At 53.3% G+C, this 57671-nt stretch carries 53 protein-coding genes and 1 riboswitch (1 of these 54 cut by a window edge); of the genes, 27 read left to right on the top strand and 26 right to left on the bottom strand.

What is annotated here, in order from left to right:
* The first annotated feature begins 151 nt into the window (after positions 1–151).
* The 6 genes from G506_RS0103190 to G506_RS0103165 all read left to right on the top strand — a co-directional run bounded on the left by G506_RS0103190 (position 152) and on the right by G506_RS0103165 (position 5961).
* A complete protein-coding gene (locus tag G506_RS0103190) occupies positions 152–1042 on the top strand; it encodes an aspartoacylase (protein WP_028115618.1) in 891 nt (296 codons plus the stop codon).
* Positions 1042–1515, top strand: coding sequence for a GrpB family protein (locus G506_RS0103185; protein ID WP_028115617.1), 474 nt, complete (start codon positions 1042–1044; stop codon positions 1513–1515). The genes G506_RS0103190 and G506_RS0103185 overlap by 1 nt, the downstream gene beginning before the upstream one ends.
* Before the next feature lie 237 nt (positions 1516–1752).
* Positions 1753–2739: an XdhC family protein gene (locus tag G506_RS0103180; protein WP_028115616.1), complete on the top strand. Its 987-nt coding sequence runs from the start codon at positions 1753–1755 to the stop codon at positions 2737–2739.
* Positions 2732–3337 carry a nucleotidyltransferase family protein gene (locus G506_RS0103175; RefSeq protein WP_028115615.1) on the top strand — a complete coding sequence of 202 codons (606 nt, stop codon included), beginning with the start codon at positions 2732–2734 and terminating at the stop codon, positions 3335–3337. Before G506_RS0103180 ends, G506_RS0103175 begins: the two co-directional genes overlap by 8 nt.
* A 10-nt stretch (positions 3338–3347) precedes the next feature.
* The gene (locus tag G506_RS0103170; RefSeq protein WP_028115614.1) at positions 3348–3827 is read left to right on the top strand and encodes a (2Fe-2S)-binding protein; all 480 of its coding nucleotides are present in this window, start codon (positions 3348–3350) and stop codon (positions 3825–3827) included.
* The gene (locus tag G506_RS0103165; RefSeq protein WP_035386906.1) at positions 3820–5961 is read left to right on the top strand and encodes a xanthine dehydrogenase family protein molybdopterin-binding subunit; all 2142 of its coding nucleotides are present in this window, start codon (positions 3820–3822) and stop codon (positions 5959–5961) included. Before G506_RS0103170 ends, G506_RS0103165 begins: the two co-directional genes overlap by 8 nt.
* 22 nt (positions 5962–5983) lie before the next feature.
* Here the strand turns inward: G506_RS0103165 and G506_RS0103160 are convergent, their stop codons facing one another.
* Both G506_RS0103160 and G506_RS0103155 read right to left on the bottom strand, forming a co-directional pair.
* Positions 5984–6685: an SGNH/GDSL hydrolase family protein gene (locus tag G506_RS0103160; RefSeq protein WP_028115612.1), complete on the bottom strand. Its 702-nt coding sequence runs from the start codon at positions 6683–6685 to the stop codon at positions 5984–5986.
* Between the two features lie 60 nt (positions 6686–6745).
* Positions 6746–8269: a glycerol-3-phosphate dehydrogenase/oxidase gene (locus tag G506_RS0103155; protein WP_084631115.1), complete on the bottom strand. Its 1524-nt coding sequence runs from the start codon at positions 8267–8269 to the stop codon at positions 6746–6748.
* A 281-nt stretch (positions 8270–8550) separates the two neighbouring features.
* Between G506_RS0103155 and G506_RS0103150 the strand changes: the two genes are divergently transcribed.
* The 3 genes from G506_RS0103150 (at position 8551) to G506_RS0103135 (ending at position 11041) form a co-directional block, all read left to right on the top strand.
* Positions 8551–9447 carry a helix-turn-helix transcriptional regulator gene (locus tag G506_RS0103150; RefSeq protein WP_156904765.1) on the top strand — a complete coding sequence of 299 codons (897 nt, stop codon included), beginning with the start codon at positions 8551–8553 and terminating at the stop codon, positions 9445–9447.
* A gap of 335 nt (positions 9448–9782) precedes the next feature.
* On the top strand, positions 9783–9914 hold the full coding sequence (locus tag G506_RS21210) for a hypothetical protein (protein WP_276197500.1): 132 nt from the start codon (positions 9783–9785) through the stop codon (positions 9912–9914).
* A 287-nt stretch (positions 9915–10201) separates the two neighbouring features.
* Positions 10202–11041, top strand: a complete 840-nt coding sequence (locus tag G506_RS0103135; RefSeq protein ID WP_028115609.1) for a 23S rRNA (adenine(2030)-N(6))-methyltransferase RlmJ — start codon at positions 10202–10204, stop codon at positions 11039–11041.
* 321 nt (positions 11042–11362) lie between these two features.
* Here G506_RS0103135 and G506_RS0103130 read toward each other — a convergent pair whose 3' ends face one another.
* The 3 genes from G506_RS0103130 to G506_RS0103120 form a co-directional block, all read right to left on the bottom strand.
* Positions 11363–11929 (bottom strand): xanthine phosphoribosyltransferase, encoded by a 567-nt coding sequence (locus G506_RS0103130; protein ID WP_028115608.1) that lies wholly within the window; start codon positions 11927–11929, stop codon positions 11363–11365.
* A gap of 10 nt (positions 11930–11939) precedes the next feature.
* The gene (locus G506_RS0103125) at positions 11940–13283 is read right to left on the bottom strand and encodes an NCS2 family permease (RefSeq protein ID WP_240473369.1); all 1344 of its coding nucleotides are present in this window, start codon (positions 13281–13283) and stop codon (positions 11940–11942) included.
* A 78-nt stretch (positions 13284–13361) separates the two neighbouring features.
* Positions 13362–13461: riboswitch (purine riboswitch) on the bottom strand.
* A gap of 143 nt (positions 13462–13604) precedes the next feature.
* Positions 13605–13961: a DUF2750 domain-containing protein gene (locus G506_RS0103120; protein ID WP_035386905.1), complete on the bottom strand. Its 357-nt coding sequence runs from the start codon at positions 13959–13961 to the stop codon at positions 13605–13607.
* Between the two features lie 126 nt (positions 13962–14087).
* Between G506_RS0103120 and G506_RS0103115 the strand changes: the two genes are divergently transcribed.
* Together G506_RS0103115 and G506_RS0103110 are read left to right on the top strand one after the other, a co-directional pair.
* Entirely contained in the window at positions 14088–14471 is a 384-nt protein-coding gene (locus G506_RS0103115; protein WP_028115605.1) for an MAPEG family protein, read from the top strand.
* A 138-nt stretch (positions 14472–14609) separates the two neighbouring features.
* Positions 14610–15398, top strand: coding sequence for a hypothetical protein (locus G506_RS0103110; RefSeq protein WP_156904764.1), 789 nt, complete (start codon positions 14610–14612; stop codon positions 15396–15398).
* Here G506_RS0103110 and G506_RS0103105 read toward each other — a convergent pair.
* Complete coding sequence (locus G506_RS0103105) at positions 15392–15784, bottom strand: SpoIIAA family protein (RefSeq protein ID WP_028115603.1); 393 nt, start codon at positions 15782–15784, stop codon at positions 15392–15394. The two genes, G506_RS0103110 and G506_RS0103105, sit on opposite strands and share 7 nt — an antisense overlap.
* Positions 15785–15987: 203 nt before the next feature.
* Here G506_RS0103105 and G506_RS0103100 point away from each other — a divergent pair, with 203 nt between their 5' ends.
* Positions 15988–16635, top strand: a complete 648-nt coding sequence (locus G506_RS0103100; protein ID WP_028115602.1) for an energy transducer TonB — start codon at positions 15988–15990, stop codon at positions 16633–16635.
* A 74-nt stretch (positions 16636–16709) separates the two neighbouring features.
* Here G506_RS0103100 and G506_RS0103095 read toward each other — a convergent pair whose 3' ends face one another.
* Positions 16710–17051: a YajD family HNH nuclease gene (locus G506_RS0103095; protein WP_028115601.1), complete on the bottom strand. Its 342-nt coding sequence runs from the start codon at positions 17049–17051 to the stop codon at positions 16710–16712.
* A gap of 104 nt (positions 17052–17155) precedes the next feature.
* On the opposite strand from G506_RS0103095, the gene G506_RS0103090 reads away from it, so the two are divergent.
* The 4 genes from G506_RS0103090 to G506_RS0103070 all read left to right on the top strand — a co-directional run bounded on the left by G506_RS0103090 (position 17156) and on the right by G506_RS0103070 (position 18846).
* Positions 17156–17431 (top strand): hypothetical protein, encoded by a 276-nt coding sequence (locus tag G506_RS0103090; protein ID WP_169628063.1) that lies wholly within the window; start codon positions 17156–17158, stop codon positions 17429–17431.
* Positions 17431–17616 (top strand): pleiotropic regulatory protein RsmS, encoded by a 186-nt coding sequence (rsmS, locus tag G506_RS18600; RefSeq protein ID WP_035386904.1) that lies wholly within the window; start codon positions 17431–17433, stop codon positions 17614–17616. Before G506_RS0103090 ends, rsmS begins: the two co-directional genes overlap by 1 nt.
* A gap of 160 nt (positions 17617–17776) precedes the next feature.
* Entirely contained in the window at positions 17777–18343 is a 567-nt protein-coding gene (locus G506_RS0103075) for a TetR/AcrR family transcriptional regulator (RefSeq protein WP_028115599.1), read from the top strand.
* Positions 18340–18846, top strand: a complete 507-nt coding sequence (locus tag G506_RS0103070) for a GNAT family N-acetyltransferase (protein ID WP_028115598.1) — start codon at positions 18340–18342, stop codon at positions 18844–18846. Before G506_RS0103075 ends, G506_RS0103070 begins: the two co-directional genes overlap by 4 nt.
* A gap of 87 nt (positions 18847–18933) precedes the next feature.
* Here the strand turns inward: G506_RS0103070 and G506_RS0103065 are convergent, their stop codons facing one another.
* The 4 genes from G506_RS0103065 to G506_RS0103050 form a co-directional block, all read right to left on the bottom strand.
* Positions 18934–19440, bottom strand: coding sequence for a hypothetical protein (locus G506_RS0103065; RefSeq protein WP_028115597.1), 507 nt, complete (start codon positions 19438–19440; stop codon positions 18934–18936).
* A 12-nt stretch (positions 19441–19452) separates the two neighbouring features.
* On the bottom strand, positions 19453–21666 hold the full coding sequence (locus G506_RS0103060; protein WP_028115596.1) for an aldehyde ferredoxin oxidoreductase: 2214 nt from the start codon (positions 21664–21666) through the stop codon (positions 19453–19455).
* Positions 21667–21679: 13 nt separating this feature from the next.
* The gene (locus G506_RS0103055) at positions 21680–22324 is read right to left on the bottom strand and encodes a 4Fe-4S dicluster domain-containing protein (RefSeq protein WP_028115595.1); all 645 of its coding nucleotides are present in this window, start codon (positions 22322–22324) and stop codon (positions 21680–21682) included.
* A gap of 214 nt (positions 22325–22538) precedes the next feature.
* Positions 22539–23525 (bottom strand): GlxA family transcriptional regulator, encoded by a 987-nt coding sequence (locus G506_RS0103050; protein WP_028115594.1) that lies wholly within the window; start codon positions 23523–23525, stop codon positions 22539–22541.
* A 107-nt stretch (positions 23526–23632) separates the two neighbouring features.
* On the opposite strand from G506_RS0103050, the gene G506_RS0103045 reads away from it, so the two are divergent.
* A complete protein-coding gene (locus G506_RS0103045; RefSeq protein ID WP_205619456.1) occupies positions 23633–25429 on the top strand; it encodes an acyl-CoA dehydrogenase in 1797 nt (598 codons plus the stop codon).
* A 66-nt stretch (positions 25430–25495) separates the two neighbouring features.
* Here the strand turns inward: G506_RS0103045 and G506_RS18595 are convergent, their stop codons facing one another.
* The 5 genes from G506_RS18595 to pyrB form a co-directional block, all read right to left on the bottom strand.
* A complete protein-coding gene (locus G506_RS18595) occupies positions 25496–26041 on the bottom strand; it encodes a metal-dependent hydrolase (RefSeq protein WP_051201848.1) in 546 nt (181 codons plus the stop codon).
* A 189-nt stretch (positions 26042–26230) separates the two neighbouring features.
* Positions 26231–27211 (bottom strand): acrylyl-CoA reductase (NADPH), encoded by a 981-nt coding sequence (acuI, locus tag G506_RS0103035; protein ID WP_028115592.1) that lies wholly within the window; start codon positions 27209–27211, stop codon positions 26231–26233.
* A gap of 131 nt (positions 27212–27342) precedes the next feature.
* Positions 27343–27744, bottom strand: a complete 402-nt coding sequence (locus tag G506_RS0103030) for an MmcQ/YjbR family DNA-binding protein (protein WP_028115591.1) — start codon at positions 27742–27744, stop codon at positions 27343–27345.
* A gap of 70 nt (positions 27745–27814) precedes the next feature.
* Positions 27815–28270: an aspartate carbamoyltransferase regulatory subunit gene (gene pyrI, locus G506_RS0103025; RefSeq protein WP_028115590.1), complete on the bottom strand. Its 456-nt coding sequence runs from the start codon at positions 28268–28270 to the stop codon at positions 27815–27817.
* A gap of 3 nt (positions 28271–28273) precedes the next feature.
* The gene (gene pyrB / locus G506_RS0103020) at positions 28274–29197 is read right to left on the bottom strand and encodes an aspartate carbamoyltransferase (RefSeq protein WP_028115589.1); all 924 of its coding nucleotides are present in this window, start codon (positions 29195–29197) and stop codon (positions 28274–28276) included.
* Between the two features lie 717 nt (positions 29198–29914).
* Here pyrB and G506_RS0103015 point away from each other — a divergent pair.
* The 3 genes from G506_RS0103015 (at position 29915) to ybaK (ending at position 33863) form a co-directional block, all read left to right on the top strand.
* Positions 29915–32470 (top strand): TonB-dependent receptor plug domain-containing protein, encoded by a 2556-nt coding sequence (locus G506_RS0103015; RefSeq protein ID WP_028115588.1) that lies wholly within the window; start codon positions 29915–29917, stop codon positions 32468–32470.
* Between the two features lie 154 nt (positions 32471–32624).
* A complete protein-coding gene (locus G506_RS0103010; RefSeq protein WP_028115587.1) occupies positions 32625–33389 on the top strand; it encodes a DeoR/GlpR family DNA-binding transcription regulator in 765 nt (254 codons plus the stop codon).
* Positions 33390–33863: a Cys-tRNA(Pro) deacylase gene (gene ybaK / locus G506_RS0103005; RefSeq protein WP_028115586.1), complete on the top strand. Its 474-nt coding sequence runs from the start codon at positions 33390–33392 to the stop codon at positions 33861–33863.
* 311 nt (positions 33864–34174) lie between these two features.
* On the opposite strand, the gene G506_RS0103000 is transcribed toward ybaK, so the two are convergent.
* From G506_RS0103000 to G506_RS0102985, 4 genes are all read right to left on the bottom strand, one after another.
* On the bottom strand, positions 34175–34588 hold the full coding sequence (locus tag G506_RS0103000; protein ID WP_028115585.1) for a TOBE domain-containing protein: 414 nt from the start codon (positions 34586–34588) through the stop codon (positions 34175–34177).
* 318 nt (positions 34589–34906) lie between these two features.
* A complete protein-coding gene (asnB, locus tag G506_RS0102995; RefSeq protein ID WP_028115584.1) occupies positions 34907–36571 on the bottom strand; it encodes an asparagine synthase B in 1665 nt (554 codons plus the stop codon).
* A gap of 185 nt (positions 36572–36756) precedes the next feature.
* Positions 36757–37980, bottom strand: a complete 1224-nt coding sequence (pepT, locus tag G506_RS0102990; protein WP_028115583.1) for a peptidase T — start codon at positions 37978–37980, stop codon at positions 36757–36759.
* 73 nt (positions 37981–38053) lie between these two features.
* Entirely contained in the window at positions 38054–38728 is a 675-nt protein-coding gene (locus G506_RS0102985; RefSeq protein WP_028115582.1) for a nitroreductase, read from the bottom strand.
* A gap of 550 nt (positions 38729–39278) precedes the next feature.
* On the opposite strand from G506_RS0102985, the gene G506_RS0102980 reads away from it, so the two are divergent.
* On the top strand, positions 39279–41753 hold the full coding sequence (locus G506_RS0102980) for a transglycosylase domain-containing protein (RefSeq protein WP_028115581.1): 2475 nt from the start codon (positions 39279–39281) through the stop codon (positions 41751–41753).
* Between the two features lie 71 nt (positions 41754–41824).
* Here the strand turns inward: G506_RS0102980 and G506_RS0102975 are convergent, their stop codons facing one another.
* The 6 genes from G506_RS0102975 to cysK all read right to left on the bottom strand — a co-directional run bounded on the left by G506_RS0102975 (position 41825) and on the right by cysK (position 46023).
* The gene (locus G506_RS0102975; RefSeq protein ID WP_028115580.1) at positions 41825–42502 is read right to left on the bottom strand and encodes a M15 family metallopeptidase; all 678 of its coding nucleotides are present in this window, start codon (positions 42500–42502) and stop codon (positions 41825–41827) included.
* Positions 42496–43629: a succinyl-diaminopimelate desuccinylase gene (gene dapE / locus G506_RS0102970; protein ID WP_028115579.1), complete on the bottom strand. Its 1134-nt coding sequence runs from the start codon at positions 43627–43629 to the stop codon at positions 42496–42498. Before dapE ends, G506_RS0102975 begins: the two co-directional genes overlap by 7 nt.
* Positions 43622–43981 (bottom strand): ArsC family reductase, encoded by a 360-nt coding sequence (locus tag G506_RS0102965; RefSeq protein ID WP_035386903.1) that lies wholly within the window; start codon positions 43979–43981, stop codon positions 43622–43624. Before G506_RS0102965 ends, dapE begins: the two co-directional genes overlap by 8 nt.
* Positions 43982–44033: 52 nt before the next feature.
* The gene (crr, locus tag G506_RS0102960) at positions 44034–44543 is read right to left on the bottom strand and encodes a PTS glucose transporter subunit IIA (protein WP_028115577.1); all 510 of its coding nucleotides are present in this window, start codon (positions 44541–44543) and stop codon (positions 44034–44036) included.
* A 126-nt stretch (positions 44544–44669) separates the two neighbouring features.
* Positions 44670–44927 carry an HPr family phosphocarrier protein gene (locus tag G506_RS0102955; RefSeq protein WP_028115576.1) on the bottom strand — a complete coding sequence of 86 codons (258 nt, stop codon included), beginning with the start codon at positions 44925–44927 and terminating at the stop codon, positions 44670–44672.
* A 121-nt stretch (positions 44928–45048) separates the two neighbouring features.
* Positions 45049–46023, bottom strand: coding sequence for a cysteine synthase A (gene cysK, locus G506_RS0102950; RefSeq protein WP_028115575.1), 975 nt, complete (start codon positions 46021–46023; stop codon positions 45049–45051).
* 289 nt (positions 46024–46312) lie between these two features.
* On the opposite strand from cysK, the gene malQ reads away from it, so the two are divergent.
* From malQ to G506_RS0102920, 6 genes are all read left to right on the top strand, one after another.
* On the top strand, positions 46313–48379 hold the full coding sequence (gene malQ, locus G506_RS18590) for a 4-alpha-glucanotransferase (protein WP_051201847.1): 2067 nt from the start codon (positions 46313–46315) through the stop codon (positions 48377–48379).
* Positions 48363–50594, top strand: a complete 2232-nt coding sequence (gene glgB, locus G506_RS0102940) for a 1,4-alpha-glucan branching protein GlgB (RefSeq protein WP_028115574.1) — start codon at positions 48363–48365, stop codon at positions 50592–50594. Before malQ ends, glgB begins: the two co-directional genes overlap by 17 nt.
* Entirely contained in the window at positions 50591–52621 is a 2031-nt protein-coding gene (gene glgX, locus G506_RS18585; RefSeq protein ID WP_084631109.1) for a glycogen debranching protein GlgX, read from the top strand. The genes glgB and glgX overlap by 4 nt, the downstream gene beginning before the upstream one ends.
* The gene (locus G506_RS18580) at positions 52602–55067 is read left to right on the top strand and encodes a glycogen/starch/alpha-glucan phosphorylase (protein ID WP_051201845.1); all 2466 of its coding nucleotides are present in this window, start codon (positions 52602–52604) and stop codon (positions 55065–55067) included. Before glgX ends, G506_RS18580 begins: the two co-directional genes overlap by 20 nt.
* 3 nt (positions 55068–55070) lie before the next feature.
* Complete coding sequence (gene glgC / locus G506_RS0102925; protein ID WP_028115573.1) at positions 55071–56339, top strand: glucose-1-phosphate adenylyltransferase; 1269 nt, start codon at positions 55071–55073, stop codon at positions 56337–56339.
* Between the two features lie 290 nt (positions 56340–56629).
* Positions 56630–57671 carry the 5' portion of a glycogen synthase gene (locus G506_RS0102920; protein WP_035386902.1) on the top strand. It continues 482 nt past the right edge of the window, so 1042 of the gene's 1524 nt are visible here — the first part of the coding sequence; its start codon is at positions 56630–56632; its stop codon lies beyond the right edge, outside the window.

Genomic DNA, 57671 nt, shown 5'->3' with positions numbered 1-57671 from the left:
GTTTTTGTGGGTAACGTAATGTTTGAAAAAAAGATCAATGTTGTCGACAACTTAACCAGGCAATAAAGGCGACGATCGTTAGTGTTGCTTAATTAGTTTTGATTGTTGCATAAATAGCGGTTGTTGATATTTGTGATTAAAGGAGTAATTGATGGCTGATCGTTTGTCTGTTGCGATTGTCGGTGGCACCCACGGCAATGAGTTTTCGGGGATCCGGCTAGTGCAGCAGTGGCAGCAACGGCATTGGCCCTATGCCAATCTGGCAATCCAAACCTTGTATGCTAACCCTCAGGCTAATGCCGCCAACCGCCGTTACCTCGACGCGGATCTTAACCGTGAGTTCGTTGAAGCGCGGCTAAGCGATCCGAGCTTGGTGCATTACGAAGGCCAGCGAGCCAAAGCGATCAATCAGCAACTGGGGCCTAAAGGTGACAGCAGTACCGATCTGGTGATCGATCTGCACAACACCACCTCGAACATGGGGCCGACGCTAATTTTACTGCAAGACGGTGATTGGGAGCGGCAGTTGGCGGCATTTGTAACAATCAAGATGCCGACAGCGGTGGTGCTGATGGAGCTAGAGCGCAGTTATCAACAGTGGGGTTACCTGTGCACGGTCGGTAAGCGTGGGGTAATGGTAGAGGTTGGGCCGCAGCCACAATCAGTGCTGCGACACGACATCCTAGAACAGATGGCTGAGCTGACCGAGTTGGTGTTGGCGTTTACTTCGTTAGAGTACGCTGGAGCGTTACCAGAGCTGCCTACTACCGTTGAGGTGTTTAGCAGCGTCGAACATCACCGTTTGCCACTGGATAGTACTGGCCAGCCGCTGGCGATGGTGCATCAACGGGTAGAGGGCAGTGATTTTACCGCCTTAAATCCCGGCGAGCCGATATTTCAGTACTTCGACGGTAACGTTGCCTGCTTTGATTCGCCCCGAGCTCTGTATCCGACCTTTGTTAATGAAGCGGCTTACTACGACAACCACATGGCGTTCTCGTTGGCGGATAAACTGACGCTGACTGTGCCACGGCAGGCGTGATGGAACTGTTATCGCCGCAATATTACCAGCCTCAATGCTTGCGTTGGTTTCGCCACTTTAAGCGGCAGATAGCGGCGATATTGCCACAGGCTAGAATCGAGCACATTGGCTCATCGGCGATCCCTGGCGCATTATCCAAAGGTGATCTCGATATCTTTATTGGCCTGAGTCAGAGCGAGATCGATAAGGCTGTGCCGCTGTTAGCGGCGCTTGGTTTTGCCGAGAAACTTGAGACTTTGCGGACTCAGCAGTTGTGCATGTTAGAACACATCGAATTGCCGGTTGCATTGCAGTTGGTGGCTAATGGCTCTGAATTCGAATTCTTCCTACTATTTCGCGATAGACTGCGGGCCAATCCACAATGGTTGGCGCAATACAATCGTTTGAAGCAACAGTGTCAACAACTGAGTGCCAGCGAATACCGGCAGCGTAAAAGCGCCTTCATTCAGATGGTATTGCAGCATAAGTTGTAATTCTTGGCACCGTGCTGGGCGCATAAGTGGCAGTTCCCGACGGTAGATTGAAGTGGTCAACTCAATGCGACTATGTAATCGCCCCCTTCGCCAAAATTCTGTGCTTTAAACGATAGCAGGCATTAGTTAATCACTGATTTTTAAGCATAATAACTAGCATTCGCGTGCTACATTCGATTTGGTATTTTGACTGGGTTGTCCCATCTTTAGGTATTCAAACCGTAATTGGACAACGCCATGAGCCATCAACCGTTACAGCTGTTACAGCAGTGGCAGCAGTTACCAACCCAGCAGTGGGTGCTCGGCTGGGTTTACCACACTCAAGGCAGTGCCTACCGTAAAGCGGGAGCGCTGATGCTGTTCAGCGACTGCGGCAAACAGCTTGGCCTGCTCAGTGGCGGTTGTCTTGAAAGCGATCTACAGCGCCGAGCCATGCAGGTGTTGGCCAGTGGCAAGCCGCAACAGGTGGTGTATGACAGCCAAGACGAAGATGATGTCACCTATCAGCTGGGGATTGGCTGCGGCGGAGTGGTGTCGGTGCAACTGGCACCACTGACTACAGCGAATCAACAGCTGGCGTTGCCAGCACTCATGGCGGCACTTCAGGATGGCCATCACTGCTATTTGCGTTTGCGTTTAGGGGATAACCCGCAAGCCGAATTGACGGTCTTATCGCAGCCATGTGATTCGACTAAGGCTCAGCTTGATTGCCGTGGTGATTGGTTGACCATTCCAGTATCGCCACCACCGCAACTAGCAATCTTTGGCGCCGGTGTCGATGCGTTGCCGCTGTATCACATCGCCACTCAATTAGGTTGGTTGGTGACGCTGGTGGATCCTCGCCCCTCTCATGGTCGCCCCGATCAGTTTGTTAAACCCCACCGTTTAGTTAAAGCTCGCCCCGCTGATATCGCCGAAGCCTCATGGTTACATCAGATTGATGCGGTGGTGATCATGCATCATCAAATTGAATTGGACGCCGAAGCGGCGGCGTTGTGGGCTGTGCGTCCCCCTCGCTATGGTGCCTTACTTGGACCGAGCCATCGGCGCGATCAGGTTCTGCAGCAAGCCGGGGTAACAACAGCGCCTTGGCTGGCCGGACCCGCAGGCTTGAGCCTTGGCGGGGAACTACCAGAATCGGTGGCGCTTTCGATCATCGCCGAATGTCATGCCAAGTTGTTTGGCGGCAACGGCCAGTCGTTATCTGCGGTTTTAAATGAATGAGCCGCTAGCGCTGCTGCTACTTGCGGCAGGTCATAGCCGTCGTTTTGGCGCCGATAAGCTTAATCAGCAGATCGATGGACAAACCCTGCTGCAGCATAGCTACCAAGTGTTATCAGCCAGTTGCGACGCGCCAATATTTGTCGCCCGGCAGGCCGGCACGGCACCGTTGCCATGGTTACCTTCTGCTCACCAACTTAACTGTAAAACCGCTTATCAAGGTCTTGGCTACACTATATCGGAAGCGATAAGCAGGCTAACCACGATGGGGTATACCCGCGTGCTGTTGTCTCTGGCGGATCAAGTGGCATTGACCACTAGTGATCATCAGCAGTTAGTGGCCCGACATCAACAACTAGGGGCTTCGGTAGCAAGCAGTTATGACGACGTTGTTGGCGTGCCAGCGCTGATTTGTGGTGAGCAACTGCAAGCGCTTAAGGGCTTAGCCGGTGATCGCGGCGCTCAGGCGATGTTGCAATCGCTACCAATACAGCAGCGGTTGGCCAATCCCAATGCGGCCATCGACATCGATACCCCCAGCGATCTGCACCGCTATCTGCAACAGCGACAATCATCTAAGCAAACCCACTCAACCGAATAGGGAACGCATCATGGAGCTATCACTTAAGGTTAACGGTAAATTACACAAGCTGGAGGCGCCGGATGACATTCCGTTGTTGTGGGCGCTGCGGGACTACCTCAATTTAACCGGCACCAAATATGGCTGTGGCATGGCGCAATGTGGTGCCTGCACCGTGCTAGTGGATGGCAAAGCGGTGCGCAGTTGTACTCGTAAAGCGTCGCAAGTTGTTGGTAAAGAGATCAGCACCATCGAAGCGGATCAACCCAGCGAACAAACGGCGGCACTGCAACAAGCCTGGCGCGAACTTAATGTGCATCAATGTGGTTACTGTCAACCGGGGCAGATCATGGCGGCTTCGGCACTGTTGGCCAGTAACAGTAGCCCTAACGACAGCGACATTGATAAAGCGATGAATGGGGTTATCTGCCGCTGTGGCACTTATCAGCGGATCCGCGATGGCATCAAGCTGGCGGCCAGCAATCTGCAGGGAGATAAGGGCAATGCATGATTTGAATCAGGTCGATCGTCGGCAGTTCTTAAAGCTGGCTGGGGGCAGCGGCGCGCTAATGTTGGCGGTGCCACTGTCGTTGGCATCAGAAGCGACTGCGCCAGCCGCCGCAACGCCACTGTTGGATACCAATGCTTTTGTTAAGTTGAGCAGCGACGGCAGCGTTGAAGTGGTTTGTAAGCACTTAGAGATGGGCCAAGGGGCTTACACGGCGATGGGAGTGTTGGTGGCCGAAGAACTCGATGTGCCGTTGGCAGATGTAACCGTGGTTGAAGCGCCCAATGCGGTCGTTTATAGCCATACCCAATGGGGTGGTGTGCAAGGCACCGGCGGCAGTACTGGCTTATCCAATTCCTATCTGCAGATGCGCGCTGTTGGTGCGTCAATGCGGCAGATGTTACTGGCGGCGGCCGCGGCGAAATGGGGAGTCGATAAAGCCAGTTTAAGCACCGATAACGGTATGGTAGTCGGCGCCGGCGTGCGCGCCAGTTACGGTGAGTTGGCGGCGGCCGCTGCCCAGCAACCAGTGCCACAGCCGGCGGATTTCGCCTTAAAAAATCCGCAGCAGTTTCGCTATATCGGCCAAAAGGTTGAGCGACTGGATCATGGCAAATTGGATGGCAAAGCCAAGTTTACTCAAGATCTGCATTTTGACGGCATGCTTACTGCGGTGGTGATCCACCCACCACGGTTTGGCGCCAAACTGAGCTCGTTTGATGCCGCCGCGGCCGAGGCGATGCCGGGCGTCCATAAAGTCGTCGCTGCTGGCCAAGGGATTGCGGTGATCGCCGACAATTATTGGCTGGCCCACAGTGCCCGTAAAAAAGTAAAGGCTCAGTGGGATGAACGCGGCGCTGCCAGCTTTTCCAATGAGCAAATGATGGCGGAATTGTCAGAGCTTGCTAAAGGCCAAGGTGCGGTGGCGCAAGAGCGTGGCGATCTGGCCGCTGGCTTTGCTAATGCGGCCACGGTTATTGAAGAGGAGTTTCAATTTCCACTGCTGGCGCATGCCACCATGGAACCGATGAATTGCGTGGCCGAGGTCAGTGATGGCGCATGCGAGCTTTGGACCGGTGCGCAACTGCCAACCATTGACCAAACGCTCGTGGCGAAAGCCTTAGGAATAAACCCCGAGAACATCAAAATACACACCTTAATCGCCGGTGGCAGCTTTGGCCGTCGTGGTTGCCCAGGCAGCGATTACATTGTCGAGGCGGCGCAGATCGCTGCCACCATGCCAAAGCAAAAAATCAAAATGGTTTGGGCTCGTGAGGATGACATGCGCGCCGGCTGGTATCGCCCTTGCAGTGTGCAGCGCATCAAGGTCGGGCTTGATAAACAGGGTGATTTAATCGCCTGGCAGCACCATATTGCGGGGCCATCGGTGATTAAGGGCACACTGTTTGAGCCGATGATGCTAAAAAACGGCGTTGACCACACCAGTGTTGAAGGGGCGATTGGCTTGCCATACAAGGTGGCTAATCTTGGGATCTTCAATACCCTGCATAACACCCAAATCCCAGTGCAGTGGTGGCGTTCGGTTGGTCATTCTCATAACGGCTACGTTAAAGAGGTAATGATCGACAAAGCGGCGCGATCCGCAGGTAAAGACCCACTTCAGTATCGATTGGATTTACTGCAAAACCCCCGTGATATCAACGTACTGAAGCGAGCTGCTGCTGGCATTGGTTATGGCAAGCCGAAAGCGGAGGGTGAAGGGATCGGCTTGGCGGTGCATTTCTCTTTTGAAAGCTATGTAGCGGTCGCAGTGAAAGTGAAAATGGATGGTAATAAGGTCAAAGTGACCAAGGCCTACATTTGTGTTGATTGTGGCCTAGCGGTCAATCCCGACGTGGTGGTGGCGCAGATGCAGGGCGGCATGGCCTTTGGTTTGGCGATGGCACTACACAGTCAGCTCACGGTCAAAAACGGCGCCATCAAGGAGTCTAATTTCCACAACTACAAAGTGGCGCGGATCCGCGACATGCCAGAGGTGGAAGTGGAGGTTGTAGCCTCAGCCGAGCCGCCAACGGGGGTTGGCGAGCCAGCAACGGCGGTGATCGCCCCGGCGGTGGCCAACGCCATTGCGGATATTAGCGGCAATTACCCGACCAAACTGCCGCTTCACGGCTAACAGGATTCGTCCGTCGGCGAACTTAGCACGGGGGGAGCGACTGGACGATCTGTTCGGTCGCTTGTTGCGCCCACAATCGATAGGTATTGGCACCGGGGTGAAGGCCGTCGATGGCGAGATCGGCGCCGTCGGCGGGGATCTCTGTCAGTTGGATCCGTGACTGCTGCTGGGCCCACTGCTGCAATTGCTGATTAAACAGATCGGAGCGCCAGCCCAACCACCAGCGCAGCGGCTGCGGAAAGCGGGGGAATAACCCCATCGGTGGCACTTTGGCGATCAGCACCAGCTTCGGATTCACTTTGGCGTTCAGTGCCGCCACTACTTTTTCCAGTTCAGCAAGCCACTGCTGTGGCGAACCGGTTGATTTGGCGTCATTCACCCCGAGCGAGATCACCACCACATCAACTTGTTTGGCGTTAACTTGCTCGATAAATGTCAGCGACTCGGCGGTTTTTAGGCCGCTTTGCGCCACCAATTGCCAGTCAATTTGATAGTGCCGTTGTAACTTGGCCAGCAGCTGCCCGGTCAATGCCTGTGACTGCTGCTCGACCCCAACACCTGCGGCGGCGCTGTCGCCAAACACCAGTATCGATAGCGGCTTGCCGTTGCCACAGTGGCCATAACGCTTACCGCTGGCCTCAGCCAGCTTGGGTAAGCGCCAACGTAACCATTTACCTTGAGTGATAAGCAGCGGGGCAAGCATCAGTGTGGTGGCATCGGGCACGGCGGGTCAATCCTCGAAGTGGCGCTAAAGTCGATGAGGTTTACCTTGCCAGTACGCAGTTCATAACTCAATTGGGTGGGCGGCGTATTGTTGAGTAAACTCCTGCCAGTAATCTTGCCATTGCTGCTGCCATTGCTGATCGTCCCACGGCAGCAGCGGTTGGCACAGACGCTGGATCTGCGCTTGATGTTGCTTCAGATCAGCGCCCAATAGCCAACCCAACCGAGTACGCCTAACCAGCAGATCACTAAGGTGTACGACAGCGCCATGTTGACACCAAAAGGTCAATTGCTGGGTACTGACTTGAGTATTAAACAGATATTGTGGATTGCTATCGATGGTAGCTTGCAGTGGCGTATCGGTCTGCGGCTTAAGCTTTGGCAGAAACTGACTGGCCCGCGTCAGTGTGTCGTTAGCCATCTGAGCAAAGGTGGTCAGTTTGCCGCCGGAGACCGAGATCAACCGCTGCTGTTGCCACACCAGATGCTCGCGGCTGGCTGCCGATGGCGCTTGTTCGGCATCATCGCAAATGATCGGCCGCAGCCCTGACCAACTGGCGATGATGGTTGTGGGTTTTGGTAAGCCCAAGTGGGGCAGGAGCGCCAACAGGTAGCGCTGCTCTGCGGCGCTGATCCGGCAGGGCTGAGTCTTGTCTTGTAGGTGTTCAAGATCCGTGGTGCCAAGCACGGTACAACCCAACCACGGATAGGCAAACACCACGCGATTGTCGTGCGGGTGGTGCAAGGTCAGCGCGCAGTTGATCGGTAGCGCTTGATGGGGCAAGAGCAGATGTGAGCCTCGCTGCGGCCGCAACCGCTGCTGTTGTGGCAGCGACGTCAGTTGGTCGCCCCAAACTCCGGTGGCATTGACCACCACCTTGGTGCTGATTTGGCCGCCATTAGCGAGGGTTAACTGGCAACGACTGGGTTGCTGTTCAATGGCGCTAACGGCGCAGTAGTGTTTAAGTAGCGCCCCATGACTGACGGCTTCTTGCAAGGTGCGCAGCACCAGCGCGGCATCGTCGCAAAGCGCGTCGAAATAGCGGTTGGCCCCCAATGACTGGGGCAGGGCTAAGGGCAATAGGCGCTGCAGTTGGCGACGATCAAATTGTTGCGGTCGATGCTGTTCGCTCGCTTTGGCGAGCCAGTGGTAAAGCCATAAACCAACGACGAGCTGCAGTTGTTGCCAGCGGTTGCGGTAGGGGTACAGGTAGGGCATGTCACAGATCAGATCTGGCCAGCGCTGGCGTAACGCTTCTCGGGCTTGTGCCGCCTGTTGGGTTAATTGCCATTGCCCTTGGGCTAAATAACGCAAGCCACCATGGATCATCTTCGAGGACAAGTTAGAGGTGCCACCGGCAAAGTCGCGCTGCTCCAGCAGCAGTGTGCGCCAGCGCCGTCGTGCCGCTTCGCGTGCGATCCCTGCGCCAGTGATGCCACCGCCGATAACGACTAAATCGAACGACGGCTGCGTGGTGATTGCCACATCCGCTTGTTCCACCGCCACCGTTAAACTGGGCAACTGGCTTAAATCTAAAGGTTGTTGAGTCGGTTGACGATGCAGAGTGTGATCCCTCGTGGGCATTTGTGTTCTAGGCTAACAGTAGTCATTTCCTTTTTGTCTTGGTTGAATTAACGACAAAAAAAGGCACATCGCAAGGATGTGCCGAAAGGGTTGTCATAGGAGGAATGCTTCCACACCCTGAGGGAATGCCACCGCTTATTAATCGTTGCCTGTAACCGCTTAACAAGCTGCAGCGATTGGGTAAGGAAGACACTGATAAAGCTAGCGACTGGCTTGGCGGCTGTTGTCCTCAACTTTGAGGAGTGCAGGCAAAGTGGCTGAAATTGCAAAAGGAATTGCATATGGGTGCGCACTTAAATCCGGAACTTCACAATCCTGAACATTGGCAACAGTTGCTGGGCAAGCTCTGCCATGAGTTTGCCGCCGACAGCGCCACCTTGTTTGTTGCCGATCCCCTTGGTCAACCGCAGCGGTTGATCGCCAGTCACCAACCGGTGGTGGCGCAGGTGGCCGTGCAACAGCTAACATTGACCGGGCCGTCATCGCAAGCGGACGACCGCGTGCAACTGTGGCTGCAACGTAATGACAGCCAATTTAGCGGTGCCGAGTCGGACAAAATTGCCCAGCGGCTGCAACAGTGGCAGCGCCAATGGCAGCAACAGCAGTTATTGCAGCATATCGAGGATCAGGTGTATCACATGATGTGGACGGTACGCTGGCGGCAACCGCTGATGGTGGTCGATTGCGATGGCAAGATCCAACATGGCAATGGTGCCTTTGAACGACTGTTAAAACGCGATTGGTTGACGGTGCAACAACAGCAGTTGCGGCTGGCGGAGCGCTCGCAACAACGGCAGTTGCTGGAGTGCATGGAGCAGTTGCGGCAAAGTAACGATGGTCAAGCGCGGCAACTGCTGCTGGGCAATAAGCGGGACAGTTGGCGGTTGGATCTGCACGGCATGATTGATGGTGCCAATCAAATCCTGCTGCAATTTACCGAGGTGACAGTGACCGAAACCGGCGGCGCGTTGCTGTCGGTGATCCGGTTATTCAACCTATCGCCGCAAGAGGGGCGAGTGGCGATGAAGATTGCCAGTGGCGTGCCGGCTAAGGTGATTGCCGCGGATTTTCATGTGGAAGAGAGCACCATCCGCACTCATATTCGGCATATTCTGCGTAAAACCCAATGCCGTAATCAGATGGAGCTGGTAGGGCGCCTAAACCGCATCTTGATGTGATCACCACATCGTTGTTTGGGTACTCGTTAGGACTCACCAGATCAGTGATTATTGGTATTGATTTGGTGTGAGCCAGTGCTCAAAAAACAATCCCCAGTAATTCAAGCAGTTGCCAGAAAAGCGGGAAAAATAGCCTGATCTGACTGGCAAACGACTGCTTTTTGTAATCTCAGACTGATACACTCGCCTGCGATTGGCTGCACAAGCTAGCCAATCTATCAGGGCAGCCTCAATGTGCCTTGACGTTGCAAGTGAATTATTTCACGCCCTAAAAATAACCACTGGCAGGCGCCAACAACGACAGATTGATGTCACGGCGCTCTGGGGAAGGCCTCATGTTCGAATATCTACTTTTGGCGCTGTTGGCCATTCCGCTAACCATGCTGCTGCGACCGGTGTTGTCGCTGGCGATGGCGTTTGTATTGGATTTTATCGAACGCAAACGCGGTGAGCAGATCGACGATTAGGGTACCACTTTGAACCATCGGGCCGGGATAGCCGTAATCGTGATCTTCGACGGCCAATTAGACTAAAGTCTAATTAGCTGCCCTCTATGACGTAACACGGGATATCCCATGACTTTGCTGTTGTCGCTGGCCTGTTCGGCCGTCATTGTGCCCTTCGTGTCACCACTGGTTGATCGGCTGATCAATGCGTTAGCCGATCGCATCAGTTCAAACATCGGAAAATAGCCTTGGCGATCGCTGCGCCTCTGCTATATTACGCGGTCATTTAGATTCACGAGTTGCCGCAGATGCTCAGCTACCGTCACAGCTACCACGCTGGAAACCACGCCGATGTGCTCAAGCACACCGTTCAAGCCCTGATTATCGAGGCATTAAAAGCCAAAGATAAGCCGTTTGTTTACCACGACAGCCACTCCGGTGCTGGCCGTTACGATCTGCAGTCCGATCACGCCGAAAAAACCGGCGAGTTTGTTGATGGTATCGGTCGTCTATGGGGTGAAGATTGCCCGCAGGCGCTGCATCCTTATCTGAAAGCGGTCAAAGCGCTAAACCCAAATGGTAATCTGCGCTACTACCCAGGTAGCCCGAAGTTGGCGGCACTGTTGCTGCGCGAACAAGATCGGATGGTGATGACCGAACTGCATCCAACCGATTTCCCGCTGCTGAAGCAAGAATTTGCTCGCGATCGTCGCGCCAAAATCTACAAAGAAGATGGCTACGCGCAGATTAAAGCGGCGATGCCACCGCAAGAGCGTCGTGGCGTAGTGCTGATCGATCCGCCGTACGAACTGAAAACCGAATACGCCGATATGGTTAAAGGGGTAGAGCAGGGCCACAAGCGCTGGGCGACCGGTACTTACGCGATTTGGTACCCAGTGGTGCTGCGTGACAACATCGACTTTGTTGAACGTCGCTTAAAAGCCAGTGGCATTCGTAACATCTTGAAGATCGAGATGAACGTGATGGCCGATACCTATGAGCGCGGCATGACCGGCTCTGGCATGATTGTGATTAACCCGCCGTGGAAGCTAGAGCAGCAGATGAACGAGCTGCTGCCATGGCTGACCGAAAAGATGGCGCAAACTGACCAAGCCAACTTTGTAGTCGAATGGATTGTGCCGGAGTAAGCGGCATAGACTCCATGAAGCAAAAAGAGCGCCCTAGGGCGCTCTTTTTTGATCTGGCGATCGATTGACTAGGGCGTGTTGACGTTTGGTGTTCAGAATTTGGTCGAGGATAGCAGCTGTCAATCGAGGATTGCGATTGAAGGCATAGTGGCTCTACGTCGAAATCGTATGACGAAGAGTGACACCCGCTAGTCCGACCCTGAAAGGTGCCTAATAATGAGTGCCGAACAGTCTAGTTAACTTACCAAGTTCAATTTACTGTCAGTAACAGCCACTAACGGGCACAAAAATATACAGTAAACGTCAACACGCCCTAATTGCTTATAGGAACTCGACGCCGTTTTCCAGCGACTTTAAGCGCGCCAGCGACAGTTGTTGCAGACCCAGTTCATCGGCGATCTGACGGCCACCTTGGAACGACTTTTCAATCACGATACCCAGACCAACGAACTCGGCCTCAGCTTGCTGACATACCGATTGAATGCCCAGCAAAGCTTGGCCGTGCGCCAGGAAATCATCCACAAACAGCAACCGATCGCCGGCGTTAACGTGGGCTTTGTCGCAGCTTAGGGTGTATTCGGTGTTTTTAGTGAAGCTTTTCACTGGCGCGGTATAGAGCGCGCTGTTATCTAAGATGCTGGCGGCTTTTTTGCAAACCACCAGTGGCTTACCCAGTGCCAGCGCGGTTAGTACGCCGATGGCGATGCCGCCGGCTTCAATGGTGATCACCTTGTCGATGTTGGCATCGGCAAAGTGGGCCACGATCTCCTTGGCGCACCAGTTCAGCAACTGCGCGTCGATCTGCTTAGTAAGAAACGCGCTGGCGTCTAAAGCTTCGGCGCTCTTAACGACGCCGTCAGCCAAAATCCGTTGTTGTAATAAGTTCATAGGGTAGTCCTTACAGCATCACCAGGTAGGCGATAAACACCACGGACAAGCCGTAGATAACAGGGTGTACTTCACGGCCTTTGCCGCCTACCACCATCGCAAAGGCGTAGGTGATAAAGCCCATTGCCATGCCGTTGGCTGGCGAGAAGCTCAATACGGTAAACATGATGGTGAAGAAGGTGGCGATGCGGCTGGCGATGTTGTCCCAGTTGATCTGGCCCAGACGGCCAATCATGTAGATCCCGACCACAATCATCGCTGGTGCGACAATGGATACCGAGAACATTGAGAAGATCGGGAACATACACAGTGACAGCAGGAACAGACCCGCCACGGTCACTGCGGCCAGACCGGTTTTCGCGCCCTGAGCCGAAGCGATGCCAGATTCAGAGAAACTGGTGATCGAGGTGGTACCTAGTACCGCACCGGCCATGGTGCCACCGGCGTCGGCAACCAGCGCTGAACGCGCGTTTGGTACCTTGCCATCTTTGCTGATGATGCCGGCGTCGCGGCCGACACCAACGATGGTGGACATGCCATCAAAGAAATCGACGATAAAGAAGATCAGCACGATAAACATCAGATCGAACAGCTTATCGGCGGTCAAAAATTCGAAGTTAAAGATCGCGCCAAAGGTTGGGGCGATGCTTGGTGGCAGCGAGAACCATTGCTCTGGCAGTGGTGCGAAGTTGGTGCCGAGCAACGCATCAGAGGCCAAGCTCAGACCCATTGAGGTCATAAAGGCGATAAAGGTGGCCAGTTTGATGTTGCGCACCATGCAGCCTAGCGCCACAAACAGACTGATAAAGGCGATGGCCACTTGTGGCTTGGTGATGTCACCCAGACCTACCAACACAAATGGGTTAGAGACTACGATACCGGCGTTTTTTAGACCCAAGAAGGTAATGAACAAGCCCAGTGACACGGTCACTGCCAGTTTCAGATCTTCTGGGATCGCTTCAATCATGTACTTACGAGCGGACGTCATCGAGAACAGCAGGTAAACCACGCCAGAGAGGAAGATCCCGAACAGCGCTTCGTGCCACAAAATGGCTACCGAGCCCGACAGCAGCATCCCTTTAAAGAAGCCGTTCATGCTCATGCCAGGAGCCAGCATTACTGGGTAGTTACCAAAGAAGCCCATGATCAGCGTCGCAAACGCCGACGCTAGAGCGGTGGCGGTAAATACCGCGCCTTTATCAAAACCTTCGATACCGCCCAGTACAGCAGGGTTAACCGCTAAGATGTAGCACATCGCCAAAAAGGTAACGAAGCCGGCGTACATTTCGGTCGCCACGGTGGTTTTGCGCTCAGAGAGCTTAAAGATCGAATCGAGAAGAGTAGAGGTAGCCAAGGTAATGCCTGTCGGTTATTGATGTTTTCAAGGCAATTTATGGGCGGATATCGCAGAGGCTGGCAACGGCCATCAGCCATTGTCAGAGAGGTCAGCCGTAGTCGCAAGATTGGGTCTTGCGGTAGAAACTTCTGGACCAAATTTCCAGAGATATACAGCGCCATTAAATTGTTGGCGGCAGTGTACGTGGCAACGGGTCGAAAGCAATCGATAGATGCGCAATATGCGCCTAAGTGGTGTTGTTTTAACCGTGTTTTATCAGGATGTTAAAAACAACAACGCCCCGCTATGCGGGGCGTTGATTAGGTCATTCAAGGGCGGTTATGCCAGCTCTTCAGCGAACTCTTCTGGGGCAACCACGATGCCTTCGCCTTCGATGTCTGGGCCAACGATCAGCTCGAAGCCGTCGTTGGTCATGCCCGGTACCCATTTTTCAATAAAGGCATCCAGTTCAATCTTCAGCGGGGTAGTGTTGGCGAACTCATCAGTTGCCCACGCTTTGGCGATCGCTTCGTCGTGCCAAACCACCAGACATTGCTCGGTGTCGTTACTCAAGATCACGCAGCCGTTGTCATCGGCCAGAGTCCACAGGGCATTGTTGGCTTTAGCGCCTTCAACGGTGGCATCGTAGCGGGCTTGGCTGCCTTGGCTTAGGAAAGATTGTGGGTTGATGCTCATGTTCAGCACTCCAGATAAGTTGATTGGCTCGATTATATCAGTGGTTGGCCATTTGGCAGAATGGATTTATCTTGGCTTAGTGTGCGAGGTTGCAACTTAACCACATAACAATAAAGAGGAAAAACCATGTTTTGGACGACAATTGCGGTTTCTTTAACGGCGCTGTTGGCGCTGATATTAGCGTTTATGGTGGTGCAAGTTCGCCGCGCTGAAGCGGTGGGGATCGGCCATCGGGATAATCGCCGGTTGGAACTGCGGATCCGCGCGCACGCGAACTTAATTGAATACGCGGTGTTTGCACTGCCGTTAATTGCGCTGCTTGAATACCATCAAGCGCCGTCATGGCTGCTGGCAACGGTGACGATTGGCTGGGTCGTAGGACGGATGCTGCATCCGTGGGGGCTGATTGCCGGCGCAGGTCGAATCCATATCGGTCGCGTGCTGGGTACCTTAGCCAGTTGGCTGACGATGGCCATTGGTGCTATCGCCAATTTGGTACTAATCGGATGATACTGTTAGCTAAATCAACGCAGTTATCAGTGAGCGCCGCTATCATTTAGCGGCGTTTTTTACCGGTATTAGATGATGAAGTTCACTCGGCTATTAAGCCTGTTGCCATTGCTGTGGTTGGTTGTAGTTGGACCCTGCATGGCGACCGTGCAGCCGCCACCGATCAAAGCAGATAAATTCCTTGCCAACCAAAGTGTTCAGCAGCAAGCGCCGGCGGCTTTTGTGCTGCAACCACAAGCACAGGCGTTTGTGCGCAGCGCGGGGTTAGTTACCCAGCAACAGGTGTATGAGTTAGTCGCAGCGATTAAACAGGATGATCTGTTAACCGCACGGATTGCACAGTGGTCGGATCTGGAGCAAAGCCAGCGGGTCGAAGTGTTAGGGCAGCTTATCTCGTTGCAAAGCCGCTTGTGGCATTACCCTGAACCGCTGTTGCTGCCGGTGGTTAGCTCGCCGCAACAACTCTCTGGTTTTATTCCCAGAACGCCGCTTAATGGTCGAAGTGAGGTTTATCTAAATCTGCTGGAGCTAGAAAAGCAGCCGCCACTGGTGCAGTTGGTCCTGCTGCTGCATGAAAGCCGCCATGCTTATCAACTGGCGCAAACCGAGCAAGCACCGCACTCTGATCTCGCTAAAGGCTTTGCCGCCGGATTTGCAGCCGAACAAAACATCAACCCAGTCAGTTTCGGTGATATCGCCGCGCTCACCCATGAATATGAGGCTCATCAGTTTGCTAATTGGGTGATTGGACTGTTATTTGATTGGCAATGGTACCTGCCAAGTCTTGGCAGCCATCTTAGCCAATTTAACGCTGACGGCAGTTTGCGCGCTGATCTACTGATGTGGCTTGACCAGCCTAGCGCAACGCCGCTAATTGACCGTTTTAATCAACAACTGCGCAAACAGCGACAGCAATTGGGTTATTGAGCGTTGTTTGATTCCGGTGGCGGGTGATGGGCAAGCCACTGTTTGGCATTGCCAAGTTGGCTATCAGCAAAATGACGGATCAAGACGTAGCGTTGTAACAGGCTGAGTTTCGCCAGCAGATCACCGCAGACGTTATTGCTGACGATGGCGTGCTGACAGCACAGCTGATTAAGTTGGTTCAACCATTGCCACAACAATTGGCCATCCTGCCACTTAGGGCAATAGGGAAATGCCTGCCAGTGCCAAATAAAGCCCTGCAAGTGCTGGCGATGGCTTAGAAAAGCCCGCAGTTCAAATTGCGCTTGTTTAATCTGCTTGAGATCCAGTTGGCCACCACAATGAAAGGTGATGATCCCGGCGCAATGATCAATCTCGACAGTCAGCATCCGTTGCGTCCAATCTACACTGTGCCATTGGATAATATGCCTTGTGTTGATGGCGGTAAAGCGTACAAAAACGCGTCAGTTTTAGCTGCCGCAGGATTGTACTCGGATGTGATTTGCGAGTTACGCCACAGTTTCAAGATCGCTTAGGGAATAAACTTAATGATAACCATTGTCGTTAATCTGTATTCCTTAGAGGCGTGCCCATGATTCGAACCCTGATAGCCTTGGCGCTGGCAGCGGTCATTACCTTTTTCTTGCTCGGTTTTATGGCGTTTTTGGTTAGCGGCAACAGTCAGCGTCATGATAACGATTTTATTGCTCCAGCCATCGAAGTCGTGATGGTGGTTGAGGATGAAGCGGTACAAGTGCGCGACCGACAAAAGCCAGAACCGCCGAAGCCACAACCAGAGATGCCGAAGATGGCGGTGATGGAGCCGGAAAGCACCGATATCGCCAGTGCGATGGCGGCCAACATGCCGGCACCGGACTTGGGCAACTTTAATGCCGATTTCAGCGGCGGTTTTAACGCTGGCTTAGGCGATCCTAGCAGTGTGTTAGCTGGCGTTGGTGACGGCGAAGCGGCCCCGATCGTGCGGATTGAACCACGCTATCCAGCGGCGGCTGCCCGCCAAGGGGTAGAAGGTTACGTGATCTTAAACTTCACTATTAACGAGCAAGGTGCGGTTGAAGATGCGGTGGTGGTTGAAGGCAATCCAGTCCGAGTCTTCGATCGTGAAGCCCGCCGAGCGCTGGCAAAATGGAAGTACAAGCCAAAGCTGGTTGACGGCGTGCCGGTAAAACAATTTGATCAGCAAGTGCGCTTGAGTTTCGAGATCAACCGTAATTCGTAGCCAGCAGCGTCATTTAAAACAAAAAAACCTAGCTACTCAGCTAGGTTTTTTGTTTTTGGCCAACAGCAAGGCGTTTATTTTTTGGCGTCCATCATCGCTTTGAGGTTTGCGAAAGGGTTGCTGGTGGCGACCTCTCGCTTCAGATCCTCACCGGCTTCGACGGTGCTGCCATAGGCGGCCGCTTGAGTGTATTTTTCGTGCTCGTTATCGTGACAGAACAGGCATAACAACTCCCAGTTGGAACCGTCCGACGGGTTATTGCTGTGGTCGTGATCAATGTGGTGTACGGTCAGTTCGCGCAGGTTGGAGTATTGAAACTCGCGGGCGCAGCGGCCACAAACCCATGGGAACAATTTCAGCGCTTTGTCGCGGTAGCCTTGCTCTTGGGCAGCGTAGTTGCTTGGAATATATGCCATGGGAAACTCCTTAAAAAACGCCGCTACTATAGCATTGGCTGCGGTGCCTTTGGCATCATGGCAGGGCGGCATTGGCCACAAAATGATGAAAAAGGATGGATGCAATGGAATGGAGTGTGGTCGTGGCATTGCTGGTGGTAGCGACGTCGCTGTCGCTGCTGTTTATTGGGGTGCTGTGGAGTGCGTTGATCGCCTTTGGTCACCGGCACTACCTGTTTGGGGTTGGCAGCCTAATCTGTTTTCCAATTGCGCTGTGGTATTGCATTAAATACCGGGCGCACAGCGGTGAAGCACTGCGATTTTTACTGCCCGGCGTGGTGCTTTGTAGCCTCTGCGCCGTTGCTGGGTATCTGGTTTTTCAAAACGTGAGTTTCAGTTAATGGGTGACAAGCCTGAATCGGCGGCGGTGCCGCATGCACTGGCGTCGGCACCGCAACACGTGCAATTGGCGGTGGATTTAATCTACTTGCTGGAAAGTAATGACGTGGATCCGCAGGTTGCCCTGCAAGCGCTGGAGATAGTCCAAAAGGACCTGCAACGTCGTTGTGATCCCGACAATCTGTAATTAAACCGATCCAACAAAAACGCCCTGACTCCAATGAGTTAGGGCGTTTTTGTTGGAGGATAGCACTCAAATTGCTTGTGCTTTCATTGGCGATTCAACTAAACTTTAAAAACCGACCGGTTGGTTTGTTTTTTTTTTACTTGGTTTTGGAGCCGCAACTATGGCCAAAAAGCAGCTGATTATTGACGCCGCGATTGAACTGTTTGCCCAGCAGGGCTACGACAACACCTCAATTAACGCCATTTGTGCCCACGCCAAGGTGTCAAAAGGGGCGGTGTTTCACCACTTTGCCAACAAGGAAGAGTTGTTGGTTGAAGTGTTTGCGCGGATGGCACTGATCATCAGTGAGATTAACGCCGAGCTTGCCCCAACTAACGAGGGCGCGACGCCGCTTGCGCAGTTAGAGAATCTGTTGGAGCAGATCTTTGTTGGAATGGCGTTACCGCAGCAGCGGCAGTATTACCTATTCGACTATCAGGTGCGCTGTCACCCGAACTTAAAGCATCTGTTGCAGCCGCAACTGGCCGAGCGCGACGCCTTGATGTTGGCCTCGTTTGAGTCACTGCTAAGCGAGCTTGGTAGCCAGCAGCCGCGAGTCGATAGCTTGCTGTTGATTGCCGAAATTGACGGCATCGCTTTGAACTACCTACTTGCTGCCGACGATTACCCGCTAACCGCGATGAAGCAGCAGTTTATAAACAAATATTTGAGTAGCTATCAGCAATGAAAACCCCATATCAAATTCAGTACGAAGCTTTTGCCGCCGCTGGCGGTTTGTATGACGAGCGCCACGCCAAATTGTATGCCCAGTTTGCTGACGATCTGATCGCCGATGGCAGTTTTTCCATCGTCTATGAGGGGGCGGCTCACGCCTGCTACACCCCAATCACCATTGATGCCGCACCGCATCTGAAATGCTATGTATTAGCGCCACTGGCGGTGTTGCCGGAATTTCAGGGCAAGGGCTACGCCACCCGCTTGATGGAAGAGGCGGAACGTCAGTTGGATGCGGATGTGATCTTTGTGATGGGCGAACCGTTCCACTACGGCCGCCGTTACAACACCCCGCACCAAGTGCGACCACCGGTACGCACCTTGGCGCCGCTAGAATGCTGGTTTGCCCGCGAACTAACCCCAGGCGAGCTAGATGGTATCGGTGAGTCCAGCTCCAGCATTGCCGGCCCGTACGCCGAGCCGCTGATGTGGGGCCACCCAAACGAGCAGGTGTAAGGTAAGGTGTAAACCACCTTTAGCGATCCGAAAAAAACGGCGATCTCATTAGAGATCGCCGTTTAGCTTAGGAGTTAATTTTGCTGGTTAAATCGAGTATTCAAACGGATCGTAATCTGCCAGTACCTGGGCGTAACTCGGCCTGATGTGCGCTGTGCTAAACAGGTACTGTTCGCCATCGTTGCCGGTGACCCGTTCGATGTCATCCAGTTGACACAATAGCTGGCAGTGGTCGGCCAATGCCTCGGGATCGAACCGATAGGGTGCAACGCTAAAGCTGCTGCTGGGCAGTAACTCGCCCAACTGGCTAAAGCGGCGCACCTCTGCGGCCATCCCTTGCAGTGGATCCCTACAATCCACGGCAATGCACTGCTTGGCGTAACTGTCGGCCAGGGTCTGGGTCGAGTACAGATAGTGACGTTCCGCGACGCTGTGCAACACCAGATCCTGGTACTGGGGATCAGTGACCAGTTGTTGATACTGGCTTGGAACGTCATTGGCTAACTCGACCCCAGCGAGGGCCGCCGCCTGTTCGGCGGTGACCACTCGGCCGTGGCTGCTCATCAAACGGACAAAGTCGACGATGGCGTGCATGGTTACTCTCTATTAGCGTGGCAGCAGCTTGTGTTTGGCCAGTTCATCGGCAACAAAGCCGAGCTTGAACTTCTCCAAGGTAGCGCGGGTTGGGGCACCGGTGGCCTTATCCCAGCCCATCTCGGCGTAGAACATATCTAGCGCCAACTGCATATCCGCGCGATCCATCTTGATGGTGCCTTCATCGCCGAACGACTTGGTTGGATCCATGTCGTAGACCCACTCGGTCAACACATCGTGATGGTTGCGCTGATCCATCTGCTTCATCTGCAAGATGGTCAGAGCGCGGTGCAGATGCAGCACTGATTCGGCCATATCATCCAATTGCTGTTCGCTGGTTTGCAGACCGGTTACCAGAGTAAACATCTGCGCTTCGATGGAACTGTCGCCCAAGTAGCCGCGATTTTTATCTGGCGATACCAACAGAGGGAATACCCAGTTACACACGGTTAGTGAATCGTGCAGCACGTTTTTCACCAAACACCATTTAGCGAACTTGGCTTTGGCCTGGTTCATCGGCGTGTAATGTTTAACCTTATCGAACGCGCCTTTACCCCAGTAGCTCTCGGCGACCTCAACAATTTTGGCGTGCGGCAGACCGCAACCGATCAAGTTGATGTGGCTGTGGCACTGGGCATCACGGTTAAACACGGTTTGCAGCAGCGAACCCACTTGTGCCGCAGATTCATTGGCATGGTGCAGGGCACCAACCATTGAGCGGTTGAAGATGTTGATCGCCGGATCGGTAAACACGCTGTAAGGCTTGTTTTTCAAGGCACCGTCTTTATCCAGTGCAAACACCAGCGGCATTACTGCTGCGCTGCGACCATCCAGTACCGCTTGGATATCCAGCAGTTGGCCATCGTCGTTGATGAACTTGTACAGTCCTTCACCTAAGAAGCGGCCCAAGTAGTTTGAACCTTGGTAGTTTTTGCCTAACGCAACGCGGTAGTAAAAGTCTTTTAAGAAGCTGGCGTCCAGCGCCTTATACTGCGCCCAGTTGATTGCCGCGTACTCTTCTGCTGGAAGCAGTTGCTGCCAGAAATCCCGTTTTACGAATTCGCGCATCAGGTGTGAAAGCTGACCGTAGGCGCTCCAAACCCCCAAGTCGTCCATGTAGTAGGCGCCAACGGTTTGAATATCGGTACGCTCAACCGAGTTCCCCGGCTTACCCATCACATACCAAGGATCAAGTAAACCCAGACAGACGTTGGTGATGTGCTCGGTCGGTAGCTTGTATTTCTCTTTCATCCGTGGGTTTTTCAACTCACAGAAGCAGCGAACCGGACAAGCATGACAACCACCGGAGCGTTTCATGATCTTGTTGGCTTCTTCGCGGCCAAAGTACATCTCGGCCATCGAGGTGCGTAAGCCCACTTTTTGTTTGTCGTGCCACGGGGTTTCGCCAATCTCAATAGGATTGTCCTTGGTACCCCAAGTCACCCCCGGACCGCCTCGCCAGCGGCTGCCTTTGTGGTGGTGTTCAGCCCATGATTGTGGCTGGTTTGGCACCACCCCTTGGTTGTTGGCGCCGATGATCCCAAGCACGTGATCATCCAGTTCACGCATCGCTTCGTTGCTGGCGGCGATAGTGACGCTGCCGGTACCCAACACTGCGATCGCTTTCAGTTTTTTAGCGCCGAATACCGCACCGTGGCCGCCGGCACTGTGACCGCCTTGGGTTTGGATAGTCGATTGTGACACCAAGTTTTCCCCAGCTGGGCCAATGGCGGCGATCTGCGCGCCGGCGCCAACTTTTTGGTTTAGGTGTTTGAAGGTATCAAACATCCCCATGCCCCAAACGTCGTTGCCGTTTTCAAAGGTCACTTGGTCATCAACGATCTTGATCCATACCGGCGCGGCGGACTTGCCTCGTACCACGATGGCGTCGTAACCGGCGTACTTCATCGACGGCGAGAAGTGACCGCCAAAGTGACCGTCGGTGATCAGATCGCCACGCACGACAGGGTTGAGTGAGGTGATGGTGGTGCGTCCGGTACAGATCGCGCCTGAACCGGTTAATGGACCGGCCGAGATCACCAGCGGGGTATCGGCATCGGTGGCTTTGGCGCCGTCGCGGTGGGCGTCCCACAGGACTTTGTAACCAATGCCCATGCCGCCGATAAATTGATGGTAAGCGTCAGTGGATTCAGTCCAACTGGTGTAGTTAGACAAGTTAATGTGCAGGATTTTACCGGCCCAGCCGCCAGCGTTTGAAGTGTTCATGTGTGGCTCCTAGTTAGACCGACTGCATAAAGGTTTCGTAGTTGGCCAGGGCCGCGTCTGCCTGATCCCAGGTGTAGAAGCGGATGGCGCCGGTAGGGCACATCTGCACACAGTTCGGTTTGCCGCTGCACAGATCGCACTTAAGAGCACGATGGGTCGCTTGGTTAACCACCAACACATCCTGCGGACAGACGCTGACGCATTTGCCGCAACCGATGCATTTGTCGTGATCGATCAACTTAGCGCCGGTGTTGGCATCGACACTGATTGCGTCTTGATCACAAGCCTTTAAGCAGTTATCGCACTGACGACAAGTGGCCGGAACGATCACCCGATCCCCCAATTGGCCACGCTGATTGTGGTAATCGGCGGTCACGCCAGTAGGGCCATAAAGCATGGTTTTTTCGATTTTGATGCGGGCGGTGGTGGGGCTGACATCGCCGTCATCGTGGCTCCAACTGCAGCCGATTTCGCAGCGGCGGCAACCAACACAAAGGTTGGGATCGGCCACCAGCAGACCGTGTTGTTGGACGTTGATTTTTTCGCTGGCGTTGGCTTGGCTGGGAACGCCAGTCAACAATGAGATCAGCGAGCCTGAATAGACACTGCCGATCGAAACCGCAGCGCCGTTTTTAAGAAATTTACGTCGAGTTACCATAGGGTCCTATCCCGTATTTACAGTGAAAACTCGAGGTAAATTACAAATCTGAATTGGCCGCTAAACTGCGTAAATGCTCACAATGGCGTTGATTTTAGCCTTTTTTAGAGTATGAAAATTTCTGAAAATAAATCTGTTCGCAGGTTGTGGTGGAGTTGTTTGAGGTGCATCAACTTCGAATCGCAGTCGCCATTGATTGGGTAAAGAATTTGCCCTAAGCGCGAAATTTTCTACCAAAACGTTTGCGATATTCGGTTGGCGTCGCACCGGTGTATTGGCGAAATAGTCGCCTGAATGAACTGGCATCCTCGTAGCCAACGGCGTTCATCACTTGTTCGACGGTTTGGCTGGTTTGCTCTAAGCGTTTGCGTGCTGATTCAATTCTCAGTGATTGAATATAGCCATTTGGGGCGATGTTTAAGGCGTGGTTGAAGCGGCGGATCAGGGTGCGTTTGGAGACGTTAAATTGGCGGGCAAGATCATCCAGATTTTGTGGCTCGGCAAAGTGATTATCCAAGTGCCGCTGAATTTGGTGCACTAGCGGATCCTTGTGCGGCTTGGCCAGCTTCATCAGCGAATAGCTTTGTTGACTGTCGCGATGATAATCCAAGACAAAGGCTTTGGCGGTTTCCAGCGCGGTTTCGTAGCCATAGGCTTGTTCAATCAAGTGCAGCGCCAGATCAAACCACGCTTGGCCGCCGCCGGCGCTGAATAGGTTGTCGTCGCGGGTTAGCATCAATTGCGGTTGCAGTTCGACCTGCGGATAGCGCTGGCGAAACAGTTGTTCATAGCCCCAATGAGTGGTCGCTTGGCGACCGTCTAATACACCCGCTTCGGCTAACAGAAAATTGCCGGTGCAGTTGGCGGCAATAAGCCAATTGTGCTGATGAGCGTGACGGATCACCGCCAGTAATTTGGGATTGTGTGCCAGCACATCGGGAATGTGGCCACCGATGGTCGGGATCACAATGGCGTCGGGCTCGGCGATATCAGCGAAAGCGATATGAGCATTAAGGTCTATGCCGTTGATGCAGCGGATTGGACCGCCATCTTTACTGGCGATCTGTACCTGAAATTTCGGCTCTGGCGTTTGGTTTTGCAGGCGATTCCAACTGATCCCCGTCAGCGAGAGCAGATCAACCACCCCGGCGATGGCGCTAGAGAGCGCCTTATCAAAGCCTAACACCACCACGTTTAACATTACCGCTCCTTGGCAATTATTCCTCGTTGGCTGTCCATAATGACAATCACCAGCGTCGATGCAAAGGGGGATACTGACAGGCAATCGTCAATTAGCGTAAACCAAGGATGACCATGTCGGAATTTATCAGCCGCCGCGAACTGCAATTTATCTTGGACGACCTGTTAGAGGTTGAACAACTCACCAAGCTGGCCCCCTTTAGTGATCACGATGGCACCACTTTTAATGAGGTGATCGACAGCGCCATGCGCATTGCCAGTGATCACTTTGCCAATCACTACAAGCTGGCGGATGAACAGGAACCGACCCACAACGATGGCCAGGTAACTACCTTGGCGGCGCTTAAAAGCGCGTGGCAGCACTATCGTGACGCCGGTTTTTTAAGTGCCGATGTTGCCGCCGAACATGGCGGTGCGCAGTTGCCTTACACCATCACTGCGGCGGTCGGTAGCATCTTTGCTGCCGCCAATGTGGCGTCGGCGGCGTATCCGTTTTTAACCAGTGCCGCCGCTAAGGTGATTGTAAATTTTGGCAGCGATCAGCAGCGCCAACAGTTTGCCGAGCCGATGCTGGCGGGGCAGTTCTCCGGCACCATGGCATTGACCGAACCGGACGTTGGGTCATCCCTTGGGGATCTGACTACTAAAGCGACCCCGCACAGCGACGGCAGTTACCGGATCAAGGGCAACAAAATTTACATCTCCGCCGGTGAACATGACCTTACCGATAACATTGTCCATTTGGTGCTGGCACGGATCGAAGGCGCGCCGGCGGGCACCAAAGGCATTTCGCTGTTTATCGTGCCTAAGTTTTTATTGGATCCGCAGGGGCAGCCGAGCAAGCGCAATGATGTTCAGTTGGCTGGGCTGCTGCATAAGATGGGCTACCGTGGCACCAGTTCAACCGCACTCAGCTTTGGCGAAAACGATGATTGCGTCGGCTATCTGCTTGGCGAACCGCATCAAGGCCTTAAGTACATGTTCCAGATGATGAATGAGGCACGGATCTTTGTTGGCATTGGGGCGGCGGCGCTCGGCTATCGGGGTTATCTGGAATCGCTGGATTACGCCAAACAGCGGCCGCAGGGGCGGGCGCCTACCAATCTCGACCCAACTTCAACGCCGGTGGCGATCATCGAACACTGTGACGTTAAGCGGATGCTGCTGGCGCAAAAAGCTTACAGCGAAGGGTCGTTGGCGCTGACGCTGTATGCCGCCACTTTGGTGGATCGCGCTGAGGCTGGCGAAGATCCCGAGGCGGCGCAGTTGCTGGATCTGCTGACTCCGGTGGTTAAGAGCTTCCCCAGCATTTATGGCCTGAAAAGTAACGATCTGGCGATCCAAGTGCTGGGCGGCGCGGGTTACACCCGCGAATACAACGTCGAGCAACTGTACCGCGACAATCGTTTAAATCGGATCCATGAAGGCACCGATGGCATTCAGTCGTTGGACCTGCTCGGGCGTAAGCTTTGGCAACATCGTGGCCAAGGGCTCGCGCTATTGATGGCCCAGTTTCAACAAACCGTGGCGGCGGCCGAGCACTTTCCTGAACTGGCGTCATTGCGACAAGGGTTTGCCCAGCATCTGTTAACCGTCAGTGGCGTGATTGAACAGTTTGCCGGGGCGATGCAAGCGGGCGAGGCTGCCAAGGTGCTGGATAATTCGGCGCTGTTTTTGGATATGTTCAGCAAAACCGTGGTGGCGTGGATCTGGCTAAAATCCGCCGAGTGTGCCCAGCGCCGCTATGGTGGCAGTGAGGATCGCCAACAGCGGCAATGGTTGGCTGGTAAACTGCAAGCCGCCAAATACTTCATCGACTGGGAATTGCCAGAGGTAGAGCATCAAGCGCGTTTATTACGTGGTTACAACGACAGTTGTGCGGCGATGCAGCCCGAATGGTTTTAAGTCCGACTGGTTTTAAGCCCGAGATGCAGACTGGATCCGGCAGTGGCCGGATCCCTTATGCAGTACCTATATTGGCAAAGCTCGGCTGAATGCAGCGTGCAAATCTGTAAGCAGCGCATCTGGCAGTAAACCGACCGACAACAGCAGCACCACCAGCACTCCGGTAATGCCGCGCTCATAGAGGTCATTGCTGGCCAGCGGCAGCTTGAATTTAACCACCACCGGCAGCAGCACCGGTACCCCAGCAGGAGTAAACATATCGGCGATGATGTGACTGCTCCAACCAATCGCTAGTGGCAGCAACCACGACAACGGCAGCGGTTGTTGCAGTAGTTCAAAGGCGATGACTACTGACAACGGCAGCAGCAGTGAATGGGTGAAGCCACGATGGCCAAATAGCCAATGAACCGCGTGGCTTAATCCTGGCAAGCAGCGGCCCATCTTCGATGTCGGAGTATCCAGATCCGGCAGCAAGCCGCCAAGCCAGCACAGCAACAAGCCGCCGGCGTAACCAAGAGGTCCAGCGAAGGGAGCAGCGAGGTCACCGGGAAGGTAAGGCGCTGCGGCCACCCAACTGGCGATAGCAATTGCCGCATGGTGGCGACCGTTCATGGATTTAACTCGGCAGGGCGTAAAATGGGTTGGGGATTTTACGTGCTAGAGTCGCTAAGAGGAAAGGCTTATTGTTCGACGCGATTTTGAGTGGCGTTTATTTGTGCAACAAAAATGCCCCGCATCGGCGGGGCATTGCTGTGTTCGAGTTGTGTTGGCGCTTACCGCTTAACGACTACTTAAACACGACTATAGCTTGACGATTACGCGACCAGTCACTTGACCGTTGGTGATCGCTTCGGCGTACTCTGGCACCTGTTCCAGGGTGATGGTCTCACAAGCGTCGTTGTAGAACGACTCTGGCAGCAGTTCAATCAGCTTGCTCCATGCTTGCTGACGTACCTCAGTTGGGCACATCACTGAATCTACGCCTTGCAGACGGACATTACGCAGAATGAAAGGCATCACAGTGGTCGGCAGCGCAAAACCACCGGCCAGACCACAAGCGGCCACGACGCCGTTGTAGTTCATCTGGGATAGCGCATTGGCCAGTACCTTGTCACCAACAGTATCAACCATGCCGGCCCAGCGGCTCTTATCCAGCGGACGACCTTCACCATTCAGTTCGCTGCGATCGATCACCTCGTTCGCGCCCAGCTCTTTCAGCAGCGGCGCGTTCTGTTCGATGCGGCCGGTCAGGGCAGTGACGGAGTAACCCAGTTTTGCCAGCAGGGTTACCGCGACAGAACCAACGCCGCCGGACGCACCGGACACCAGAATATCACCGCTTTCTGGGGTTACGCCGCCGTCGATCAGTGCTTGCACACACAGCATCGCGGTTAGACCCGCAGTGCCAATCGCCATCGCTTTGTGGCTGCCACAGTTCTCTGGCATCGCTACCAGCCAATCGCCTTTGACCCGGGCTTGTTGCGCCATGCCGCCCCAGTGGCGTTCACCAACACCCCAGCCAGTCAGAATGACATGTTGGCCGACGGTGTAACGCGGATCGGCAGATTCCAGCACGGTACCGGCGAAATCGATACCTGGTACCATCGGGAAATCACGAATGATCTTGCCCTTGCCGGTGATCGCCAAACCATCTTTGTAGTTCAGCGACGAGCGTTCCACTTGGATCAGAACATCGCCGGCCGGCAGAGCGTCGGCAGTGATGCCGTTGATGGCGGCAACGGTGGCTTTACCCTCTTGGGTGAGCTGCAGTGCTTTAAACATGGTGAGTTTCCTTTTGAGTGTATGCAATGACTCTAGCCTAGGATGGCAGTGGCGAGAATGACATTAGCCAAAGGTTTTTGTGGGCTGGGAGCTAACTCACATCTGGATGCGAATGGACTGTTAGCTTTGGCTTATTCTGGCTTTGATTCCAACGGTTTACCTTGGTGGATCTGCTGTAAGTTAACGTGCGTCCGCTGTTTTTTCGGTAACGCTGCGATCACCAATTGATAGGAGTGGTCAATCATTCGTTGGATCTCGCCCGCTGGCACCGTGCCATCGAGGATCACCGTATTCCAGTGAGTTTTGTTCATATGGTAGCCGGCTATTACCGCAGGGAAGATATCCCGCAGGATCTGCGCTTGGTGCGGATCGCACTTCAGGTTAAGCCACGGATGTTCGCTAATGTAGCCTTGGCTCAGCAGGGCAAACATCTTGCCGCCAACTTTGTAGACCTCGACACCGCCACCAAACGGGTGACTTAACTCACTGCCAACTAAGTTCGCCAGAAAGTCATTGGTTTGTTGTCTATCCATCGGTTGGGTTCCTTTGCAAATAACTACGCCCAGACGATGCTGGGCGTAAATCAACCAAGATGCAATTGGCCTAGTTCAATTCGCTGAACAGCTCGACGTTAAAGCTTTTTTCGCAGTACTGGCATTTCAGCTTGGGCGCTTGGTCGCTTTGTTTTACGTAAAAGCGCGTCTTCGCCGGCTGATGATTGGTGATGCAGTTGCTGTTTGGACAGGCTAACACCTCATCAATCGCTTCTGGCAATTCAACGTGGTACTTGCTGATCACCTCAAAGTTGGCGATCTGATTGATGGTGGCGCTGCTGGCGAACAGCGCCAGTTGGTCGGCCTGTTCTTTGGTAAAAGTGGTGTTTTCTACCTTAATCAGATCTTTGGTGCCGTTTTCGCCGCTGCGCAGATTTAAGCCAACGGTGATCCGTTCGCCATTGGTGGTTAACTGGAAGAACTTAAGGATCCGCACCCCCATGCCCGCAGGAATGTGATCGATGACAGTGCCATGCTCAATGGCTTCAACTTGCAGTTTATTCATCGGTTACAGCTCCTCAGTCATAACCAGCGCCAGCAGTGCTTGGCGGGCGTACACGCCATTTTCGGCCTGCTGGAAGTAATAGGCATACGGGGTGGCATCGACGTCGGTGGTGATTTCATCAACCCGAGGCAGTGGATGCAGGATCCGCAGGTTTGGTTTGACCTCTGTCAGCATATCGGCAGAGAGCACAAACTTGGATTTCATGTGCTGATATTCGGTCGGATCGAAGCGCTCTTTTTGGACGCGGGTCATATACAGCACGTCGATCTCTGCCAGAATCGCTTCCAGATCGTCACTGCTGCGGTAGCTGATACCGGCGCTGTCGAGCTCTTCGCAGATGTACGCTGGCATCTGCAATGGTTCTGGGGCAACAAAGATAAATTCACAGCCAAAACGTGCCAGAGCTTGAGTCAGCGAATGCACGGTGCGACCGTACTTAAGATCGCCAACCATCGCCACCTTTAGCCCCTCTAAGGTGCCTTGGGTTTCGTAGATCGAAAACAGGTCCAGCAGAGTTTGAGTGGGGTGCTGGTTGGCACCATCACCGCCGTTCACTACCGGAATGTTGGTGTGCATGCTGGCTAGGCGCGCAGCGCCCTCTTGCGGGTGACGCATCACAAACGCGTCAGCATAAGAGCCAATCACTTCGACCGAATCGGCCAGAGTCTCGCCTTTTTGCGCCAGCGAGGTATTGCCGCCGGAATCGAAACCGATAACGCTGCCGCCTAAGCGTAGCACCGCCGTTTCAAAGGACAGGCGAGTACGGGTAGAGGCTTCAAAGAAGCAGCTGGCGACGACTTTGCCAGCAAGCAGTGATGGCCGTGGTGTTGTTTTAATTGATTCGGCGGTGGCAACGATCAACTCCATTTCGCTGCGAGTCAGATCGCTGATAGAGATGATGTCTTTTTGATACAGAGGGTTTGTCATGCTGGATCCCTTAAGGTCGGCAGCTACCGAATGTGTCTGCTGGCCAGACACAGCCGGAATCGAAATATATCAGTTTTGAATGACTTAAGGGTGAGAATTCGCGGGCATTAATGCGCAAAAGCACAAAAAAGTATCGAAGCTGCCAGTTGCCCAAGGACAATCAGCTTGTTTGCCTGTGGATCAGTCGTCGATAGCCGTTTGTCGCTGCTGGATAAAGTTCGACCGAGATTATTGCTGTATTAACTAGTGAGTTATTTGTAACAGCGAGCAGCTATTGTTAGTGGCAGAGGATAACTGATCTTCGCCAGCAACATACTTGACTAAATAACTCAACAATTACTTATGGGCTGACAATCTGACATCCAAAAATTGGCAATGATGTGACTTGGTAGCAATTTAACTAGCATGAGTATGAAAAAAAATTAAATAGTCATCGGTGAGTTGAGTTGCGTTCGCGAAATTAAATTGCTGCTTTGTTTTGCCGATTTAATAGGCTTAGCTGGCAATGGTTGCAACTTTGAGTGAAGCTTTGATTTGTTATTTAACATGCTGCTAACATTTGTCCTGGTTGATTATTAAACGACGATCTTGACTTGCGATTTTGTTGCGATAATTATCCTTGTTGTGAACGCAATGTTGCGCTCGCTTTTAATAAAAATTAACTCGCTGCATCAAAACGTAAAGTTAACAGAAGACAGTGGGGCAAGGAGCAAAATGATGGCTATGGAATCGTCAGTATCCAAGGCAGTACGCCAGAGTTTAATTTATTCCTCGATCACCGCCGTGGCGCTCAGCACAGGCGGCTTCGCTGTAGCAGCGGAAGAGGGTGCGGATGTAGAACGAATTGAAGTAACGGGTTCACGTATCAAACGCGCCGATATGGAAACCGCTAGTCCGGTGACTGTTATTGATGCAAGTAGCATTAAGGCAGAAGGTTACACCTCGATCGATGAAGTGTTACAAAATCAGCCTGCGATGGCCGGTTTAGCAGTTGGTTCAACCACAAACAATGGTGCCGATGGGGTTGCACAGGTCGATTTGCGCGGAATGGGAGCAAATCGTACGTTGGTGCTGTTAAATGGTCGTCGGATGGTAAATTCGGGCTCTGGCGCCGATTCTGCTGTGGATCTGAATGCCATTCCGGTAGCGATGATTCAGCGTATTGAAGTATTAAAAGATGGTGCTTCTGCGGTATATGGCTCAGATGCGATTGCAGGTGTGGTGAACATCATCACTAAGCGCGATTTTGAAGGGTTTAATATCGATATCGCCGGTGACATGACCGGTGATAGCGATGGTGAAAACATAGAATTTTCAGGGTTGTACGGTGCAAACACCGAAAAGGGTAACTACACCGTAGGCTTCTCGTACACGGATCGCCGCACTGTCAGTCAAGCCGATCGTGACTGGGTCGAACCGGGCGCATCTTCCTTTGTTCCTGGTGGAACTTTAGGTGGTTATGTTCCTAATGCTGATGGTTCATGGAGCGAGCGAGACTTTGGCTACGATTACACCGAAACCAGTTATCTACAGACTCCAAGCACCAAATACAGTTTATTTGCCAACATGGTGCATGAGTTTGATAACGAGGTGGTGTTTACCGCTGATGCGCTTTATACCCGTCGCGAATCCAAGCAGCAGATGGCCCCCCAACCAGCTAACGTCATGTTAAACGTTTGTGGGGAAGCCGACAGCGACGGTGTTGTACATGTTAAGCCAAATTGCATTGATCGACCTGCAGGACTTCCCGCAGCGGTTGAAGTGGATGATGAGGGACGATTGAATTACCGCCGTCGTATGGTCGAAGTTGGTCCGAGGATCTTCGAGCAAGAGACTGATACCATGCGTGTATCTGCGGCGTTGGCTGGTTATCTCGACATCAATACTGGGATGGACTGGGAGCTGTCCTATACCTACGGTCGCAATCGCGCCGATACCTACGTTCGCAATTCTGTTAATGCTGCTAATCTCATCGACTCTATTTACCAGAATTCCGCTGATTGGTTTACCGGTAACCCTGATGATATTGCGCAATATGTCGATGACATCTCTTACCTTGAGGACTCCACCGGCGGCAATGATCAGCATGTGGTCGCTGGGGTGCTAAGCGGTGAATTGTTTGAGTTGTCAGCCGGGGCTATTGGCTTCGCGATCGGTGCCGAATATCGTTTCGAAGAGGGTTACTTTACGCCAGATCCAGTAATTCAGGCTGGCGAAGGTACTGCTTCCCAGCAAGATCCGACCGATGGTGACTACGATGTTATCTCGCTCTACCAAGAGATATCGATCCCGTTCACAGAAAAGCTGTTAGGTGAATTTGCACTGCGTTATGACGAATACAGTACTTTTGGTAAAGCGACAACTTGGAAAGTAGGGTTAACCTACGAAGCGACTGACGATTTAATGTTGCGTACTGTAGTGGCAACTGGCTTCCGCGCGCCAAACGTATCGGAGTTGTTCGGTGGTAACGTTGGCTCTTATGAATATTTAACTGACCCATGGGGCGAATCACCTGACCCACAAATCTTAGTGAATTGGACCTCCGATCCCGACCTTGATGCCGAAGAGTCAGAGTCATTTACCTTAGGTGCGGTTTATTCACCTAGTGCGATTGATGGCTTGTCGTTCACCGTAGACTACTGGGCGTTTAAGATTGACGACGCCATTGCCCGCCGTGATGTTCAGCAAGGTTTATACGACTGTAAGGCTGGCGATACTGCCGCATGTGAAACGTTTAATATTATCGTTAATGGCGATTCACGGGACCTTACCGGTTTAACCAATGCATTAACTAACGTCGGAACTCAAGATACTAGTGGTATCGATTTCAACGTGTTCTATCAGTTCGAAGGGTTAGGGCTGGAATGGTCGGTTAATAATGACCTAACCCATCTGTTAGAATTTGAACAGGATGGTAATGATTATACCGGTAAGATCAGTGGCGTTTACGGCGCTTATGCTGAGTGGAAAAATCAGTTGAGCGTTACAGCAAGTCATGATGACTACTCGTTTACTTACAGTAACCGTTATATTGGTTCGATGGATAACTATCGCTCAGAAACCGTATCTGAAAAGATCGATAGCATCATGTACCACAACGTGTCTGGTACCTTCTTTATCAATGATAACTTCAGTACCACACTTGGCATTCGTAACCTGACTGATGAGGATCCATTGATGATCCCGTACAACAGTAAGGATGCGGGTACTATTCCTGAGGTCTATGAGACCATTGGCCGAGTGTACTTTGCCAGCGTTAATATGCAGTTCTGATAGTGCCTAAAGCGATATAGATAAGCCGGTTAGTTCTCTAACCGGCTTTTTTTATCGATTTGACATAGCTTTAGTTTGGCAATTGCTGTGATCGCGTTAAAATCTCGCTTTTGCAGCATTGGCGATGAATTGCCGAATAGATATAGGAGAGACCATGATCCCAGCTGAACGACAACGCGTCATCTTAAGCATGCTTGAGGACAAGGAGATCTGCACCATCGGTGAGTTGACCGAGATGTTGCAGGTGTCCCATATGACCGTGCGCCGGGATATCGCCAAACTGGAAGAGAAGGGCCGAGTGTTTTCGGTGGCCGGTGGTGTGCAGCGAATTGAAACCGTGCGCCACGAAACCAACCACAAAATTAAGAGCACCCAGAATCTCGATATCAAGCTGGCATTGGGCCGCGCCTGTGGCGGACTAGTGCCGCCGCATTCGACCGTGTACCTTGATGCCGGTACTACCATTATGGAAGTGGCTCGGGCGATTGCCCATCGCGACGATATTTTGGTGGTGACCAACGATATGTTTATCGCCGACTTTCTGGCTGAACACGGTAAATGCGAACACTACCTAACCGGCGGAAAGGTCGATCGCGACAATCACTCTTGCGTTGGTGACATGGCGGCGTCGTTTGTGTCGCGTTTGAATGTCGATGTGGCGTTCCTGTCTGCCAGTTGCTGGGATCGCCGCGGGATCTCTAGCCCAAGTGAAGCCAAAGTGATGGTTAAAAAAGCCCTGTCGGCGGTATCCAAACAAAATATCTTGGTGGTCGATTCCAGTAAATTTGGCCGTTCTGGCAGCTTTCTGGCGATGGAAAACCATGAGTTCGATATGGTGGTGACCGATCAGGGATTGCCGGAAAGTTACAAAGAGCTGCTGGCGCAAGCGGATGTTGAATTGACTGAGGTGGTTGTCTAAATGACCCCAGCGATCACCGCAGCGAAAAAAGCCAAAGTTAACTTTGTTACCCATCAGTATCAGCACGATCCCAATGCGGCGTCTTTCGGTGAAGAGGCGGCGCAGCTACTCGGACAACTGCCACAGCGGGTATTTAAAACGCTGTTGGCGAGCGATGATAGCGGCAAGCTATACGTTGCCGTGGTGCCGGTATCGGGACAACTAGATTTGCGGGCACTGGCCAAAGCGGTTGCTGCCAAAAAGCTGGCGATGGCAAAGCCAGATATGGCAGAAAAAGCCACCGGTTATGTGGTTGGCGGCATCAGCCCATTAGGTCAGAAAAAACGCTTGCCACTGGTATTGGATAGCAGTGCGCTCGGCTTTGACACCATCTTTGTCTCTGCGGGTCGTCGCGGGTTAGAGATTGAGTTGGCGGCAACAGATCTACTAAAACTGACAGGTGGCAAAGCCGCTGATATTGGCCGCGCCGATTAAACGACGTCGCTAGGGCGTGTTGACGTTTGGTGTTCAGAATTTGGTCGAGGATAGCGGTTGTCAATCGAGGATTGCGATTGAAGGCATAGTGGCTCTACGTCGAAATCGTATGACGAAGAGTGACAGCCGCTAGTCCGACCCTGCAAGGCGCCCCTTAGTGAGCACTAAACAGCAACATTCACCAACAAAGATCAATTTGCTGTCAAAAATAGTCATTAATGGGCGCAAAAATATACAGCAAAGGTCAACACGCCCTAATAAACAAAAATGCCCAGCAAGTGCTGGGCATTGTCGTTTCTTAGACGTGCTAATTAAGCCGCTAGGATAACGGAAGAGGCTTTAACCACTACGGTTGCCGCTTGGCCAGCAGTCAGTGACAGAGACTGGCTGGAAGCTTTGGTGATGATCGCTACGAATTCGCAATCGCCGATGGTTACGGTCACTTCGTCGTTAACTTCACCGGATACCACCTTAGCTACGGTGCCGGTGAACACGTTGCGAGCGCTCATGCGCAGAGCATCGGTGGCAATCATTACGTCAGAGGCTTTGATCAGTGCCAGTGCGTCTTTGCCTTCGGCCAGTTCCAAACGCTCGATAGATTGGTTAGTGATAACCGCAGTGATCTGCACTTGCTCGTTGATGGTCAGTGCAACTTCGCTGTTTACTGCGCCTTTATTGATTGCAGCGATTTGACCGGCGAATTGGTTACGGCAGCTGATTTTCATGATTTAGCCTTAAATAAATAGGGTGACAACGGAGCGGCAAGCTTAGACAGCATCGGCGATAAACACGACTCGCACGCGGATGTATTGTGGTGTTGGTTTACCTATTTGGCGCAAGGAGTTGTTAAATCTGGATAGGATAATTAGGACAAGTTGGCGCAGTAGTGACGACTGGATTTTGAGAGGGGTTAGCCGCCGTTATTGGCGCGAGCATAACAACCGATACTGAACCAAATTTGAATGAATTCAATTACTGCAAGGCGGCGGTTTAAGTGGTGATTAATTGCGCTTAATCACCACTTTAGTACCTTAATCGCTACCCTAATAACTGTCGCTGTGAACCGATATCACCGCGCGACCTGAAGGATCGGTCACTTGGCTTAAGCTTTCATCCCACGCTAGCGCTTCAGGGGTAGAACAAGCGACTGATTTGCCACCAGGAACGCAGCGAGCGCAATCATCCAGTGGGAACTGCTCGGCGAACAGCTGCCGATAGAGGTACGCTTCTTTGGTTTCAGGGGTGTTGATCGGGAATTTATAGCTGGCGTTTTCCAGTTCCAAATCACTGACTTGGGTTTCCGCAAAGGTTTTGAGCTGATCGATCCAGCCATAGCCGACGCCATCGCTGAACTGCTCTTTTTGCCGCCAAGCCACCGCTTCCGGCAGGTAAGAGGCAAACGCTTCGCGCAAAATGTGTTTCTCGATACGACCATCTTTAATCAGTTTGGCTTCAGGATTAATCCGCATTGCCACATCGACAAACGCTTTATCCAAAAACGGCACTCGAGCTTCCACCCCCCACGCGGCCATCGCTTTGTTGGCGCGCAGGCAATCATACAGGTGCAGTTTATCCAGTTTGCGCACGGTTTCTTCATGGAATGCCTGAGCATTTGGGGCTTTGTGGAAATACAGGTAACCGCCAAACAACTCATCGGCACCTTCGCCAGAGAGCACCATCTTGATCCCCATCGCCTTAATCATTCGCGCCATCAGGTACATCGGCGTCGATGCTCGCACGGTGGTGACATCATAGGTTTCAAGGTGGTAGATAACATCGCGCAGCGCATCAATACCTTGCTGAACGGTAAAGTGCAGCTCGTGGTGAACGGTGCCTAGGGCTTCGGCGACCTCAGCGGCGGCTTTCAGATCCGGTGCGCCCTCAAGGCCGATCGCAAAGCTGTGCAGTTGCGGCCACCATGCCGGGCTGTGATCGTCCTCTTCAATGCGATTGTCGGCGAACTTTTTCGCCAGTGCAGAGGTTATCGACGAGTCCAAACCACCGGAAAGCAGCACGCCATACGGGACATCACACATCAATTGGCGGTGAACTGCGTCTTCCAGAGCTTGGCGCAAGGTAGCGATGTCGGCGTCATTGGCTTGTATCGCGTCGAACTGTTGCCAATCGCGCTGGTAGTAGTGGCTTGGGCTTTTGCGACGGGAATCGAAATAGTGGCCCGGAGGGAATTCACTGATCTGATTGCAAGCTGGCACCAGTGCTTTCATCTCTGAGGCAAAGTAGCGGTTACCAAATTCATCAAATCCTTGATATAGCGGCACAATACCTAAGTGGTCGCGCCCCACCATATAGGTTTGCTTGCTGCGATCCCACAGCACGAATGCGAAGATCCCGTTGAGTTTATCAAGGAAATCGGTGCCGTATTTTTGATAGAGCGCGAGGATAACTTCGCAATCTGAACCGGTTTGAAATTGGTAGCCGACCGATAACTGTTTGCGCAGTTGGCGATGATTGTAGATCTCGCCATTAACCGCCAACACCAAGTTACCATCGGCGGAATACAGCGGCTGAGCACCGGTTTCAATATCAACAATGGCCAAACGTTCATGGGCTAAAATCGCCTGCTCATCGGCGTAGATCCCAGACCAATCCGGGCCACGATGGCGTAGGGTGCGTGCCAGTTTTAGGGCGCTTTGGCGTAATTCCTGCGGATCTGACTTGAGATCGACAATGGCGAAAATCCCGCACATACTGCAGCTACTCCTTGTTGTTATCTGCTTGATTTTGCCACAGTGCCACGCCGTCTTAATGTTGCCAAGTGATCAGCAATCACACCCATGATGGCGGTTATCGTTAACGGTATTTCGATTATTTTCGCTCGCTGATTTTATCAAAAAGCCGTCACGGGGACGGCTGATTGGTAAAGCGAGTTAGTTTACGGTTGGTAGCGTTTGGCGGTCAGCAGCGCAATATTAATGATGGTTGCTACCGCTTGTTCGAGTTGTTCAACCACCAAAAATTCATGCTTGCCGTGGAAGTTGTAGCCGCCAGTAAACAGGTTGGGGCAGGGTAGCCCTTTAAACGACAATACCGCGCCGTCGGTGCCACCACGGATCGGTTTGATCTCTGGGGTGATCCCAAGTTGTGCCATCGCTTGTTGTGCCAACTCAATGATGTGTGGGTGCGGCTCGACCATCGATTTCATGTTGCGATAGCCGTCATGCCACTCCAACCGGCAGTCGATGCCATTGGCGGTTAAGGCGTCTACTTGCGCTTGTAAGAATCGTTGCCGTGCCAACAGGCCGGTATCACTAAAATCGCGGACGATGTAGTTCAAACTGGCTTCAGCGGTGCCACCGCTGATCGCCACCAGATGATAAAAGCCTTGATAACCTTCGGTGTGTTCTGGGGTTTCGCTGATTGGCATCTGCTGCTGAAAGGCACAGGCCAAACTGAGAGCGTTGACCAATTTGCCTTTGGCGCTACCAGGGTGCACCGAATTGCCGATAAAGCGAATGGTAGCGCTGGCGCCATTGAAGTTTTCATATTCCAACTCGCCAACCGGCCCACCATCGATGGTGTAAGCCCACTGGGCGCCAAATTTGGCAACATCAAATAGGTCGGCGCCGCGGCCGATCTCTTCATCTGGGGTGAAACCAACACAGAGATCGCCATGGGCTAGGGTTGGATCGGCTTTGATTTGAGCAAGCGCGCTAATGATGGCGGCAATGCCAGCCTTGTTATCTGCGCCCAGCAGGGTGCTGCCATCGGTGGTGACTAGGGTTTGCCCCAATAACTGGTTCAGCACCGGATATTGCGCAGGGTCTAAACGGTCATTGCCACCAAGGGCGATAACGCCACCGGCGTAGCGCTCGATGACCTGCGGTTTAACGTTGGCACCAGAGGCGTCTGGTGCGGTATCCAGATGGGCGATAAAGCCAATTGCCGGTACTGGGTAGTCGACGTTACCGGGCAGTTTCGCCATTAGGTAACCGTGTTCATCCAGAGACACGTCGCTGAAGCCGAGTTCGATAAGTTCTCGCTGCAAAGCTTGGGCAAGTAACAGTTGTCCTGAAGAGGAGGGCAGTGCTGGATTGTTGGGGTTGGCTTGGGTATCAAATTTAACGTAACCCAAAAAGCGGTCGAGTACAGCAGGCATAAGCGGTCTTGGAAATGAAGCGAGGCGACATTATCTGCGACCGCGTTGGCTTAGGTTGTGATAGCGCTAACAGTTATGATTTGAAGCTGACCGATTGCTGAACCGCAGCACGACTGGTACGGGCGGCGCAGGTGGGGTGATTGGGATCTTCGTAACCGAAGGACAAACCAACAATGATCCCTTGTTCCGCTGGGATATCCAGTTCCTGTTTAACCAGTTCTGGAAAGTAAGCCAATGCCCCTTGAGCGCAACTGCTAATGCCGTTGGCTTGTAGCAACAGCATCAATGTTTGTAGGTAGGTGCCAATATCGATGGCATTGACGACATCAAACCGGGTATCCATACAGATAAAGGCCACATGTGGGGCGTCGAAAAACTGGTAGTTGCGCAGCAGCGCCCCCATGCGGCCAACTTTGTCACCGCGTTCAATACCCATTGACCCATATAACACTTCGGCGCATTCAACCTGCCGTTGTCTAGCATCGCCTTCGAACTGGCTGTAATAGCCAAATTCAGCCTTGGGGGTGACGCCGCTGCTGGCCTGTTCCACCAAGCCTTGGCGCAACCGTTGGCAACTGGCACCGGAGGCAACATAGGTATGCCACGGTTGGGTATTGCAGTTTGATGGGCTTAGCTGCGCATCGCTAAAGATCTGTTGCAGTAGGGCGTTCGCTACCGGTTGCTGCAAAAAACCGCGTACCGAGCGGCGTTCGCTCAACAGTCGAAGCAGTGTTTGTTGGTCACTCATCGGCAAAATCTCCTCCTTGATTAAGAAGAGTTATCTGACCACAGGGTTAATTGCCTGTAAAACGACTGTTTGAAAAATAATATTGTGAGCCAAATTCACTGTGATCAACGCAAGTCATAGACGGAAATTGTTGAATTCACAAACAACTTTAATTGGTGTGATTGTTAATGTTATGTTTGCAATTAAGTCTTTAGTCGCATTGCGCATACAGCGATGCAGAGACACTAGGGCGTGTTGATGTTTGGTGTTCAGAATTTGGTCGAGGATAGCGGCTGTCAATCGAGGATTACGATTGAAGGCATAGTGGCTCTACGTCGAAATCGTATGACGAAGAGTGACAACCGCTAGTCCGACCCTGCAAGGCGCCCTTCGGTGATTAACAAACAGTCAAATCGACTGAGCAAGTCTAATTTGGCATAAAAAATGACTGATGATGGGCGCAAAAATATATGGCAAAGGTCAACACGCCCTAATAACAACACTTCGGTTAGTTGGGCATATAGGAAGTAGCCGCTGGCCAGCACCTGTTCGACAGACAAGAGGGTTTTACATGTTTTCGACAAAGCGGCAAGGGAGCAGCCGTGATGGCAATGGATCACAACAAGGGAATAACCAATCGAAGCGTGATCCGCTTATCCCAGCGACCGTGACCCGCAAAGCGCTGGGGGTGACCAAAGTTGCCGTGGCAACCGGATTGGTACTGACCGCCGGCTTTTTGTGGAGCAACCTTAGCAGCCCACTGACCGTCCCCAGCGAACTGCACCAGCCGTCAAAAGTCGTGGTAGATAACACCGGTCGACCGCTGTCGGTACTGCTAAACAATCAAGGCAAATGGCGTTACCCAATCAGCCCCTCACAGATCCCAGAAGAGTTTGAACGGTTAGTACTGGGGCATTACGACAGCGATTTTTACGATCACTTTGGTTTCAGCCCAGTTGGAACCTTGTGTTCGGCGGTGGTTGACGTTGTTAGCGATAACTCATCGCTGTGCGGGAAATCAATAAATACCCGCCTTGCACAACTGCTGTATCCCGATGAGGGTAACTGGATGAACTGGGTGCGCTCAGTTCAGTTAGAACTGCAGTTTGATAAACCGCAAATCCTAGCGCTGTTCGTCAACTATTTGCCACTGACCGAGCAGATAGAGGGCGTGCAAGCTGGCAGTTACCAGTTCTTTGACCGTCCCATAGCCAAACTAGAACCGGCCGAAGCCGCGCTGTTGTTGGCGGTGGCGCAAGCGCCGAAAACGCTGCGCTTGGATAAGTTTCCAGAGCGTGCCCGTCAGCAGCGTGATGCCATTTTGGATCAACTAGCCGCTGATGATTTTCTTAGCCATCAACAGCTAAGCGAAGCCAAAGCGTTGCCGGTTAACAAAGTGTCATTAACCCAGCCTGCCCGTGCTAGTCAGTTTTCACAATTAGTTGCGCCGCGTTCAGCCGATGAAGTGATCAACAGCGCCATCGATCCGCTGCTGCAGCAAGAGCTTGAACGTTACGCTGCCGAATTTGCCGACAAGCAGGTCAATGGTTCGACCATGGCGATGGTGATGGTCGATAACGCCAGCAAGCAGGTGATCGCCTACGTGGGTAATTCGCCAGGTCATGACACCACCGATATGGTGCAGGCGGTGCGTTCGCCCGGGGATATGTATAAGCCAATGCTGTTCGCCAAAGCCTTAGATGAGCGACTAATTCATTCAGAATCGTTGCTGGCGGACATTCCCCGCAAAGGTTACCTGCGCGAAGTGGCGGACGGCTTGGATGAGTTTATCGGTCCGGTTTCCGCCTCGGAAGCGTTGCAGCAATCGCTTAATCTGCCGTTCGTCCAACTGATTGAAAACTATGGTGAACGCAAGTTCCTGCAAACCTTTGAAAAAGTAGGTCAGCCACTGAATTTAAGTGACTTTGAATTATCACCACGGGTGGTGTTGGGTGAAGCGGAAACCAACTTAGCGCAGATGGTAACCATGTATGCGGCACTTGCCAGTGACGGTGAGGTGGCGCCAATCCAATATCTGCCCAGTGAGCCGACCGATCCGAAACGTTACATGAGCCGAGAATCGGCGTGGATCACTTGGAACAGCCTACGTGAAGCCAAAGTACCATCCTTTGTTGAAACCCAGCAGCCAGAAGTATTAGCGTGGAAATCCGGCAACGGCTGGGCCGGGCGTGACAACTGGTCGATTGGGGTAACGCCGGAATTTACCCTCGGGGTTTGGGTTGGTGTGCACGATGACATCTACTCCAGCCCTGTTAGCGGTAAAGCCGATTCGCTGTCGGCCTTGGTGACCATCACCGATGCGCTGAAAAACTACCGTAACCTTGGCGATATGCAACGTCCGCGCGGGGTAAAACAGGCTGAGATCTGCTGGCCTGACGGTCGCACCACTGGGGTGAATACCTCTGGTTGTGATCTGCGTAAAATTGCTTGGACTAAAAATGGCAGCGCGCCACAAACCTTGAAAGCCGGCGACGAGGCAGGATGGTTTCGCAGCAAACGTGGCATGTATGTGGATCGGGTGACCGAGAAGCGCTTAAGCCGTGGCTGTTACAAAAACCGCGCGGAATATGAAACGGCAGTATTGTGGCCACACGTACTCGAGCCGTGGTTGCCAGAGCAGATGCGTCGTGCCCAGCGGATGCCTGCCTTTAACGATTACTGCCCCAACATCCCATGGGAAAGCAGCGATCTGAAGCTGACCGGGATTAAGCCGGATCAGACCTTCTATCGGATCAAAGGCGAACGCATGCCAGCGCTTGAGATCAACGTCACCAGCGCCAATGGCACCGTCGAATGGTATCTCAATGGCGAAGCGATTGCCGACGGCAACAAAGTCGAGATCAACCTTAACCGATTGATTAATGGGCCACAGCAACTGGTCGCGCTAGACGAGCAGGGGGTATCGCTGCAGATCCCGTTTAATCTGGCGCCAGCCAGTGACCGGCCACAGCAACCACTGCAACTGACCCCGGTGGCGGATCAGCCAGCCAACCAACCGCCGGCCGAAACAACCGAAATGCTGTAACGCCAACAAGCCCTAGAAATAACAACGCCGCGTCGAACTTCGACGCGGCGTTGTTATTTAGAGGTTGAGTTTTAAACGCTAAACAGTTGTGGCTCGGCAATCCGTTGGCAATAGCGCTCTACCAATCCTGGCAACTGCGCCAGAATCGAGCTTTTCAACTCAATCGGGCTTTGCTTAAGCTGGGCGGCTAAGGCATCAACATCGAAGATGGTGTGGGCGCTGACGGGGGCGTAACTTAGGTGCCACGGCTCGGGCAACACTCCACCCAAATCCTGTTGATAGGGCAGGTAAAAGCCGTAATCGGCCATATGTTGTTGCAGCCATTGGCTAAGGCGGTAGTTGGGGCCGCCAGCTTGATACTCCCACGGCTCCAGCTGCAGCGATTTGGCGCTTATCTGGGCACCATCAAACAGATCCAGATCGGTCCCCCAATGGTGGCGCGATGTACCCGGCAGCGCCGACCACAGCAAAATGGCATCAAGCAGATCGGCTTGGCTTAGCAGCAGTGGATCCAGTCGAACGCCATCGCGATCCAGCAGCGGCCGTAGCCCTTGCGCTTTGCCATTGAAAATCGCCAACTGGCGCTCAAAACTGCGCCAGCCAGAGGCGATCTGCATGTCGATGCCGTCAGCGGCTGCGGCCAACTGCATTGCGCTAAACGCCTTAGCGCAGCGCCGTTCCAGTTGCGCTTGTTCAACGGCGACCAAATGGCTGTCATCCAGCCCCAGCATCTGCTCGGTGGTTAGCACAGCAACTCTTCCATTAGGCGTTGGTATACCTCGGCTAGCTTCTCCAGATCGGCAACCCGCACACATTCGTTGATCTTATGAATGGTGGCATTACAGGGGCCCAATTCAATCACCTCGGCTCCGGTTGGGGCGATAAAGCGGCCGTCGCTGGTGCCGCCGGTGGTTAGCGGTTCAGTCTGGTAACCCATCACTGCGTGCACTGCGGTCTTGGTGGCTTCAAGCAGTTGCCCGCTGTCGGTCAAAAAGGGTTGGCCGTTCAGTACCCAACTGAGGTCATAACGCAATTGGTGCTGGTCTAAAATCTGGCAAACTTGCTGCTGCAATCCGTCTGCGCTGCTTTCGGTGCTGTAGCGAAAATTAAATTGCACCTGCAGCTCGCCCGGTACCACATTAGGGGCGCCGGTACCCGCTTGAATATTGGCGATCTGGAAGCTGGTTGGCGGGAAAAACTGGTTGCCATTGTCCCACTGACGGCTAGCCAGTTCCGCCAGCGCTGGGGCGGCATCATGGACTGGATTTTGCGCCAGGTGAGGGTAGGCAACGTGCCCTTGAATACCGTGCACCGTGAGATCGCCGGTTAAGCTGCCGCGGCGGCCATTTTTGATCACATCGCCCAGTTTGTCGGTGCTCGACGGTTCGCCTACCACACACCAAGTGATCTTCTCATTGCGCGCTTCCAAGGTTTCAACAACGCGCACGGTGCCGTTGATAAACGGGCCCTCCTCATCGGAGGTGATCAGAAACGCCAGCGAGCCTTGATGTTGTGGATGTTTTTCGACAAAGCGTTTGGTTGCCACCAGCATCGCCGCCAATGAGCCTTTCATATCGGCGGCGCCGCGGCCGTAAAGCACGCCATCGATGACGGTTGGCTCAAAGGGTGGGGTGTGCCACTGACTGACGTTGCCAGGTGGTACCACATCGGTGTGGCCAGCAAAGCACAACAGCGGCCCGGATTGATTGCGCCGAGCCCACATGTTGGTGGTGTCCTCAAACACCATCGACTCAATCTCAAACCCTAAATCTTGCAGATACTTCGCCATTAATCGCTGGCAGCCGGCATCTTCTGGGGTGACCGAGTGCCGAGCGATCAGGTTTTTAGCCAATGACAGTACTTCAGACTCAACCATGTTGCGCTAACCACTGTTGATAATCGGCGGCTTTGAAACCGACAGTGACCGCAGCGCCAAGTTGCGATACCGGGCGCTTAACTAAGGTTGGATTTGCCAGCATCAATGCCAGCGCTTTGGCCTCGGTCATATCCGCTTTATCGGTATCAGGCAGTTGCCGCCAACTGGTGGAGCGGGTGTTCAGCAGACTGGTGTAGGGGAGTTGCTGCAACCACTGTTCAAGCGTTGCGGCGGTTAGACCCATTTCACGAAAATCATGAAACTGGTAAGGGATGTCGTGCTGTTCGAGGTGCTTGCGTGCTTTTTTTACGGTATCGCAGTTTTTGATACCGTACAGAGTTAGGGTGGTCATGCGGGGATCCTTAACAACCCACGGCGCCATCAATGGCGCCGCGATAGCAAAGTTACATCTGCACCAGTAGGATTTGGTTTTGGCCAGCTTCGACCTTGCCTTGCTGCTTGGTCAGTTGCTTAACGTCTTCCATATTGGCGATAACGATGGGGGTAAGTACGCTTTTGGCGTGTTCTTGCAGATAGTCGAGATCAAATTCGAGGATCGGCTCACCGGCTTTCACCTGTTGACCCTCTTCGGCTAGGCGTTTAAAACCGGTGCCACGCAGTTCGACGGTATCGATGCCAAAGTGCACGAACAGTTCTAACCCCAGTGGGGATTCCATCGCAAAGGCGTGGTTAGCGTCGAAGATGCGACTGATGGTGCCGTCAATCGGGGCCACCACTTGATTACCGCTGGGATCGATGGCAACGCCGTCACCAACGATTTTTTCGGAAAACACCACATCTGGTACCTTTTCGATAGGCACCAGTTGCCCCGAAACCGGCGCAACAATGGCGATCCCTTCGAGCGGCGGTTCGCGATTGTCAATGATGCGCCGAAGGCGACTGAGAAAACCCATTGATTACCCCTTAATTATTGGTGTTGAGGTGGGTCGATTAATTTACTTAATGATATTCATCTTAGTTGCTTTGCCGTTGCAGTTACAACCGCTCTGGGCAAACAGTTAGCCCCTTGAATGGCACAATTACCGTAATTCTTTCAGCAGCTTGGTTAGTTCTCGCAGGGCTAAGTCGGCGTCATCGCCAGTGGCTTCGATAGTGACGGTACTGCCGTGACACAGATTCAGCATTTGCAGCTTAAACAAGCTTTTACAGTTTGCCTGTTCGCCATCGCAGTGCAGGATGATGTCGGCGTCGTAGCGTTGGGCTTGGCGAACCAAAACCGCAGCGGGGCGAGTATGAAGTCCGTAAGGAGCGGCGATGGTGACGTCGCGTGTAGCCATGGAGTCGTCGATCTGTTGTTGGTGTGCTAGTGGCTTGGCAGGATAAAGGCAGGCTAAGAGTTAGGTCAAATCGGTAAAGCGCAAAAGGGCGGTGTAGATCACCGCCCTATGCTGCGATCGGTTATTGGACGTTCTCTGCGTCACTGAACATACCGGCAAACAGCACTGACGACAGGTAGCGTTCAGCGGCGGATGGCAACACCACGACGATGGTTTTGTCTTTCAGCTCCGGCTTGGCGGCGATAAGCTTATTGACGGCAACCACGGCAGCGCCAGAACTGATCCCCGCTAAAATTCCCTCTTCCTCCATCAGCCGACGCGCCATGCTGACTGCTTCGTCATTGCTGACTTGAACCGCCTCATCAACGACCGTCAAATCGAGGTTGCCAGGGATAAAGCCGGCGCCAATGCCTTGGATTTTGTGCGGCCCAGGGGTCAATTCTTGTCCCGCTAGCGCTTGGCCAATGATCGGCGAATCTTCCGGCTCGACGGCAACGGTGTAGACATTTTTGCCTTTGGTTTGTTTTAGGTAGCGAGCGGTGCCGGTGATGGTGCCGCCGGTGCCAACCCCTGCAACAAATACGTCCACTTCACCATCGGTGTCATCCCATACCTCAGGCCCGGTGGTTTGTTCATGGATCTGCGGGTTTGCTGGGTTTTCAAACTGCTGCAACAGCACGTATTTATCGGGGGCGCTGGCTTGGATCTCTTCGGCTTTAGCAACGGCGCCCTTCATCCCCTTGGCACCCTCGGTCAGCACTAGGTTGGCTCCCAAGGCTTTTAGCAACTTGCGACGCTCTAGGCTCATGGTGTTGGGCATGGTAAGGGTTAACTTGTAGCCACGAGAGGCCGCCACAAACGCTAAGGCGATGCCGGTGTTGCCAGAGGTCGGCTCAATAATCTCTTTGTCGCTGGTCAATACGCCGCGCTTTTCGGCATCCCAAATCAGGTTAGCGCCAAGACGGCACTTGACCGAAAACGATGGGTTACGGGCTTCGACTTTCGCCAATACGTTACTGCCTTCAGTAACACGGTTTAAACGAACCAGCGGGGTGTTGCCGATGGTTAGCGAGTTGTCCTGATAGATTTTGGCCATGGTATGCGTTCCTGCAGTGACAAAAAACAAAGCGTTAGATGCCCTAGCATATCGATCGCCGTCGACGGCGGAAGTGAAGCTTTATTCTTTTTGATAACTTTTTGGAATATAAGGCTATTTGTTGGGCATATATGAATTGAACTCAAAATGAGCCCCGTTGTTATCGCGTGATAACGACGAGGTAACAATTTAACCTCCGGAGAGCAAAATCTGCCAATTCCTTGGAGCGCCGAGTTATCTGCTTCTACGCTTAAGGGCAGACAGGAAGTCGACTAAGGGAATAGCGGCGTTGGAATTGGAGAAGTTGCTCTACCTGCAAGGGGTAGGTGCAAGCTATATCAACTGTGCTGGCGATGAGGTGGTGTTTCCTCCGGCGCTGCGGCTAGCGTTGTTGCAAGCGGCCGATCCGCAACTGTTTGATCAGGCGCAGCTTGACCCGCAACTAGCGTCGCAGCGGGTTGAACAGCTGGATAGCATCAAGTGGACGACACCATTGCCGCAATGGCAGATCTGCCAAACCGATGGCAGCGCCGGCGCGACCTTTGATCTTTATCTGCCCAGCGACCAAACCCCAGAAGGCAGAGTGCAACTGCTGTTAGAGCAGGGCGGAAGCTGGCAATTTGAGCTTGGCCAATTGCGCAGCTGCAGTGTTGGTGACTATTTCTATCGGCGTCATTACCGCCAGTGGCGATTCAGTTTTGCCGCCAGCGCCGACATCCCCTTTGGCTACCATCAGTTGCAACTGCAAATTGGCGACGAGCTTTGGCAAGGACAATGGGTTCATGCACCAAGCCAAAGTTTTGGCAACGATGATTCAGCCCAGCGCAGCTGGGGCTTGCTGCTGTCGTTATACACCCTGCGAAGTGAACGCAACTGGGGTATTGGCGACTTTGGTGATCTGCTGCAGTTAACCCGTTGGGCAGCGTCATATGGGGTCGACTTTATCCAACTGAGTCCGCTGCACGCGCTTGATTTAGCGAACACTGAAGAGTGCAGCCCCTATCGCAGTTGCGATCGACGTTTTATTAACCCGTTGTATATCGATGTTACTCAGGTTGTCGGCTACGACCCAGATCTGTTTAACCAGCCGCGTTGGCAGCAACCGTTGCAGCAACTCCGTCAAGCCGATTGGCTGGACTATGGTGCTATCACAGATCTAAAGCTGGCGGCGTTGGCGCTGCTGTTTGAACGTTATCAAGCGAGTTTAGAGCCGACATTTACCCGCCGTTTTAATCAATTTATCGAGCAGTCAGGGGCGCTGCTGCAACGTTTTTGCCAGCAGCAAGCAAGCGCTTTGCAGGGCACCTTGGCCGAGCCGAAATTTCACCTGTTTTTGCAGTTTATCGCCAGCGATCAACTTGGCCACTGCCAACAACAGGCGTTACTGGCGGGGATGCGAATTGGGCTCATCCGCGATCTGGCAATCGGCAGTGCTCCAGATGGTTTTGAGATCAGCAGCCAGCCGCAGTTGTACTGCAGCTCTGCCAGTATTGGCGCGCCGCCCGATCCGTTTGCCAGCAATGGCCAAAATTGGGGCTTGGCGCCGTTATCGCCGCTGGCATTGGCACAGCAGCACTACCAGCCTTTTATCGAACTGTTGCGGCATAACATGGCCAGTGCCGGAGCGCTGCGAATTGACCACATCATGGGGTTAAATCGGTTGTGGTGGTGGCTGGACTCACAGCAACCGGCGGCTGGCGGCTATCTGCATTATCCGCAGCAGACTTTATTGGCGTTATTGTGTTTGGAGAGCCAGCGCCAGCACTGTGCAGTGATTGGGGAAGATCTCGGCACGGTGCCACCGGAGTTGGCTGGAGCACTGGCCAGTAGCGGCATCATCGCCAACGAACTGCTCTATTTCTTTCGCCATGACCACGGCTTTAAACCCCCTAATCAAGTCAAACCGAACGCCATGGTGATGTTGGCCAATCATGATGTCAGCCCACTGGCGGGGTGGTGGCAAGGACGTGATCTGCAGTTGCGGTTGCAATGTCAGTTGCTCGACCAGACGCAATATCAACAGCAGTGGCAGCAGCGTCAGCAACAGCTGCAGCAGTTGGCGCAGTGGCTTGGGGTGGATGCGGCAACGCCGCAGTGGCAAGCCGATTGGCTGGTGCGTTTATTGGCTCGTTTTGCTGGCGGGAATGCGCGGATGGTGGCACTGCAGTTAGATGATCTTACTGGCGAGACCGAGCCGGTTAATCTGCCGGGAAGCCATCAACAATACCGCAATTGGCAACGTCGACTGCGGCTCAATCTAGAGCAGTTAATTAGCCAACAAGCGCCACTGATGGCGCAGTTGCAACAAGCAGCGGAGCGCGGCTTTAGGGAGGCGAGGGATGGCACAGTACTTTGATTATGGCGCCGAGCAGGCGCTTAAGACCGCTAACTATCACGATGTGTTCAGTTGCTTAGGGATGCATCCTGATCCCAACCAACGAGGCTTGATCGTAAGAGCGTGGTTGCAAGGCGCTGAACGGGTTGAGGTGCACAGCCTTAAAGACGATCGCAAGGTTGCTGAACTCGAATGCATTGACGCTGATGGGATCTTTGCCGGTCGCTTAGGACGTCGGGTTAATCGCTTTGCTTACCGCTTGCAAGTGCACTATCCAAGCCACAGTGAAGCGATCATCGATCCCTATCAGTTTCCATCGCTGCTAACAGAACAGGAGTTGCACCTGTTCGCTGAAGGACAGCTAGAGCAGGGCTGGAAAACCTTAGGTGCCAATTGGCGCCAACATCAGGGCGTAACTGGGGTGCTGTTTGTGGTGTGGGCACCGAACGCGCAGCGAGTGTCGGTGGTGGCGGATTTTAATCAGTGGGATGGCTCACGACATGTGATGCGTTTTCATCCGCAAAGCGGTCTGTGGGAGATCTTTATTCCCCAAGCTAAGCCGGAACAGTTCTACAAATATCAGTTAATTGGTGCTGATGGTGTTTTGGTAAATAAAGCCGATCCGTGGGCGCGTTCGATGGAAGCGCCGCCCTGTAACGCTTCACGGATCCCAACCAATAGCGACTATCAGTGGCAGGATCAACAGTGGTTGGCAGCACGTGCCAACACCCAATGGCATCAGCAACCAATCGCCATCTATGAAGTGCAGTTGGGATCATGGCGTAAAGATGACCAGCAACAGTTTTTAGATTATGACCAACTGATTGAACAGTTGCTGCCCTACGTTAAGCAGCTCGGTTTCACTCATCTGCAATTGATGCCGATCAGTGAATACCCGTTTGATGGCTCGTGGGGCTATCAGCCAGTTGGCATGTTTGCGCCGACTCACCGCTTTGGTGATGGTGATGGCCTGCGGCGTTTTATCGATGCCTGCCATCAGCAGCAAATCGCGGTGCTGCTGGATTGGGTGCCGGCGCATTTTCCTCGGGATCCTCACGGTTTGGCTCAGTTTGATGGTACTGCGCTGTATGAACACGCTGACAGTCGTCAAGGTCATCATCCCGATTGGGATACGCTGATCTACAACTACGGTCGCGATGAAGTGCAGTCCTACCTGCTTAGCGCCGCTAACTACTGGTTGCAGGAGTTTCACTTCGACGGCCTGCGTCTTGATGCGGTGTCGTCGATGTTGTACCTGGATTACAGCCGTCAGCCGGGCCAGTGGTTACCCAATGCCCAAGGCGGACGGGAAAACTTAGAGGCGATCGCCTTTTTGCAGAATCTCAATCGCCGCCTCTATCAAGCCAATCCGGGGATTTTAATGATTGCTGAGGAGTCGACCGCCTGGCCTGGGGTCACCCAAACGGTCGATCAGGGCGGGCTTGGCTTCGGTTTTAAGTGGAACATGGGTTGGATGCACGACAATCTGCAGTACTTGCAGCAAGATCCGATCTATCGCTGTTACCACCACAATAAGCTGACTTTCGGTTTGCTGTATGGTTATTCCGAGCAGTTTATCTTGCCGATCAGTCACGATGAGGTGGTTCATGGCAAGGGTTCGATGCTGGCAAAGATCGCCGGCGACGATTGGCAGCAGTTTGCCACCTTGCGTGCCTTTTATGGCTTGATGTGGGGGCACCCGGGCAAGAAGCACTTGTTTATGGGCAGTGAATTTGCCCAGCGCAATGAATGGGATCATCAAAAGCCGCTGGATTGGCAACTGCTGGATAGTCCTTGGCATCATGCAGTCAAAGATTGGCTGGCGGATCTGAATCGGCTTTATCAAAGTGAACCGGCGCTGTATTGCCAAGATCATCAGCCGCAGGGGTTCCAATGGCTTGACTGCGATAATGCCAGCGATTCGGTGATCTCTTTTGTGCGCCGTGATGATAGTGGCGGCCATCTGCTGTTTGTGGTCAATATGACCCCACAGGTGCACCATGGGTTTCGCATTGGCTTGCCCGAAGCGGTTAACTACCGCGAACGGCTTAACAGCGACAGCGAATATTACGGCGGCAGCAACGTCGGCAATCAAGGCGAAGTTATCGCTGAAGCGCACCCCTATCAAGGCCAATCCCACAGCGCGTTAATTACCGTGCCGCCGCTGGCGTGTGTAGTGTTAGCGCCGCAGTTGCCGCAAGTCGTCGAATCGCCTAATGAGGTGGCCTTGGCGTGAAATTGCTACAGGGAAAAGCGCATCCACTTGGTGCCACAGTGCGTGCTGATGGGGTTAATTTCGCAGTCTTCAGCAAGCATGCAACGCGGTTGTGGCTGTGCCTGTTTGACGACGATGACCAAGAGCTGGCTCGGCTACCGCTGCATCAGGGTGAGGGTTTTATCTGGCATGGGCTGGTGCAGGGGCAGCTGGCGCAGCCCGGTTGTCGCTATGGTTTTCGCGCCGAAGGGGCGGCCCCAGCCCCGCAAGGCGACTGTTTTGATGTTAATAAGCTACTGTTGGACCCCTATGGCAAAGCGGTATCAGCGCCACTGCAATTGCCAGCGTTATTGGCGCATCAAGGCGATAACGCATTGGTCATGCCCAAATCGGTGGTAACGGCGCCGCTGCCGCCGATGGCTATCCGGCGACCGCAGATCCCAGCGGCGCAAACCGTTATCTATGAACTGCACATTAAAGGTTTCAGCCAGCTAAACCCGCATATCAGTGAAGCCAAGCGCGGCACCATTGCCGCACTGGCAGAGCCTTGGGCGCTGGAACATTTTAAGCGCCTTGGCGTGACCACCATTGAACTGCTGCCTATTCACTATTTTGCCGATGAACCGCACCTAGCGGAGAAAAACCTCAGCAACTATTGGGGCTACAACAGTGCCGCGTTTTTTGCCATTCAGCCAAGCTATTGCCCCGGTGGTGCGGCGCAATTTCGGCAGGTGGTTGCCAGCTTGCATCGTCACGGTATCGAAGTGCTACTCGACGTGGTGTTTAACCACAGCGGCGAGGGCGACCAACATGGTGCGACTTTCAGCTTTCGTGGTTTAGATAATCGCAGCTATTACCGCTTAACCGCTGATGGCCAAGGGTATGTTAACCACAGCGGCTGCGGTAACAGCCTTAATCTGGCAAGTCCTGTAATGCAGCGATTGCTGTGCGACAGTCTGCGCTACTGGGCGGAACTTGGGGTTGATGGTTTTCGGTTCGATTTAGCGACGACCATGGGACGGGATCCCGAGCAGTTTTGCCCCAGTGCTGGGCTGCTGGCGGCGATTGCGCAAGACCCACAGCTATCCCAGCTTAAGCTTATTGCCGAACCCTGGGATCTGGGCAATGACGGCTATCAACTGGGAAATTTCCCCAGTGGCTGGTGCGAATGGAACGACTTTTATCGCGATACTGTGCGCCGCTTTTGGCGTGGCGATGGCGGCTTGTTACCGGATCTGGCCAAGTGTTTACACGGCAGTGCTGAACACTTTGAGCACAATGGCCGGGGCATCGCCGCTTCGGTCAATTTTATCACCGCCCACGACGGTTTTACCTTGGCGGATCTGGTTAGCTATACCGAGCGGCGAAACTTAGCCAATGGCGAGCAAAACCGCGATGGCCATCAGCATAACTGTGCCTTCAACTGTGGCCATGAGGGAGCGACGGAGCTGCCGCAAGTATTGGCGCTGCGCTGCCAGCAGCAACGCAATTTGCTGGCAACTCTGCTGTTATCCCAAGGTACCCCAATGCTGCTAGCGGGAGATGAACTGGCAAACAGCCAACAAGGCAACAACAACAGCTACTGTCAGGACAATGAGATCGGCTGGCTACAGTGGCCAGATCCGCACCCGCTTACCGACTTTATAGCCAAGTTAACCGCCATCCGTAAGCGCTTCCCACAGTTCAAGCAGACCCAATTTCATCGCGGCAATCGCTTTAGCTGGTTGCATCCAGAAGGCCGCACCATGACCGCCGCCGATTGGAACGATCCACAACTTAGCGGGTTGCAACTGCAGATCGATGCGGGCAACAGTGATGATTCGCTGCGTCTGCTGCTGAACAACGGCCAGCAACCGCTGCAGTTTCAGTTAGCTAGCAACCTGTCTGATTGCGGCGCGCATCGCTACTGGCGCGGCTTAGTCGATACCGCCACCGCAGATCCTACCGTCGTTGTCGCATCTAACCACATTACCGTGCAGGCGTTCAGCTTGCAGTTAATCCACCGTGTTACAGCACAGGACTTACCGGATGAAAGCATCTCCAGCTGAGGTTAACAGCACCGCTTTAGGTCAATCATTGCAGCGTCAGATCCGTTATTGCCTTAGCCGTGATCATCTCGATAGGACGGCGCTGTATCAAGCGCTGGCACTAAGCGTTAAAGAGCAGTTGATGGACGACTGGCGCAAGACCCGCAGCAGCAACATGAGCTATCAGCGCAAGCGGGTTGCTTATTTGAGTCTGGAGTTCCTAATGGGGCGCAGTTTAGGCAATGCGTTATTGAATTTGGATCTTGATGAAGACTGTCGCCAAGCGCTGACCGCGTATTCGGTCGAGCTTGAACAGCTGCAACAGCAAGAACACGATGCTGGCCTTGGTAACGGTGGCTTAGGGCGCTTGGCTGCCTGTTTTTTAGATAGTTGCGCCACCTTAGAGTTGCCGGTAGTCGGCTATGGGATCCGCTATCGCTATGGCATGTTTGCCCAGAGTTTTGCTGATGGCTACCAACAAGAACACCCGGACAGTTGGCTTAGCGATGGCAATCCGTGGGAGATCCGAACTCCGCACCACGACCTGCTGGTGCCATTTTTTGGCCGAGTTGAGAGTTACGTTGATGGTGACGGTCAGCAACGGATCCAGTGGCTGGATACCGAAAAGGTGAAAGCGACGGCGTACGACATGCCGGTGCCGGGCTATCGTAATGGCCGCGTCAACACCCTGCGGCTGTGGAGCGCTAAAGCGACCGACGAGTTCAACCTAAGCCAGTTTAACCAAGGCAGTTACGCCGAATCGGTGGCGGCAAAAAATTTGGCGGAACAGATCACCATGGTGCTCTATCCCAATGACGCCAGCGAGAACGGCAAAGAGCTGCGACTGCGTCAGCAATATTTCCTCTGCAGTGCCAGTTTGCAGGATCTTATCAATGGCTACATTGGCCGTTTTGGCAATGATCTTAGCGATTTTGCCAGCCACAATGTGATCCAGTTGAACGACACCCATCCAGCGATTTCAGTGGCGGAAATGATGCGCTTGTTGCTGGATGAACATCATCTGTCGTGGTCAAAGGCGTGGCAGATCACCAGCACAACGATGGCCTACACCAACCACACGTTGCTGCCAGAGGCGTTGGAGCGCTGGCCGGTACGACTGTTTGAACAAATGTTGCCGCGGCATCTGCAGATCATCTACGAGATCAACGCGCGATTTTTAGAGCAGGTGGCGCAGCGCTGGCCGGGAGAAACCGAACGGCTGACGCGAATGTCGATCATCGAAGAGGGCGCCGATCCGCAGATCCGCATGGCCTATCTGGCAATTGTTGGCAGTTTTTCAGTCAATGGGGTGGCGCAGTTGCACAGTCGTTTGTTAACCGAGGGGCTGTTTGCTGATTTCTATCAATTGCAACCACACAAGTTTAACAACAAGACCAATGGCGTTACCCCACGGCGCTGGTTGGCCCATTGTAATCCACGTTTGGCGGCGCTGTTGAACAAGCGGATTGGTGCGGATTGGGTTGCCGATCTGGGGCGGCTGACCTGCTTAAATAGCCAAACCGAGGACGCCGATCTTATCTCCCATTGGCATGAGGTTAAACAGGCGAATAAAGCCGCACTGATCGATCTGGTCGCCACGCGCACTGGGGTCGAGTTCGATGCAACGATGCTGTTCGATGTGCAGGTAAAGCGTTTTCACGAATACAAGCGGCAACTGCTTAATGCGCTGCACATTATCCATCTGTATCAGCGAATATTGGAGGGCGATACCGAAGGGATGACCCCCCGTTGTGTGCTGATTGGCGGCAAAGCTGCTCCGGGCTATGCGATGGCGAAACAGGTGATCAAGCTTATCAATAACGTCGCTTATATGGTCAACTACAACCCACTGATGAAGCCCTATCTGCGCTGTGCCTTGCTGCCGGATTACAACGTCAGTGCGATGGAGATCATCTGTCCGGCAGCGGATCTGTCAGAGCAGATCTCGACCGCCGGCAAAGAGGCATCGGGTACCGGCAACATGAAATTTATGATGAATGGCGCCATTACCATCGGCACCTATGACGGCGCCAACATCGAGATTTTAGAGGAGGTTGGCGAGGACAACTTTTTTCTGTTTGGCCTTACCGCCGCAGAGATCGCCGCCTTGCAACCGCACTATCAGCCGCAGCATTACATCGACAGCAGCAGTGCGTTAACCCAGGTGATGCAGCTACTGGAAAGCGGTCATTTTAATCTGCATGAGCCCGGGATTTTTGATGACATCATCGCTGCCATCAAATCACCGACCGATCCATGGATGGTGGCGGCCGATTTTGACAGCTACCGACAAGCGCAAGCGCGAGCAGGGCAGGCCTATCGCGATACCAAGCATTGGACCCAAATGAGTATTCGTAACAGTGCCGCATCAGGGCGATTTTCATCCGACGTCACCATTGGTAATTACCAGCAGCAGATCTGGCAGGTTGCCGATCATCATCAACGCCACGTCGCCAAGGAGGCCTAACCGATGAATCAAGCCAGTCCTCGTTATATCAGCAAACTGACTCGGCAGACTTACGCGCTGATCTTAGCCGGCGGTCGTGGCAGTCGTTTGCACGAGCTTACCGCTTGGCGCGCCAAGCCAGCGCTGCACTTTGGCGGCAAATACCGAATCATCGATTTTCCATTGTCTAACTGCATCAATTCTGGGGTGCGCCGCATCGGCGTGGTGACCCAGTACAAGAGCCATTCGCTGATCCGTCATCTGTCGCGTGGTTGGGGCCACTTTAAAAAGGAGTTGGGCGAGTCAGTGGAGATCCTACCGGCGTCGCAGCGCTTCTCCGATGAATGGTATCAAGGCACCGCCGATGCGGTGCTGCAAAACATCGACATCATTCGCGAAGAGCGCCCCAAGTATGTGCTAGTGCTGTCTGGCGATCACATCTATCAAATGGATTACGCTGGCCTGTTAGCTGCCCACGCAGAATCAGGGGCGCAGATGACCTGCTGCTGCATTGAGGTGCCGGTTGCCCAAGCGGCCAACCGCTTTGGCGTGATGGAGGTTGATGACCAAGATCGGATTGTCGGTTTTGCTGAAAAACCGGCGCAACCGCAGTCGTTGCCACAAAATCCGGAGCACTGTTTGGCGTCGATGGGTAACTATGTGTTTAACACCGATTTTTTGTTTGAGCAGCTGCGCTTAGACCAACGGGATTGCGATTCTGAGCGCGATTTTGGCAAGGACATCATTCCGAGGATCATCAACGATCATCAGGTGATGGCCTATCGTTTTTGTTCGGCCTTATCGCAGCAATGCGCCTATTGGCGCGATGTCGGTACGCTGGATAGCTACTGGCAAGCCAATATGGATCTTTTGGCGCCGACCCCAGAGCTGAATATGTACGATCCGCACTGGCCGATCTGGACCTTTCAGCAGCAGTTGCCGCCGTCGAAATACGTTTTCGATGATGCCAGTCGGCGCGGCATCGCGGTCGATTCGATGGTCTCCGGCGGCTGCATTATTTCCGGCGCGGTGATCCGCCATTCGGTGCTGTTTAATCAGGTGCGGGTGTGCAGTTACAGCCAAGTTGAGGACTCGGTGCTGCTGCCGGATGTGGTCATTCAGCGCAATGTGCGATTGCGCAAAACCATCATCGACAGCGGCTGTGAGGTACCAGAGGGGATGGTGATTGGTTATAACCACGATCACGACCGCCGTCGTGGCTTTCGGATCACAACCAACGGGGTGGTGCTAGTGACCCGAGACATGCTCGGTATGCCCAGCTGCGCAGATTAATGGTATTAGGGCGTGTTGACCTTTGCTGTATATTTTTGCGCCCATTGTTGGTTACTTTTGATAGCCAATTGCTCTTTGTCGGTTAATTTTGCTGTTCCGTGGTCACTGGGGGCGCCTTACAGGGTCGGAATAGCGACTGTCACTCTTCGTCATACGATTTCGACGTAGAGCCACTATGCCTTCAATCGTAATCCTCGATTGATAGTCGCTATCCTCGACCAAATTCTGAACACCAAACGTCAACACGCCCTAGATAAATAGGAGAATCCACTATCAATCAGCGAGTGTTAATGATCGCCGCCGAAAACGGTGCCATTGCCGGTGCCAAAGTGGGCGGCATGGCCGATGTGATCCGCGATTTACCCCCACAACTGTTGCAGCTTGATGTCGTCGCTGACGTGATGATGCCTGCAATTGGCAATATGGCGCAGCAAGCCGGAGCACAGTGGCACAGCCAGTTGCTGGTACCCTTTGCTGGTCGCATCGAACCCTGTGAGTTGTGGTTGTTGAACGAAGCACAACAACCGCAGTGCACTTATCTAATAAGTCACTCTAGTTTCGATCGTATCTATCACAGCGACGATGACCGGCCATTCGCGACCGATGCCAGCAAGTTTGCCCTATTTAGCGCCGCGTGTTGTCATCTGCTGGCACAGCAGGTGCTGCCTGCGCCAGACGTGATCCACCTACATGATTGGCACAGTTGTTTTGTTGCTATGTTGCTGCGACTGGCGCCGCAGTATCGGCAGTTGAGCCAATGCCGCTTGGTGTTAACCATTCATAACTTGGCACTGCAGGGGATCCGTCCGTTACAACACGACAGCTCTTCGCTAGCCTGTTGGTATCCCAATCTTTATCAGCAATTGACCGCAGAGCAGCTTGATAGCATCAGCGATCGTCACCATCGACATTGCGTCAATCCGTTGCGGGCTGGCATCAATCTGGTTGATAGGATCCACGTGGTATCCCCCACATACGCCGAGGAGATTGTGCGTCCGTCACAGCCGCAGTTAGGCTTCTTCGGCGGGGAGGGGCTAGAGGCGGATCTGCAGCGTCGGCAAGGACAGTTGGTGGGCATACTTAATGGCTGTGATTATCAACAGCCGTCCCCGCCGGGAGACTATCAGCAACTGCTCAATAGCGCCGAAAATGCCATCGCCGCTTGGATGGGGCGGCAACCGCAACTGCGTAGTGTCGATCAGTTAGCATTGCTGCGGTTGGCCCAGTGGCGCCGGAGCAAACCACATATGTTGCTAACCTCGGTCGGGCGTCTGACGGATCAAAAAGTGCTGTTATTGCGTCATCGGCAAGCGGACGGTCGAAGCACCCTGG

The sequence above is a fragment of the Ferrimonas senticii DSM 18821 genome, assembly GCF_000422665.1.
Lineage (GTDB): Bacteria > Pseudomonadota > Gammaproteobacteria > Enterobacterales > Shewanellaceae > Ferrimonas > Ferrimonas senticii.
Note: the sequence above shows the minus strand (reverse complement) of the source record. Positions and strands in the feature narration are given on the sequence as shown.

Bases quoted from the DNA above. Each gene is read 5' to 3' on its own strand.
- G506_RS0103110 (WP_156904764.1), top strand. From the start codon at position 14,610: ATGGCGACCGTGCAGCCGCCACCGATCAAAGCAGATAAATTCCTTGCC.
- pepT (WP_028115583.1), bottom strand. From the start codon at position 37,980: ATGCCTGCTGTACTCGACCGCTTTTTGGGTTACGTTAAATTTGATACC.
- G506_RS21210 (WP_276197500.1), top strand. From the start codon at position 9,783: ATGTTCGAATATCTACTTTTGGCGCTGTTGGCCATTCCGCTAACCATG.
- G506_RS0103050 (WP_028115594.1), bottom strand. From the start codon at position 23,525: ATGTTAAACGTGGTGGTGTTAGGCTTTGATAAGGCGCTCTCTAGCGCC.
- G506_RS0103045 (WP_205619456.1), top strand. From the start codon at position 23,633: ATGACCATGTCGGAATTTATCAGCCGCCGCGAACTGCAATTTATCTTG.
- G506_RS0103165 (WP_035386906.1), top strand. From the start codon at position 3,820: ATGCATGATTTGAATCAGGTCGATCGTCGGCAGTTCTTAAAGCTGGCT.
- acuI (WP_028115592.1), bottom strand. From the start codon at position 27,211: ATGTTTAAAGCACTGCAGCTCACCCAAGAGGGTAAAGCCACCGTTGCC.
- G506_RS0103015 (WP_028115588.1), top strand. From the start codon at position 29,915: ATGGCTATGGAATCGTCAGTATCCAAGGCAGTACGCCAGAGTTTAATT.
- G506_RS0103065 (WP_028115597.1), bottom strand. From the start codon at position 19,440: ATGCACGCCATCGTCGACTTTGTCCGTTTGATGAGCAGCCACGGCCGA.
- cysK (WP_028115575.1), bottom strand. From the start codon at position 46,023: ATGGCCAAAATCTATCAGGACAACTCGCTAACCATCGGCAACACCCCG.
- pyrB (WP_028115589.1), bottom strand. From the start codon at position 29,197: ATGACAAACCCTCTGTATCAAAAAGACATCATCTCTATCAGCGATCTG.
- G506_RS0103175 (WP_028115615.1), top strand. From the start codon at position 2,732: ATGAATGAGCCGCTAGCGCTGCTGCTACTTGCGGCAGGTCATAGCCGT.
- G506_RS0102965 (WP_035386903.1), bottom strand. From the start codon at position 43,981: ATGACCACCCTAACTCTGTACGGTATCAAAAACTGCGATACCGTAAAA.
- G506_RS0103055 (WP_028115595.1), bottom strand. From the start codon at position 22,324: ATGGTAACTCGACGTAAATTTCTTAAAAACGGCGCTGCGGTTTCGATC.
- G506_RS0103120 (WP_035386905.1), bottom strand. From the start codon at position 13,961: ATGAGCATCAACCCACAATCTTTCCTAAGCCAAGGCAGCCAAGCCCGC.
- G506_RS0102955 (WP_028115576.1), bottom strand. From the start codon at position 44,927: ATGGCTACACGCGACGTCACCATCGCCGCTCCTTACGGACTTCATACT.
- G506_RS0103095 (WP_028115601.1), bottom strand. From the start codon at position 17,051: ATGGCATATATTCCAAGCAACTACGCTGCCCAAGAGCAAGGCTACCGC.
- pyrI (WP_028115590.1), bottom strand. From the start codon at position 28,270: ATGAATAAACTGCAAGTTGAAGCCATTGAGCATGGCACTGTCATCGAT.
- G506_RS0103135 (WP_028115609.1), top strand. From the start codon at position 10,202: ATGCTCAGCTACCGTCACAGCTACCACGCTGGAAACCACGCCGATGTG.
- G506_RS0103030 (WP_028115591.1), bottom strand. From the start codon at position 27,744: ATGGATAGACAACAAACCAATGACTTTCTGGCGAACTTAGTTGGCAGT.
- G506_RS0103105 (WP_028115603.1), bottom strand. From the start codon at position 15,784: ATGCTGACTGTCGAGATTGATCATTGCGCCGGGATCATCACCTTTCAT.
- G506_RS0103010 (WP_028115587.1), top strand. From the start codon at position 32,625: ATGATCCCAGCTGAACGACAACGCGTCATCTTAAGCATGCTTGAGGAC.
- G506_RS0103150 (WP_156904765.1), top strand. From the start codon at position 8,551: ATGGGTGCGCACTTAAATCCGGAACTTCACAATCCTGAACATTGGCAA.
- glgB (WP_028115574.1), top strand. From the start codon at position 48,363: ATGGCACAGTACTTTGATTATGGCGCCGAGCAGGCGCTTAAGACCGCT.
- ybaK (WP_028115586.1), top strand. From the start codon at position 33,390: ATGACCCCAGCGATCACCGCAGCGAAAAAAGCCAAAGTTAACTTTGTT.
- G506_RS0103185 (WP_028115617.1), top strand. From the start codon at position 1,042: ATGGAACTGTTATCGCCGCAATATTACCAGCCTCAATGCTTGCGTTGG.
- G506_RS0103090 (WP_169628063.1), top strand. From the start codon at position 17,156: ATGGAATGGAGTGTGGTCGTGGCATTGCTGGTGGTAGCGACGTCGCTG.
- G506_RS18595 (WP_051201848.1), bottom strand. From the start codon at position 26,041: ATGAACGGTCGCCACCATGCGGCAATTGCTATCGCCAGTTGGGTGGCC.
- G506_RS0102980 (WP_028115581.1), top strand. From the start codon at position 39,279: ATGTTTTCGACAAAGCGGCAAGGGAGCAGCCGTGATGGCAATGGATCA.
- G506_RS18580 (WP_051201845.1), top strand. From the start codon at position 52,602: ATGAAAGCATCTCCAGCTGAGGTTAACAGCACCGCTTTAGGTCAATCA.
- G506_RS0103170 (WP_028115614.1), top strand. From the start codon at position 3,348: ATGGAGCTATCACTTAAGGTTAACGGTAAATTACACAAGCTGGAGGCG.
- G506_RS0103130 (WP_028115608.1), bottom strand. From the start codon at position 11,929: ATGAACTTATTACAACAACGGATTTTGGCTGACGGCGTCGTTAAGAGC.
- G506_RS0103070 (WP_028115598.1), top strand. From the start codon at position 18,340: ATGAAAACCCCATATCAAATTCAGTACGAAGCTTTTGCCGCCGCTGGC.
- G506_RS0103155 (WP_084631115.1), bottom strand. From the start codon at position 8,269: ATGCCCACGAGGGATCACACTCTGCATCGTCAACCGACTCAACAACCT.
- G506_RS0103190 (WP_028115618.1), top strand. From the start codon at position 152: ATGGCTGATCGTTTGTCTGTTGCGATTGTCGGTGGCACCCACGGCAAT.
- G506_RS0103060 (WP_028115596.1), bottom strand. From the start codon at position 21,666: ATGAACACTTCAAACGCTGGCGGCTGGGCCGGTAAAATCCTGCACATT.
- glgC (WP_028115573.1), top strand. From the start codon at position 55,071: ATGAATCAAGCCAGTCCTCGTTATATCAGCAAACTGACTCGGCAGACT.
- rsmS (WP_035386904.1), top strand. From the start codon at position 17,431: ATGGGTGACAAGCCTGAATCGGCGGCGGTGCCGCATGCACTGGCGTCG.
- crr (WP_028115577.1), bottom strand. From the start codon at position 44,543: ATGGGTTTTCTCAGTCGCCTTCGGCGCATCATTGACAATCGCGAACCG.
- G506_RS0103000 (WP_028115585.1), bottom strand. From the start codon at position 34,588: ATGAAAATCAGCTGCCGTAACCAATTCGCCGGTCAAATCGCTGCAATC.
- G506_RS0103100 (WP_028115602.1), top strand. From the start codon at position 15,988: ATGATTCGAACCCTGATAGCCTTGGCGCTGGCAGCGGTCATTACCTTT.
- G506_RS0103180 (WP_028115616.1), top strand. From the start codon at position 1,753: ATGAGCCATCAACCGTTACAGCTGTTACAGCAGTGGCAGCAGTTACCA.
- asnB (WP_028115584.1), bottom strand. From the start codon at position 36,571: ATGTGCGGGATTTTCGCCATTGTCGATCTCAAGTCAGATCCGCAGGAA.
- G506_RS0102985 (WP_028115582.1), bottom strand. From the start codon at position 38,728: ATGAGTGACCAACAAACACTGCTTCGACTGTTGAGCGAACGCCGCTCG.
- G506_RS0103115 (WP_028115605.1), top strand. From the start codon at position 14,088: ATGTTTTGGACGACAATTGCGGTTTCTTTAACGGCGCTGTTGGCGCTG.
- G506_RS0103075 (WP_028115599.1), top strand. From the start codon at position 17,777: ATGGCCAAAAAGCAGCTGATTATTGACGCCGCGATTGAACTGTTTGCC.
- dapE (WP_028115579.1), bottom strand. From the start codon at position 43,629: ATGGTTGAGTCTGAAGTACTGTCATTGGCTAAAAACCTGATCGCTCGG.